The organism is Cryobacterium psychrotolerans, from assembly GCF_900101115.1.
GTDB lineage: Bacteria > Actinomycetota > Actinomycetes > Actinomycetales > Microbacteriaceae > Cryobacterium > Cryobacterium psychrotolerans.
In genome coordinates this window covers 306866-361319 of record NZ_FNFU01000002.1, presented here as the reverse complement: position 1 = coordinate 361319, position 54454 = coordinate 306866, and the positions used below count along the sequence as shown (strand labels likewise).

Annotated in this window: 47 protein-coding genes, 1 tRNA gene and 1 pseudogene (1 of these 49 only partly in view); 36 read left to right on the top strand and 13 right to left on the bottom strand. The window is 68.1% G+C overall.

Going from position 1 to position 54454, the window contains the following annotated elements; translation table 11 throughout:
* Positions 1-97: 97 nt before the first annotated feature.
* The 5 genes from BLQ39_RS03295 to BLQ39_RS03275 all read right to left on the bottom strand — a co-directional run bounded on the left by BLQ39_RS03295 (position 98) and on the right by BLQ39_RS03275 (position 3524).
* Complete coding sequence (locus BLQ39_RS03295; protein WP_134575265.1) at positions 98-862, bottom strand: hypothetical protein; 765 nt, start codon at positions 860-862, stop codon at positions 98-100.
* A 147-nt stretch (positions 863-1009) separates the two neighbouring features.
* Positions 1010-1372, bottom strand: coding sequence for a GntR family transcriptional regulator (locus BLQ39_RS03290; RefSeq protein ID WP_092321677.1), 363 nt, complete (start codon positions 1370-1372; stop codon positions 1010-1012).
* Positions 1369-2346 carry a hypothetical protein gene (locus BLQ39_RS03285; RefSeq protein WP_134575266.1) on the bottom strand — a complete coding sequence of 326 codons (978 nt, stop codon included), beginning with the start codon at positions 2344-2346 and terminating at the stop codon, positions 1369-1371. The genes BLQ39_RS03290 and BLQ39_RS03285 overlap by 4 nt, the downstream gene beginning before the upstream one ends.
* 411 nt (positions 2347-2757) lie before the next feature.
* Positions 2758-2829 (bottom strand) — tRNA-Arg (locus BLQ39_RS03280).
* A gap of 62 nt (positions 2830-2891) precedes the next feature.
* A complete protein-coding gene (locus BLQ39_RS03275) occupies positions 2892-3524 on the bottom strand; it encodes a hypothetical protein (protein WP_092321675.1) in 633 nt (210 codons plus the stop codon).
* A 43-nt stretch (positions 3525-3567) separates the two neighbouring features.
* Between BLQ39_RS03275 and argS the strand changes: the two genes are divergently transcribed.
* The 8 genes from argS to prfA all read left to right on the top strand — a co-directional run bounded on the left by argS (position 3568) and on the right by prfA (position 14738).
* The gene (argS, locus tag BLQ39_RS03270) at positions 3568-5244 is read left to right on the top strand and encodes an arginine--tRNA ligase (protein ID WP_092321674.1); all 1677 of its coding nucleotides are present in this window, start codon (positions 3568-3570) and stop codon (positions 5242-5244) included.
* A gap of 2 nt (positions 5245-5246) precedes the next feature.
* Positions 5247-6005 carry an LmeA family phospholipid-binding protein gene (locus tag BLQ39_RS03265; RefSeq protein ID WP_092321672.1) on the top strand — a complete coding sequence of 253 codons (759 nt, stop codon included), beginning with the start codon at positions 5247-5249 and terminating at the stop codon, positions 6003-6005.
* A gap of 134 nt (positions 6006-6139) precedes the next feature.
* Positions 6140-7573, top strand: a complete 1434-nt coding sequence (gene lysA / locus BLQ39_RS03260) for a diaminopimelate decarboxylase (RefSeq protein ID WP_092321671.1) — start codon at positions 6140-6142, stop codon at positions 7571-7573.
* Entirely contained in the window at positions 7570-8904 is a 1335-nt protein-coding gene (locus tag BLQ39_RS03255) for a homoserine dehydrogenase (protein WP_092321669.1), read from the top strand. Before lysA ends, BLQ39_RS03255 begins: the two co-directional genes overlap by 4 nt.
* Positions 8904-10010: a threonine synthase gene (gene thrC, locus BLQ39_RS03250; protein WP_370255622.1), complete on the top strand. Its 1107-nt coding sequence runs from the start codon at positions 8904-8906 to the stop codon at positions 10008-10010. Before BLQ39_RS03255 ends, thrC begins: the two co-directional genes overlap by 1 nt.
* The gene (gene thrB / locus BLQ39_RS03245; RefSeq protein ID WP_092321668.1) at positions 10007-10960 is read left to right on the top strand and encodes a homoserine kinase; all 954 of its coding nucleotides are present in this window, start codon (positions 10007-10009) and stop codon (positions 10958-10960) included. The genes thrC and thrB overlap by 4 nt, the downstream gene beginning before the upstream one ends.
* Positions 10961-11256: 296 nt before the next feature.
* Positions 11257-13659, top strand: a complete 2403-nt coding sequence (gene rho / locus BLQ39_RS03240) for a transcription termination factor Rho (RefSeq protein WP_092321666.1) — start codon at positions 11257-11259, stop codon at positions 13657-13659.
* Entirely contained in the window at positions 13659-14738 is a 1080-nt protein-coding gene (gene prfA / locus BLQ39_RS03235) for a peptide chain release factor 1 (RefSeq protein ID WP_092321665.1), read from the top strand. The genes rho and prfA overlap by 1 nt, the downstream gene beginning before the upstream one ends.
* A gap of 86 nt (positions 14739-14824) precedes the next feature.
* Here the strand turns inward: prfA and epsC are convergent, their stop codons facing one another.
* Positions 14825-15403: a serine O-acetyltransferase EpsC gene (epsC, locus tag BLQ39_RS03230; protein WP_092321663.1), complete on the bottom strand. Its 579-nt coding sequence runs from the start codon at positions 15401-15403 to the stop codon at positions 14825-14827.
* A 3-nt stretch (positions 15404-15406) separates the two neighbouring features.
* Positions 15407-16396, bottom strand: coding sequence for a cysteine synthase A (gene cysK / locus BLQ39_RS03225; RefSeq protein WP_174775356.1), 990 nt, complete (start codon positions 16394-16396; stop codon positions 15407-15409).
* A gap of 92 nt (positions 16397-16488) precedes the next feature.
* Here cysK and prmC point away from each other — a divergent pair, with 92 nt between their 5' ends.
* The 13 genes from prmC to BLQ39_RS03160 all read left to right on the top strand — a co-directional run bounded on the left by prmC (position 16489) and on the right by BLQ39_RS03160 (position 27783).
* Entirely contained in the window at positions 16489-17331 is an 843-nt protein-coding gene (gene prmC, locus BLQ39_RS03220) for a peptide chain release factor N(5)-glutamine methyltransferase (protein ID WP_092321662.1), read from the top strand.
* A gap of 109 nt (positions 17332-17440) precedes the next feature.
* Positions 17441-18274 (top strand): L-threonylcarbamoyladenylate synthase, encoded by an 834-nt coding sequence (locus BLQ39_RS03215; protein WP_092321660.1) that lies wholly within the window; start codon positions 17441-17443, stop codon positions 18272-18274.
* A gap of 3 nt (positions 18275-18277) precedes the next feature.
* Positions 18278-19504: an MraY family glycosyltransferase gene (locus BLQ39_RS03210; RefSeq protein WP_092321659.1), complete on the top strand. Its 1227-nt coding sequence runs from the start codon at positions 18278-18280 to the stop codon at positions 19502-19504.
* On the top strand, positions 19501-19974 hold the full coding sequence (locus BLQ39_RS03205) for a Cg1360 family ATP-synthase-associated protein (protein WP_092321657.1): 474 nt from the start codon (positions 19501-19503) through the stop codon (positions 19972-19974). The genes BLQ39_RS03210 and BLQ39_RS03205 overlap by 4 nt, the downstream gene beginning before the upstream one ends.
* Before the next feature lie 160 nt (positions 19975-20134).
* Entirely contained in the window at positions 20135-20947 is an 813-nt protein-coding gene (gene atpB / locus BLQ39_RS03200) for a F0F1 ATP synthase subunit A (RefSeq protein WP_092321656.1), read from the top strand.
* A gap of 47 nt (positions 20948-20994) precedes the next feature.
* Positions 20995-21228, top strand: coding sequence for a F0F1 ATP synthase subunit C (gene atpE, locus BLQ39_RS03195; protein ID WP_092321654.1), 234 nt, complete (start codon positions 20995-20997; stop codon positions 21226-21228).
* A 28-nt stretch (positions 21229-21256) separates the two neighbouring features.
* Positions 21257-21808, top strand: coding sequence for a F0F1 ATP synthase subunit B (locus BLQ39_RS03190; protein ID WP_092321653.1), 552 nt, complete (start codon positions 21257-21259; stop codon positions 21806-21808).
* Complete coding sequence (locus BLQ39_RS03185) at positions 21808-22605, top strand: F0F1 ATP synthase subunit delta (RefSeq protein WP_092321651.1); 798 nt, start codon at positions 21808-21810, stop codon at positions 22603-22605. Before BLQ39_RS03190 ends, BLQ39_RS03185 begins: the two co-directional genes overlap by 1 nt.
* 89 nt (positions 22606-22694) lie before the next feature.
* A complete protein-coding gene (gene atpA / locus BLQ39_RS03180) occupies positions 22695-24332 on the top strand; it encodes a F0F1 ATP synthase subunit alpha (RefSeq protein WP_092321734.1) in 1638 nt (545 codons plus the stop codon).
* 51 nt (positions 24333-24383) lie between these two features.
* Entirely contained in the window at positions 24384-25286 is a 903-nt protein-coding gene (locus BLQ39_RS03175; protein WP_092321650.1) for a F0F1 ATP synthase subunit gamma, read from the top strand.
* Positions 25287-25303: 17 nt separating this feature from the next.
* The gene (gene atpD / locus BLQ39_RS03170; RefSeq protein WP_092321648.1) at positions 25304-26767 is read left to right on the top strand and encodes a F0F1 ATP synthase subunit beta; all 1464 of its coding nucleotides are present in this window, start codon (positions 25304-25306) and stop codon (positions 26765-26767) included.
* 2 nt (positions 26768-26769) lie between these two features.
* The gene (locus BLQ39_RS03165; protein WP_092321647.1) at positions 26770-27033 is read left to right on the top strand and encodes a F0F1 ATP synthase subunit epsilon; all 264 of its coding nucleotides are present in this window, start codon (positions 26770-26772) and stop codon (positions 27031-27033) included.
* A 6-nt stretch (positions 27034-27039) separates the two neighbouring features.
* Positions 27040-27783 (top strand): YaaA family protein, encoded by a 744-nt coding sequence (locus BLQ39_RS03160; RefSeq protein ID WP_092321646.1) that lies wholly within the window; start codon positions 27040-27042, stop codon positions 27781-27783.
* A gap of 37 nt (positions 27784-27820) precedes the next feature.
* Here the strand turns inward: BLQ39_RS03160 and BLQ39_RS03155 are convergent, their stop codons facing one another.
* The 3 genes from BLQ39_RS03155 to BLQ39_RS03145 all read right to left on the bottom strand — a co-directional run bounded on the left by BLQ39_RS03155 (position 27821) and on the right by BLQ39_RS03145 (position 30199).
* Entirely contained in the window at positions 27821-28444 is a 624-nt protein-coding gene (locus tag BLQ39_RS03155; RefSeq protein ID WP_241986946.1) for a DNA-3-methyladenine glycosylase I, read from the bottom strand.
* On the bottom strand, positions 28441-28965 hold the full coding sequence (locus tag BLQ39_RS03150) for a methylated-DNA--[protein]-cysteine S-methyltransferase (protein ID WP_241986945.1): 525 nt from the start codon (positions 28963-28965) through the stop codon (positions 28441-28443). The genes BLQ39_RS03155 and BLQ39_RS03150 overlap by 4 nt, the downstream gene beginning before the upstream one ends.
* A 115-nt stretch (positions 28966-29080) precedes the next feature.
* Positions 29081-30199 carry a N(5)-(carboxyethyl)ornithine synthase gene (locus BLQ39_RS03145; RefSeq protein WP_167738547.1) on the bottom strand — a complete coding sequence of 373 codons (1119 nt, stop codon included), beginning with the start codon at positions 30197-30199 and terminating at the stop codon, positions 29081-29083.
* Between the two features lie 108 nt (positions 30200-30307).
* Here BLQ39_RS03145 and BLQ39_RS03140 point away from each other — a divergent pair, with 108 nt between their 5' ends.
* The 6 genes from BLQ39_RS03140 to BLQ39_RS03115 all read left to right on the top strand — a co-directional run bounded on the left by BLQ39_RS03140 (position 30308) and on the right by BLQ39_RS03115 (position 37395).
* Positions 30308-31270 carry an aldo/keto reductase gene (locus tag BLQ39_RS03140; RefSeq protein ID WP_092321643.1) on the top strand — a complete coding sequence of 321 codons (963 nt, stop codon included), beginning with the start codon at positions 30308-30310 and terminating at the stop codon, positions 31268-31270.
* Positions 31271-31329: 59 nt separating this feature from the next.
* Positions 31330-31938, top strand: coding sequence for a TetR/AcrR family transcriptional regulator (locus BLQ39_RS03135; RefSeq protein WP_092321641.1), 609 nt, complete (start codon positions 31330-31332; stop codon positions 31936-31938).
* Positions 31939-31946: 8 nt separating this feature from the next.
* On the top strand, positions 31947-33680 hold the full coding sequence (locus BLQ39_RS03130; RefSeq protein ID WP_092321640.1) for an ABC transporter ATP-binding protein: 1734 nt from the start codon (positions 31947-31949) through the stop codon (positions 33678-33680).
* The gene (locus tag BLQ39_RS03125) at positions 33677-35641 is read left to right on the top strand and encodes an ABC transporter ATP-binding protein (protein WP_092321638.1); all 1965 of its coding nucleotides are present in this window, start codon (positions 33677-33679) and stop codon (positions 35639-35641) included. Before BLQ39_RS03130 ends, BLQ39_RS03125 begins: the two co-directional genes overlap by 4 nt.
* A 94-nt stretch (positions 35642-35735) precedes the next feature.
* On the top strand, positions 35736-36944 hold the full coding sequence (locus BLQ39_RS03120) for a DUF4192 domain-containing protein (RefSeq protein WP_092321637.1): 1209 nt from the start codon (positions 35736-35738) through the stop codon (positions 36942-36944).
* 49 nt (positions 36945-36993) lie between these two features.
* The gene (locus BLQ39_RS03115) at positions 36994-37395 is read left to right on the top strand and encodes a VOC family protein (RefSeq protein WP_092321635.1); all 402 of its coding nucleotides are present in this window, start codon (positions 36994-36996) and stop codon (positions 37393-37395) included.
* A 102-nt stretch (positions 37396-37497) separates the two neighbouring features.
* Here BLQ39_RS03115 and BLQ39_RS03110 read toward each other — a convergent pair whose 3' ends face one another.
* Positions 37498-38400 (bottom strand): HEAT repeat domain-containing protein, encoded by a 903-nt coding sequence (locus tag BLQ39_RS03110; RefSeq protein WP_092321634.1) that lies wholly within the window; start codon positions 38398-38400, stop codon positions 37498-37500.
* A 148-nt stretch (positions 38401-38548) separates the two neighbouring features.
* On the opposite strand from BLQ39_RS03110, the pseudogene BLQ39_RS03105 reads away from it, so the two are divergent.
* Positions 38549-38707, top strand: a pseudogene (locus BLQ39_RS03105) (sigma factor-like helix-turn-helix DNA-binding protein); the annotation flags it as partial.
* Between the two features lie 58 nt (positions 38708-38765).
* Here BLQ39_RS03105 and BLQ39_RS03100 read toward each other — a convergent pair.
* Together BLQ39_RS03100 and BLQ39_RS03095 are read right to left on the bottom strand one after the other, a co-directional pair.
* The gene (locus tag BLQ39_RS03100; protein WP_092321728.1) at positions 38766-40223 is read right to left on the bottom strand and encodes an aspartate aminotransferase family protein; all 1458 of its coding nucleotides are present in this window, start codon (positions 40221-40223) and stop codon (positions 38766-38768) included.
* A 9-nt stretch (positions 40224-40232) separates the two neighbouring features.
* Entirely contained in the window at positions 40233-40715 is a 483-nt protein-coding gene (locus tag BLQ39_RS03095; protein ID WP_092321726.1) for an Lrp/AsnC family transcriptional regulator, read from the bottom strand.
* A gap of 175 nt (positions 40716-40890) precedes the next feature.
* Here BLQ39_RS03095 and BLQ39_RS03090 point away from each other — a divergent pair, with 175 nt between their 5' ends.
* The 8 genes from BLQ39_RS03090 to BLQ39_RS03055 form a co-directional block, all read left to right on the top strand.
* Positions 40891-42327 carry a gamma-aminobutyraldehyde dehydrogenase gene (locus tag BLQ39_RS03090; protein ID WP_092321631.1) on the top strand — a complete coding sequence of 479 codons (1437 nt, stop codon included), beginning with the start codon at positions 40891-40893 and terminating at the stop codon, positions 42325-42327.
* A 22-nt stretch (positions 42328-42349) separates the two neighbouring features.
* Positions 42350-43411, top strand: coding sequence for an FHA domain-containing protein (locus BLQ39_RS03085; RefSeq protein WP_092321629.1), 1062 nt, complete (start codon positions 42350-42352; stop codon positions 43409-43411).
* A gap of 43 nt (positions 43412-43454) precedes the next feature.
* Positions 43455-44282 (top strand): PP2C family protein-serine/threonine phosphatase, encoded by an 828-nt coding sequence (locus tag BLQ39_RS03080; protein ID WP_092321628.1) that lies wholly within the window; start codon positions 43455-43457, stop codon positions 44280-44282.
* A gap of 110 nt (positions 44283-44392) precedes the next feature.
* Positions 44393-45814 carry a serine/threonine-protein kinase gene (locus BLQ39_RS03075; RefSeq protein ID WP_092321626.1) on the top strand — a complete coding sequence of 474 codons (1422 nt, stop codon included), beginning with the start codon at positions 44393-44395 and terminating at the stop codon, positions 45812-45814.
* On the top strand, positions 45811-51708 hold the full coding sequence (locus BLQ39_RS03070; RefSeq protein ID WP_092321625.1) for an Ig-like domain-containing protein: 5898 nt from the start codon (positions 45811-45813) through the stop codon (positions 51706-51708). Before BLQ39_RS03075 ends, BLQ39_RS03070 begins: the two co-directional genes overlap by 4 nt.
* A 53-nt stretch (positions 51709-51761) precedes the next feature.
* On the top strand, positions 51762-52733 hold the full coding sequence (locus BLQ39_RS03065; RefSeq protein ID WP_092321724.1) for an AAA family ATPase: 972 nt from the start codon (positions 51762-51764) through the stop codon (positions 52731-52733).
* Positions 52730-54031 carry a DUF58 domain-containing protein gene (locus BLQ39_RS03060; protein WP_092321623.1) on the top strand — a complete coding sequence of 434 codons (1302 nt, stop codon included), beginning with the start codon at positions 52730-52732 and terminating at the stop codon, positions 54029-54031. The genes BLQ39_RS03065 and BLQ39_RS03060 overlap by 4 nt, the downstream gene beginning before the upstream one ends.
* Positions 54028-54454 carry the beginning of a transglutaminase-like domain-containing protein gene (locus tag BLQ39_RS03055; protein WP_092321622.1) on the top strand. 1916 nt of this gene lie beyond the right edge of the window, so only the first 427 of its 2343 coding nucleotides appear in the window; its start codon is at positions 54028-54030; the stop codon falls past the right edge of the window. Before BLQ39_RS03060 ends, BLQ39_RS03055 begins: the two co-directional genes overlap by 4 nt.

Here is a 54454-nt window from a genome sequence, read left to right as displayed (position 1 = left end):
CGGGTACGACCCGGACAGTTAACGTGCGATCGCCCATCACGCATGGGCCACCGCCGCCGAGCTGAACTAGATCGAGAGCCGCCCCATAGCCGGACGTCTACTGCCGCAGATTCCGCCTGGACTTGACCAGCAGCACAACGCCGAGCGCAAGCCACCAAAGCATTCCCAGTGGGATCAGGGCCATGGAGCCAAGCCAGAGAAACGCGGGCAAGTCGATACTTGCTGCCGTCAGGAGTGGACCAGTGATGAGCATCACGAGCCGGAGGCCGGTGACGACTCCCAGGACGCATAACCAGATCGGCAGGGCGTGGGAGCGTGCCCCGGCGACACTGATACCCACGGCCCAGACACAGAGCGTAAGGAGGCTCGCTTGGGCGAAACCATGGGTTCCCAGCATCTGAAGGGTGAGGTAGGCGGACTCGCCCCATCCGCTGTTCATTCCGTCGATGTAGAGCAACGGCCCCAGCGACTCGCGCAAGACGCCGTGCATGAATAGAAATGCAGCCGACATGAGACCGAGCGCGCTCAGGCTTCGGCGAGTGATACTGCTAGTGCGTGGTGCAAGCGCATCTGAGACGGCGAAGCTCGCCACGACGAACGCGACCGCCATGATGAAAAGTACGACCCCGGCAAGTGGGTAAAACTGCGGATACTGGCGCAGATAATCGAGGCTCACTGCGGGGTTGTCGGTGTCGTCGAAGCCGAGAACCGGCGGCAGGAGCTCGAGCGTAAACCACGTGATGCCTCCGAGCCCGGCAATGACAACCGCCATTCCGCCTGCCCGCAACGCTGCCCGATTGGTGTTCGTAACCGCGGTCTTCGCCGGCGCGGAACCGCTGTTGTGTTCGCGGGTTGCACGCATGGTGCACTCCTCTTGGGTAGCCCCGCGCTGGCAGTTATGGCGAGCCGGTCACGGTTGAGCGATGCACGGAATGGTACCCGCAAGGGCGGCCGGGCGGAATGGATTCACCAGGTGCCTCACCGGCGCCGCCGCCACCGACGGCCCCACCTAGCGGGTCGCGGCTTCCTCGGTCGTTTTCCACTCCGCTCGTACGGCACGGATGGCGTCCTCCAGGGTCAGGCCGTTAAGCGAAGCGATGTAGGCGCGGGCCGCTTCGCGGGCCTGGGTAGGAAAAGCGTCGATCTGTTTGACTCTCGTGCCCGTTCGGTTCGATTCCAGCAGCCCGTCTGCCTCGAGTTCGGAGTAGGCCCGCGCGACGGTTCCCGCCGCAAGCCTCAGGTCGCCGGCGAGTTGGCGCACCGAGGGTAGCTTGTGTCCTGGCGCAAGGTTGCCCACGCGGATTTCGTCGGCGAGCTGTCTGCGAATCTGCCCGAAAGGCGGGGTCGGGTCGGACTCGTCGATCGTGATCATGCCAGCACTTCGGCGACGGGAGCGATCTCGAATGGCTTGCGCGTAGCATCTCCGATCGCGCCTACGACGAAGGCGATGGCGGCAGCCACGAGCGCAACGCCCAACCACAGCGCGATGGTGCCGAGGGTCCCGATGGCTTGCATTGTTGCATCCGCCGGAATCGGGTTGCCGCGGCCGTCGACACTGGTGCCGCGGTTGATGGATTCCGCCGTGTTCCCGGCGAGAATACAGAGTGACCCCGCTGTCACCAGCAGGGCGGATGTCGCGGTTTTCGTGACCACGCGGATTCCGAGGAGCCGCACGGTCGAATCGGCCTCGCGAAGTGACGCGTCCGTGGGACGAGGTGCTGAAGCGATGCGCTTGAGTGCAACGATGAGGACGCCAGCCAGAAGCACCATCCCGACGAGGAGGGGAATGCCGTAGACAAGGCCGGGGAACGTGCCACCTCCGCCACCCATTTTTGCGACGTCGGGTGAGTAGCTGAGCATGCGCCCATCCGGGTCGGCCACAGCCCCGAGCAGCACAATGAGAAATGCCAGGAGCGCCGCGGCAGCGACAGGCGCCACGAACACCGAGCGAGGGCCGAACGTGAGCGGGGTCCGCCGAGTCAGGTCCGCCGTTCTCGACGCCGATTCCTCCGGGAACGCCGGCAGGAAGGCGAAGAACGCGACTGCCGTGACGGCCGTCAGGATCGGAGTGAGCAGGAGCAGGTGAAGGGCGTCCAGGGGCTCCTGGCGTTCCGTCGTAATCGAGCCGATAAGGCCCGCGACGGTGAGCAACGTGGCGCAAGCCACGGTCGCTGCGATAGCGCCCACGTTACGCAGCCGCAGCCGCAGCCGACGGTTCGTAGCTTCCGCCGAAGCGGCGGCGGCTGAAGAGATATGGAGGGCCCGGAAAGGGCCGCGTCTGGCCACCGCCAGCGCGATCATGGCGACGACGACGACAAGCGGGAACAATAGAGCGAAGTGGAGCACGGCCGCAACCTTTCGTGTGTCAAGTAAGTGACACAGACGTTAGCACGTGTATCGGCCTGTTGGTACAGGTGTTGTGCGAGAAGCATAGACAACGGTGCGGCGAAGCCCGTCCGGTTGCGGTGATCGGGAGCTCATGCTGAACGACTCTTCCTGAGGGACGACGACGCGTTTGCGGGACCTCCAACGGGAACGGACCCGCGGAGACTGGATAAGCACCGCCCGCCCATGCAGAATTGTCGCGTTTGACCTGTCCGTAGAGAAATCTCGCTCAGGTGCGTCAACCGCAACAGGGTGAGGCCCGCATTCGCGTTACGGCTGCGCAAGACAGCGGCATGGCTCTCAACGAGCTTGGCGTCCGGTTTGTCCGAACTAGGTGGCAAAAGTCCGAACTGGCCTGTCACGTGACACCGGTGCCCCCAGGCAGATTCGAACTGCCGCCCCTGCCTCCGGAGGGCAGTGCTCTATCCCCTGAGCTATGGGGGCCAGGTTCGCTACTACGTTACCAGCATCTGCGGGCGTCCTGACCGCACGCAGGCGCCCGGAGTCTAGGGCAGGTGCGAGACCGCGGCGGCGATCAGCGGCTCGGCGTCGCCGGGCTCGCCGAACTCGACCGAGCTTGCGACGACCCAGTACTTGCCGGTGAAGAACTGGGCTTCGCCCTTGCCGCCGGTCGCCGTGAAGTATCCCTCGACGTCAACGCCGGTGCCGTACGTCGGCACCGGGGTGCTCGCCGACACGGCCTGGTTCTTGAGGTCGGTCAACGTGGAGTCGTTGGGCTGGGCGATGGATATTTCGATCACGTCGCCGCTGGTCTGGTTGAGCCAGCTGCAGGCGACTCCCTTCTGGGAGACCGCGACCGACGCGGCACTGCCGTCGGCCGGCTTGTAGTCCGGGGCCGCTCCGAAGTTCGGGTTGAAAGCGTAGACGTCATCCGGGGTGAGAACCTCGTCGCAGCCGAGCCCGACCGCGGTGGCCGGGTCCTCCGCGGGGGTGGGCGTCGGCTCGGTGCTGGCGGCCGGCGCGGCGGTCGCTTCGGCCGTCGCCGAAGCGCTCGGGGCCGGTTCGGCGCTGGGCGCGCAGCCCGCGAGAACGATGAGCGCGAGGGCGCCGGCGGCCAGGGCGGCGCCGGAGCGAACACGGCGGGCGCGGATGGAAGCGAGAGCAGGGGAGAGGGTCACGGGTTGACCCTACCAACAGGGGCGGCCGGTAGGATTGAACGCCGTGACCCCTGCTGAACTTTCTCAATCCCTGTTCGACCTCGTCCTGCGCCTGATCGAGCGTCGTCGGGAGGCCGGCAGCGCGAGCGCTGACCTGGGACTGACCGTCGCCGACGTCACCCTCGAACGGCCCAGGAACCGCGACCACGGCGACTGGGCGTCCAGCATCTCGATGAAGATCGCCAAGGCCCTCGGCGCCAACCCGCGCGAAATCGCCGGCGAACTGGCCGCCGGGCTGGAGCAGATCCCCGGCGTGGCCTCCGTCGAGGTGGCCGGCCCCGGCTTCATCAACATCCGCCTGGAAGCGGCGGCAGCCGGAGCGCTCGCGAAGACGATCGTCGACGCCGGCGAAAACTACGGCACGGGATCCACCTATGCCGGCATCAAGATCAACCTCGAGTTCGTCTCGGCCAACCCGACCGGTCCGATCCACATGGGCGGCGTCCGGTGGGCCGCCGTCGGTGACAGCCTCGCCCGGGTGCTCAAGGCGGAGGGCGCGGATGTCACGCGCGAGTACTACTTCAACGACCACGGTTCGCAGATCGACCGTTTCGCCCGCAGCGTGCTCGCCAGCTACCTGGGGGAGCCCACGCCGGAGGACGGCTACGGCGGTGCGTACATCTCCGACATCGCCAACAAGGTGGTCGAACTCTACGAAGGCGACCTCGCCGCGCTGCCGCGCGACGAGCAGCAGGAGGTCTTCCGATCGATCGGCGTTGATCTCATGTTCACCGAGATCAAGGACAAGCTGCACAGCTTCGGCGTCGACTTCGACGTCTTCTTCCACGAGGATTCCCTGCACGAGTCCGGTGCGGTCGAGCGCGCGATCGAACGCCTGCGCGAGCAGGGCCATATCTTCGAGTCCGAGGGTGCCATCTGGCTGCGCACGACCACGTTCGGCGACGACCGCGACCGTGTGATCATCCGCTCGAGCGGCGAGCCGGCGTACATCTCCGGCGACCTCGGCTACTACCTCGACAAGCGCGAGCGCGGCTTCGACCAGAACCTGGTCATGCTCGGCGCCGACCACCACGGCTATGTCGGCCGTCTGATGGCCATGACCGAGGCATTCGGCGACATCCCGGGGCAACACCACGAGATCCTGATCGGTCAGATGGTCAACCTCGTCCGCGAGGGCGAGCCGGTGCGGATGAGCAAGCGCGCCGGAACCATCGTCACCCTCGACGACCTCGTCGACGCCGTCGGCGTGGATGCCGGGCGGTACGCGCTCGTGCGCTCCAGCAGCGACTCGCAGGTCGACATCGACCTCGACCAGTGGGGCAAGCGCACCAACGACAACCCGGTCTTCTACGTTCAATACGCGCACGCCCGCACCCGTTCGGTCGCCCGCAACGCGGCAACCTCCGGGGTGGAGCGCACGGCGTTCGCGCCGGAACTGCTCACCCACGACTCCGAGTCCGCGCTGCTCGGCGTGCTGCAGGAGTACCCGCGCATCGTCGCGCTGGCCGCGGAGCTGCGCGAGCCGCACCGAATCGCCCGCTACATCGAAGAGCTCGCCGGCTATTACCACCGTTGGTACGACAACTGCCGCGTCATCCCGCTGGGCGACGAGCCCGTGACCGACCTGCACCGCACCCGGCTCTGGCTCAACGACGCCACTGGCCAGGTCATCCGCAACGGCCTCGGCCTGCTTGGCGTATCGGCGCCGGAGCGGATGTAGCGATGGCCGGCAAACGCCGGGGGATCGGCGCGCTCGTCATCTCCGTCGTCCTGGTGGTCGGGCTCGTGGTCGCGTTCTTCATCGTCGACTCGGGCCTGCGTGCCCTGGCCGAAGACCGCGTCAAGGCCGAGATCACAGCCAACCTCCCCGAGGGAGCGACGGGCGACGTCGATGTGTCGATCGGCGGCGCCTCGGTGATTGCCCAGTACCTCGCAGGGGGCTTCGACCGGGTCGAGCTGGATGCCCCGACGTTCGCCCTGGACGGCGTTCCGGCGGCCGTGCACGTGGTGGCGAGCGGCGTACCGGTGGACCGGACGAAGCCCGTCCGCGACGTGACGGGCACCGTCGACCTGGGGCAGGAGTCGCTCAACACCCTCCTCGCCGCCGGCGGAGAGACCGGCGACGCCGAACTCACCCTCGGCACGGGTGAGGTGAGCTATTCCGGCACGTTCCCCGTGTTCGGTTTCGAGATCGGCTACGAGGCCACGGCAACCCCGAGCACCTCGGCGGACAGCCTGCTCTTCACCCCGACGGGCGCCGACCTCACGAGCGACGCCGGCAGCGTTGACGTGAGCGGCGTCATCCCGCTCATCCTCGGCCAGGAGCCTCTCTCCATCTGCATCGCCCAGTACCTGCCCGACGGCGTAACACTGGCGGGCGTGGACGTCACACCCGAGCGCGCACGCATTAAGCTGGAGTCGAGCACGCTGATGCTCACCCGGCAGTCGCTCACCACCCTGGGCTCCTGCTCGGCCGGCTGATTCGGCACGCACACCACGCGTTCGCTAGAATCTGCGGTAACTCGCCCCCACCGTTGACGGCGACTTCTCCTCCCTGGCTCCAGGGACCAATCCGGGTTCGCTCGCCGCCGAGTGAGACACACACTCGATTTGCAATGAGGTTTTCACTCGTGGCCACCAATCCGCTCGCCCCCGACTGGCTCAGCCTGCCCGGCGACGCCAACGACCTCGCCGAGGGACTCTGGCCGTCGACGACGACGCGCAACGCCGATGGTGAGCTGGTGATCGGCGGTGTGACCGCCTCCGCACTGGCCGCCGAGTTCGGCACGCCGCTGTACGTCATTGACGAAACGGATGCCCGCACCCGCGCGGCCGCACTCCGCACGGCCTTCGAGGCCGAGTTCGCGCGCATCGGCACCTCGGCGCGGGTGTACTACGCCGGCAAGGCCTTCCTGTCGACCGAGGTCGCCCGCTGGATGGTGGCCGAGGGGCTCAACATCGACATCTGCACCGGCGGCGAGCTCGCCGTCGCCCTGGCAGCAGGCGTCGACCCGGCCAGGCTTGGCTTCCACGGCAACAACAAGTCGCTCGCCGAAATCGACGAGGCCACCCGAGTGGGCGTGGGAACGATCATCATCGACAGTCCGATCGAAATCGACCGTGTCGCCGCAGCCGCCGCGCGCCATGGCACGGTGCAGGCCGTGCGCCTGCGGGTCAACAGCGGGGTGCACGCCCACACCCACGAATTCCTCGCGACGGCGCACGAAGACCAGAAGTTCGGCGTCGTGCTCGAGGATGCGCCTCGCCTGGTCGCCGCCATCCGCGCAGAACAGAGCCTCCGCTTCCTCGGCCTGCACTGCCACATCGGCTCGCAGATCTTCGGCGTGGACGGGTTCGCCGAGTCGGCCGCCCGGCTCCTCGCCGTGCATGCCGGCCTCCTCGCCGACGGACCCGTTCCCGAGCTCAACCTGGGCGGCGGATTCGGCATCGCCTACACGACCGCCGACGCGCCCACCCCCATCCGCGAACTCGCCGCCGGGCTGGCCGACATCGTGTCCGTCGAGTGCCGGCGCCGCGGCATCCCGATTCCCGCGATCGCCTTCGAACCCGGGCGAGCCATCATCGGCCCGGCCGGGGTCACCCTGTACGAGGTGGGCACGATCAAACCGGTCGAGGTGGCCGGGGGAACCCGGCTCTACGTGAGCATTGACGGCGGGATGAGCGACAACGCCCGCCCGGCGCTGTACGGAGCCGACTACTCGGTGCGGATCGCCGATCGCGTGTCGGGCGCCGCTCCGGCGCTCGTGCGCATCGCCGGCAAGCACTGCGAAAGCGGCGACATCGTCGTGGACGCCGACTACTTGCCAGCCGACGTGGCACCGGGCGACCTGCTCGCGGTGCCGGCGACCGGGGCATACTGCTGGTCGCTGTCGAACAACTACAACTTCCAGGGCCGGGCCCCGGTCGTCGCCGTGCGGGACGGCGCCGCGCGCGTGCTCGTGCGCGGCGAGAGCATCGCGGACCTGCTGGCGCGCGACACGGGGGTCTCGACAGGCTCGACCACCGAACAGAAGGACGTTCTCCGATGATCGAATACCGCAACCTGCGTGTTGCCCTGCTCGGCGGCGGCTCCGTCGGCGCCCAGGTGGCGCGACTGCTGCTCGAGCAGAAGGAGGAACTCGCGAACCGGGTGGGCGCCGGGCTCGACCTCGTCGGCATCCTGGTGCGCGACGTCAACGCCGAGCGCACGGTCGACCTGCCGCAGGAGCTGTTCACGACGGATGCCGAATCCCTCATCCTCGGCGCGGACGTGGTGATCGAGCTGATCGGCGGCCTCGAGCCGGCCCGCAGCTACATCCTGATGGCGATCAACTCCGGCGCGGATGTCGTCACCGCCAACAAGGCGCTGCTCGCCGCCCACGGCCCGGAACTGTTCGAGGCCGCCGACCACGTCGGCGCCCAACTCAACTACGAGGCTGCCGTCGCCGGCGCCATCCCCATCGTGCGCCCGCTGCGCGACAGCCTGGCCGGCGACCAGGTCAACCGCATCCTCGGCATCGTCAACGGCACCACGAACTTCATCCTCGACCGGATGGATGTCGCCGGCGACACCCTCGAGGAAGCCCTCGCCGTCGCCACCGAGCTCGGCTACGCCGAAGCAGACCCGACCGCGGACATCGGCGGCTACGACGCGGCGCAGAAGGCCGCGATCCTCGCCAGCCTGGCCTTCCACACCACCGTCCCCCTCGCATCCGTGTACCGCGAGGGCATCACGTCGGTCACGCCGGAACAGATCGAATCGGCCCGGAAGGCGGGCTACGTCGTCAAGCTGCTCGCGATCTGCGAGCGGCTCGTCGACGAAGAGGGCCGCGCCGGGGTGTCGGCCAGGGTCTACCCGGCCATGGTGCCCCGCAGCCACCCGCTCGCCGCGGTGCACGGCGCCAACAACGCCGTCTTCGTCGAGGCGGAAGCCGCCGGCAGCCTGATGTTCTACGGCGCCGGCGCCGGGGGAGTGGAGACGGCATCCGCGGTGCTCGGCGACCTCGTGTCGCTCGCCAGGCGGCACGTCGCCGGCGGGCCCGGGTTCGCGGCGTCCAGCCACGCCGACCTTCCCGTCTTCGACATCGGCAGCGTGACCACGCGCTACGCGGTCACCCTCGAGGTCGCCGACGAGCCCGGCGTGCTCGCCACCATCGCGAGCGTGTTCGCCGACCACCATGTTTCGCTCGCGCTCGTGGAGCAGTCGATGACTCCCGCGCAGCCGGGAACCGCCAGCCACGCGCCCGTTTCGTCCACGGCTACCCTTGTGATTGGAACTCACGAGGCCACCGAGGCCGCGCTCGCCGCGACCGTCAATGACCTGGCGGCCAACCCCGTTGTCACCCAGGTCGCATCCGTTTTGAGAGTTGAAGGAGTCTGATGTCCAGCGAAGACAAGTCCCGCCGGCCCGTGTCGAGGCAGTGGCGCGGCGTGCTCCACGAGTACGCGGACCGCCTGAACATCACGGATGCCACGCCGATCGTCACCCTCGGCGAAGGCGGAACCCCGCTCATCCCGGCCGCGGCCCTCTCCGCTCGCACGGGTGCGAAGGTCTGGGTCAAGTACGAAGGCATGAACCCGACCGGGTCGTTCAAGGACCGCGGCATGACCATGGCCATCTCGAAGGCCGTCGAGGCCGGCGCCAAGGCCGTCATCTGCGCATCGACCGGCAACACCTCGGCCTCGGCCGCCGCCTACGCGACCCACGCCGGGCTGACCGCGGTCGTGCTGGTGCCCGAAGGCAAGATCGCCATGGGCAAGCTCAGCCAGGCGATCGCCCACAACGCCCAGCTGCTCCAGGTGCAGGGCAACTTCGACGACTGCCTCGACATCGCGCGCGAGCTCGCGACCAACTACCCGGTGCACCTCGTGAACTCCGTCAACCCCGACCGCATCGAGGGCCAGAAGACCGCCGCGTTCGAGGTGGTCGAGGTGCTCGGGGACGCCCCCGACTTCCACTTCGTCCCGGTCGGCAACGCCGGCAACTACACCGCCTACTACCGCGGCTACAGCGAAGAGCTCGTGCGCGGTGCGACCACGAAGCTGCCGCGGATGTTCGGCTTCCAGGCCGCGGGCAGCGCCCCGCTCGTGCTCGGCCACCGGGTCGAGCACCCCGAGACCATCGCCAGCGCCATCCGCATCGGCAACCCGGCGTCGTGGGAGCTGGCGATCAACGCCCGCGAGGAGAGCAACGGATACTTCGGCGCCATCACCGATGAGAAGATCCTCGAGGCCCAGCGCATCCTCTCGGCCGAGGTCGGCATTTTCGTCGAGCCGGCCTCCGCGATCAGCGTCGCCGGACTGCTCGAACGTGCCGAGTCCGGGCACATCCCGGCCGGCTCCACCGTGGTGCTCACGGTCACCGGCCACGGCCTGAAAGACCCCCAGTGGGCCCTGCGCACCCCCGACGGCTCCGACGTGAAGCCGACGATCGTGCCCGTCGACACGGCCGAAATCGCCTCCGTGCTGGGCCTGGCGAAGGCATGACCACGACCAGCGCACTGGCCGGCCGGCCGGTCCTGTCCGGCCGTGCGGTCACCGTGCAGGTGCCGGCGACCACGGCCAACCTGGGCCCGGGGTTCGACACCCTCGGCCTGGCCCTGGCCCTCTACGACCACCTCGACGTCACCGTCGTGGACACCCCCGGCGTGCTCGTCGAGGTACACGGCGTCGGCGAGGGTGAAGTCCCCACCGACGAAACCAACCTCGTCGTCCGGGCCATCGCGCACACCTTCGCCGCGTACGGCCAGGACCTGCCCGGCCTGAAGCTGGTCGCCCACAACGTGATCCCGCACGGACGGGGCCTCGGATCGTCGGGTGCGGCCATCGTGTCGGGCATCGTGGCTGCGAAGGGGCTGCTCGAGGGCATCGTCGACATCGACGCCGAGGCGCTCCTGTCCCTGGCGACCGAGCTCGAAGGCCACCCGGACAATGTCGCGCCCGCCCTGTTCGGCGGCCTCACGATCGCCTGGGTGACGCCGGAGGGTCCGCGGCACAAGAAGCTCATCGTGCACCGCGGGGTGAAGCCCCTGGTCCTCGTGCCGGAGCACGCCATGTCGACCGCGCTCGCCCGGAGCCTCCAGCCCGAGTCGGTTCCCCACGAGGACGCCGTCTTCAACGTGTCCCGGTCGGCGCTGCTCATCGCCGCGCTGATCCAGAGCCCCGAACTGCTCCTCGCGGGCACGGAAGACAAGCTCCACCAGCGTTACCGCGCCGCCGCGATGCCCGAAACCGACCGGTTGATCACGCTGCTGCGCGAGCACGGGTTCGCCGCCGTCGTCTCCGGTGCCGGGCCATCCGTGCTCGTGCTCGCCAGCGATCCAGGCCAGCGACTCGTGGCGGCCGACCTCGTCGCCGCGCGCTCGGAGACCCCGTGGCAGGCGCTCATGCTGGCCGTGGACTCCCAGGGCGCGACGGTCACCCGCACGCAGACGTAGGCCGCCGGCCTCCGCGGCCGCCACACTCGGATTGGGGGCCGCGTGTCGTGCGCGGATTCGTCGGCGTGCCGGGGTGGAGTGTTAGAGTCGAACTGCACCCGATAGAAACCGCGTAACGTGCGGATCTGTTCTCCGGTGTATTCCCTGTAACTCACTGCTATCGCGTCTTCCGTGCGTGGCTGTGTGGTTTACACCAATCCTTTCCATCTTCGGATTGGTTCACCCGCAGCGCGTCAGTCGCTGCAACATGTCTCCTGGTTCAGCTCATCGAGCACCAGGCGAAAGGAACCCCCTTCGTGACCGATGTCAACCTCCGCACCTCCGGTGCGGGCACAGCCCACCTCAACACCCTTCGCGTCGCCGAGCTCCAGGCTCTGGCCGGCGAGCTGGGCCTCCCGGGTGCCTCGAAGCTTCGTAAAGGAGAACTCGTGGAAGCAATTTCCGAGATCCAGTCCAGGAACGCCGGCTCCGCCGCTCCCGTGAGCGCCGAAGCAGTTGCCGAAGCAGTGACCGACGTCGCTGTCCCGGCCGTCACCGAGGCGCCGCGCAAGCGCGCCTCTCGTCGCGTCACCACGGCGACCGCCGCGCCGGCCGGCGCACACGTCAGCGCTGACGGTGCCCTCGACTTCGGCATCATCCTTCCGGATGCGCCCGCCGCCAACTCCCGCAAGACCGCCGCACCGGCGACCTACGCCGGCTCCACCGACACCGATGCGGCGCAGCCGCCCGTTGCGGTCGAGAAGCCGGTTCGCCAGGCCCGCAAGCGCGCCAGCTCGGCCACCGTTATCGCGGCCGCCGCCGCGACGCTCGAGGCCGAGGCTGCTCCGGCAGCGCCCACCGAGGCCGCGCCTGAAGCCGAGGCAACCACCGAGGTTGCAACCGAGGCCACCGCCGGCTCCGGCCGGAACGCCCGTCGGGGCCGCGGCGGCGCACGCAACAGCATCGATGCTCGCGAGAGCATCGACGCCCGGAACCAGGAAGAGCAGCAGGCCCGGTCCGCTGAGCCGACCGAGCAGGCCGAACGCGTCCAGCCGACCGAAGAGTCCGAGCAGGGCGAGCCGACCGAATCAGCCGAGTCGACCGAGTCAGCCGAGTCGACCGAGTCAGCCGACGAGTCCGAGCAGGGCGAGCAGCCTCGCCAGGGCCGCAGCCGCAGCCGCAGCCGCGGCGGCGACCGCGGCCAGGCCGTTGAGCGCCCCGAAGACGGCGGACGCCAGCAGAACCAGCGCCAGGCATCCGCCCGCCAGGATCGTCAGCAGGGCCAGGACCGTCAGCAGGGCCAGCAGGGCCAGCAGGTGCAGGACCGCCAGCAGGGCCAGGATCGTCAGCAGGGTCAGGACCGTCAGGGTCAGGACCGTCAGGGTCAGGACCGTCAGGGTCAGGACCGTCAGGGTCAGGACCGTCAGGGTCAGGACCGTCAGGGTCAGGACCGCAACGGTCCCGACGAGGACCTGGGCGGCCGTGGCAACCGCAACCGCTTCCGTGACCGCAAGCGTCGCGGCCCGAGCACCGGAGACGACTTCGAGCCCGAGCTGAGCGACGACGACGTGCTGATCCCGGTCGCCGGCATCCTCGACGTTCTCGACAACTACGCCTTCGTGCGCACCTCCGGCTACCTGCCGGGTGCCAGCGACGTGTACGTTTCACTCGGCCAGGTCAAGAAGTACAACCTGCGCAAGGGTGACGCCGTCGTCGGCTCGATCCGTCAGCCGCACGAGGGCGACCAGAGCGGTCGCCAGAAGTACAACGCGATCGTCAAGGTCGACTCGATCAACGGCCTCACCGTTGAAGAAGCCGCCAACCGCGTCGAGTTCCAGAAGCTCACTCCGCTCTACCCGCAGGAGCGCCTGCGCCTCGAGACCGAGCCGGGCAAGCTGACGCAGCGCATTATCGACCTGGTCGCGCCGATCGGTAAGGGCCAGCGCGGCCTGATCGTCTCGCCGCCCAAGGCCGGCAAGACCATCGTCCTGCAGCAGATCGCCAACGCCATCGCCACGAACAACCCCGAGGTTCACCTCATGGTCGTCCTGGTCGACGAGCGTCCGGAAGAGGTCACCGACATGCAGCGCACGGTCAAGGGTGAGGTCATCGCCTCCACCTTCGACCGTCCGGCCGAGGACCACACGACCGTCGCCGAGCTCGCCATCGAGCGCGCCAAGCGTCTGGTCGAGCTGGGCCACGACGTGGTCGTGCTCCTCGACTCGATCACCCGCCTCGGACGCGCTTACAACCTGACGGCCCCGGCCTCGGGCCGGATCCTCTCCGGTGGCGTCGACGCATCCGCGCTGTACCCGCCGAAGCGTTTCTTCGGCGCCGCACGCAACATCGAGAACGGTGGCTCGCTCACCATCCTCGCCTCGGCGCTCGTGGAGACCGGCTCCAAGATGGACGACGTCATCTTCGAGGAGTTCAAGGGCACCGGCAACATGGAGCTTCGCCTGTCGCGCCAGCTGGCCGACAAGCGCATCTTCCCCGCGGTCGATGTGAACGCATCCGGCACCCGCCGCGAGGAGATGCTGATGAGCGCCGACGAGGTCAAGATCACCTGGAAGCTGCGCCGCGCCCTCGCCGGGCTGGAGCAGCAGCAGGCGCTCGAGGTCATCCTCGGCCGCCTCAAGGAGACCTCCTCCAACGTTGAGTTCCTGATGCAGGTGCAGAAGTCGATGCCGACCCCGAACGGGTCAGACAAGGACCACTGATGTTCGAATCTGTCCTGACCCTGCTGGCTGAGCACGACGAGCTGCAGGCCCAGTTGGCGGATCCGGAATTGCATGCGAATCCGGCCCGCTCGAAGAAGGTCAACCGTCGGTATGCCGAACTGAGCCGCATCATCGCGGCCTGGTACGAGTGGAAAGAGATCGGCGAGAACCTGGATGCCGCCCGCGAACTCGCGGACGAAGACGAGTCTTTCGCCGAGGAGATCCCCGACCTCGTTGAGGCGCAGGAGGCCGCAGCCGAGAAGCTGCGGCGCCTGCTGATCCCGCGGGACCCGCTGGACGCACGCGACGTGATCATGGAGATCAAGATGGGGGAGGGCGGCGCCGAATCGGCGCTGTTCGCCGCCGACCTCCTGCGCATGTACTTGCACTACGCGGAATCCAAGCGGTGGAAAACCGAGATCATCGAGCAGACCACGAGCGACCTCGGCGGCATCAAGGACATCCAGCTCGCGATCAAGGGCAACTCCAGCGACCCCGCAGAGGGCGTCTGGGCGCACCTGAAGTACGAGGGCGGCGTGCACCGCGTGCAGCGGGTGCCGGCGACCGAGTCGCAGGGGCGCATCCACACCTCGGCGGCCGGCGTGCTGGTCTTCCCCGAGGTGGATGAGCCCGAGGAAGTCGAGATTCACCCGAACGACCTCAAGATCGATGTCTACCGGTCGAGCGGCCCCGGCGGCCAGTCGGTCAACACGACCGACTCCGCCGTGCGGATCACCCACTTGCCCACCGGCATCGTGGTGGCGATGCAGAACGAGAAGAGCCAGCTCCAGAACAAGGAAGCCGGCATGCGTGTTCTGCGTGCCCGCGTGCTGGCCCGTCAGCAGGAAGAGATCGACGCCGCGGCATCCCTCGTTCGCAAGGGCCAGATCCGCACGATGGACCGGTCGGAGCGCATCCGCACGTACAACTTCCCGGAGAACCGCATCGCCGACCACCGCACGGGCTACAAGGCGTACAACCTGGACACCGTGATGAACGGCGCCCTGGATGCCGTGATCGAGTCGTGCATCACCGCCGACGAGGCGACCCGCCTCGCCGAAATCGGCGACCACGACTGACCCGTCCCCCCTCACCCACCCCGCGAAAACGCAGTTGTGCGCGTTATGAGTCCCTCATAACGCGCACAACTGCGTTTTCGCGAGTCTTATTCTTCGGAGTAGTGGAGTCCCCGTGTGGTCTCGATCGTGTCGACCGAGGCCGGCTGTATCGTCGCCGGGATCCCGAGGAGCAGGGATTTCGGCGGAGCATCCTTCGTGACGACGGCGTTGGCGCCAACCGTGCTCCACGCGCCGATCGTCACCGGTCCGAGGATCTTCGCCCCGGCGCCGACCGTCACGCCGTCTTCGAGGGTCGGATGCCGCTTGGCGCCGCGCTGCACGCCGTGTCGGCTCTTGCCGCCCAGGGTGACCGCGTGGTAGAGCATCACGTCGTCGCCGAGTTCTGCCGTCTCGCCGATGACGACGCCCATGCCGTGGTCGATGAACAACCGCCGCCCGATCGTCGCACCGGGGTGGATCTCTATGCCGGTCAGGAACCTCGCGAACTGGGAGAGCATCCTGGCCGGCAACCGCAGGCCGCCAACCCACCAGCTGTGCGCAATCCGGTACGCCCAGACCGCGTGCAGCCCGCTGTAGGTGAGGAACACCTCGCTGGCGCTGCGCGCGGCCGGGTCATGGGCTCGGGCCATGGCGACATCCTCACGGATGCGCGAAATGGGTCTCATGCGCTAGTCCAGCAAGTCCTCGTAGAGCACCGTGGAGATGTACCGCTCCCCGAAGCCCGGCACGATGACGACGATGGTCTTGCCGGCATTCTCGGGCAGTTTTGCCTGCTCCAGTGCCGCCCAGACGGCTGCCCCGCCGGAGATGCCGGCCAGGATGCCCTCATCCGTCGCGAGCCGGCGCGCGGTCGCGAGGGAATCGGCCAGCGTCACGTCGGTGACCGAGTCGTAGACGGTGCGGTCGAGGATGGCCGGCACGAAGTTGGCGCCGATGCCCTGGATCTTGTGCGGCCCGGGCGTGCCGCCGGTGAGGATGGGGGAGTCGATCGGCTCGACGCCGATGACGACGACCTCGGGCTTCCGCTCCTTGAGCAGACGGCCGGTGCCGGTGATGGTGCCGCCGGTCCCGATGCCGGCAACGAGGATGTCGACAGCCCCGTCGGTGTCGTTCCAGATCTCCACGCCCGTCGTTGCCTTGTGGATGGCCGGGTTGGCGGGGTTGTCGAACTGACGGGCCATGATCGCGCCGGGGGTGCTCGCGACGATTTCCTTTGCCTTCTCGACCGCGCCGCGCATGCCGTCGGGCCCCGGGGTCAGCACGAGCTCGGCGCCGTAGGCGCGGAGCAGCACGCGGCGCTCCTTGCTCGCCGACTCGGGCATCGCGAGGATGACCCGATAGCCGCGGGCAGCTCCGACCATCGCCAGGGCGATGCCGGTGTTGCCGCTCGTGCTCTCGACGATGGTGCCGCCGGGAAGCAGTTCGCCGGACGCCTCCGCGGCGTCGACGATGGCGATGCCGATGCGGTCCTTCACGCTGCCTGAGGGGTTGTAGAACTCGAGCTTCGCGAGCACGGTCGCGGCCGCACCCTCCGTGATCCGGTTCAGCCGCACGAGCGGTGTGCCGCCGACGGCTCCGGTAATGTCTGAGTAGATGTTCGCCGCCACGGAGGGCACCTTTCGCTCGGGGTAAACAATCTCGTTCAGCCTACGGCTCATTGCGTGCGTGAACGCTGTGCATTCGCGTGTGTGACACTGGCGGGGTGACTGTGACGCCAGCTGATTCCCCCCTTCCGCCCACCGTCGAGGCCATGCGCGCGCACGCGGCCCGGGAGCTGACCCTCGCCGGGATCGCCGATGCCGAGGTCGACGCCGATCTCCTGATCGGCCATGTGCTCGGGCTGAGCCGCGGCCGGGTGCAGGCGCTTGCCATCATCGGCACCCCCCTTGCCGACACGGATGCCGTCGCCATCCGGGAGCTGCTCCGGCGCCGGGCGCTCCGTGAGCCGCTCCAGCACATCACCGGACGTGCGCCATTTCGCTCCCTGGAGTTGCAGGTCGGCCCCGGCGTCTTCGTGCCCCGGCCCGAGACCGAGCAGGTGGCCCAGTTCGCCATTGACGCCCTCCGGTCGCTGCCAGACCCGGAGCCGATCGGTGTGGACCTCGGAACGGGCAGCGGCGCCATCGCCCTGGCCCTGGCGGTCGAGGTGCCGAACGCGCGGATCTGGGCGGTGGAGAACTCGCCGGAGGCATTCCCCTGGACGACCCGGAACTTCAGCCAGGTCGGCGCAGCGAACGCCACGCTCGTGTTCGGTGACCTCGCCGACGCCCTTCCCGAGCTCGACGGCACCGTGGCCGTGGTCATCTCGAACCCGCCCTACATCCCGGCCGACGCCATCCCGCGCGACCCGGAGGTGCGTCTCTTCGACCCGGCCCACGCCCTGTACGGCGGGGCCGACGGGCTGGATGTCGTGCGGCACGTCTCCCGCACGGCGTTGCGCCTGCTGCGGCCAGGCGGGGTGCTCGTGATCGAGCACGGGGAGCTGCAGGGCGCCGAGATCCGCGCGCTCCTGGCGCAGGACGGCTGGCGCGCCCCCGCCACCCACCGCGACTACACGACCCGAGACCGGGCGACCACCGCCCTCGCGCCCTGACCACCGTCCGCGAAACTGCAGTTGTGCGCGTCATTCCGCCCGGATAACGCGCACAACTGCGGGTTCGCGGGGAGTGGCCGTCAAGCGGCTGCACTAGAATCGAGCGCATATGACACGCATCTATGACTGCTCGGTCGACACGGAACTCCTGACCGGCATGAGACTGGCACGCTCGGCGATCGGCCGCGGCGCGCTCGTTGTCATCCCCACCGACACCGTCTACGGCATCGCCGCCGACGCCTTCAACCCCGACGCAGTGCAACGCCTGCTGGATGCCAAGGGTCGCGGCCGCGAGTCGCCGCCGCCCGTGCTCATCCCCGGCATCCCGACGCTCGATGCTCTGGCGCAGGACGTCCCGCAGCCGGTTCGCGACCTCGTCGCCGAGTTCTGGCCCGGCGGCCTGACCGTCGTGCTCAACGCCCAGCCCTCGCTCGTCTGGGACCTCGGCGAGACCCGGGGAACCGTTGCCCTGCGCATGCCCAGCGACAAGATTGCGCTGGAGCTGCTCGCCGAGACGGGCCCGCTCGCCGTGTCCTCCGCCAACCGCAGCGGGCTGCCGGCGGCGATCGACGCCGAGGGAGCCGAGGAAATGCTCGGCAACAGCGTTTCCGTCTACCTAGACGGGGGAGTGGCCGGAGAGGGCTACGAGCCCATCGGCGACCGCGCCGGCGACACGTCGTCGACGATCGTGGATGCCACGGCCTTCGACACCAACGGCGGCAAACTGACCATCGTGCGCGGCGGCGTCATCTCCCGGGAGGCCATTGCGGCCGTCATCGGCGACGCGCTCGCCCCCGAGGCGGCACCGATGACCGAGGTCCCCGCCGCTGCCGAGGTCCCTGCCGCCGAGCCTGCCGCTGCCGAGGTCCCTGCAGCCCGGCCCGATCCCGCCCGGCCCGACGGCGCGCCCGCTCCGGCGGGCGAGGCGTCCAGCGCAGGCTGACCCATGACTCTTTTCGTCCTGCTCGCCCTCGTCTCCGCGGCGGTCACCTTCGGGCTGTCGATCGTGGTCCTGAAGCTCAGCCACCGCTACCGCCTGTACCCGAAGATCCGGTCGCGGGACGTGCACATCACCCCCACCCCGCGGCTCGGCGGAGTGGCGATGTTCGCCGGCATCCTCGTCGCCTTCGGCGTCTCCTACCTGGTCGCCTCCCAGTTCGCGCCCCTCCGGCTGATCTTCGCCGAACCCAATAAGATCCTGGCGATCCTCGGCGCCGCTCTGCTGATCGTGCTGCTGGGCGTGGCCGACGACCTGTGGGACCTGGACTGGATGACCAAGCTCGCCGGACAGTTCATCGCGGCCGGCCTCGTGGCCTGGCAGGGTGTGCAGATCTACTCGCTCCCGATCGGCGGTCTCACCGTCGGATCCGGGTGGATGTCCATGCTGATCACTGTGATGGCGATCGTGATCGTGATGAACATGATCAATTTCATCGACGGACTCGACGGCCTCGTTGCCGGCGTCGCCCTGATCGCCAACGGCGTGTTCTTCCTCTACAGCTACCTGCTCGTGCGCGACACCTCGCCCACCAACTACTTCAACCTAGCCTCGCTGATCGCAGCGGTCCTGGTCGGGGCCTGCGTCGGGTTCCTGCCGCTCAACTGGCATCCGGCCAAGCTGTTCATGGGAGACGCCGGCGCCCTGCTCGTCGGCCTGCTGATGGCCACTGCCGCTATCGCGATCACCGGCCAGATCGACCCGACCGCGGTTAACAATTCCCAGCTCTTCCCCGCGTTCATACCGATCATCCTGCCCATCGCGATCCTCATCATCCCTCTGCTGGACTTCGGGCTGGCCGTCTTCCGCCGTGTGCGCGCCGGCAAATCGCCGTTCAGCGCAGACCGGAAGCACCTGCACCACCGCCTCCTCGACATGGGGCACTCGCAGCTGCACGCCGTGCTCATCTTCTATGGCTGGACGGCCGCGGCCTCCGTGGGCAGCCTGCTCTACTTCGTGCTGCCGGTCTACTTCGGGCTGCCCAGCTGGTACGCGACGATGTTCCTGGTGATCACGCTGCTGGCCTGCACCATTGTCACGCTCGCGCCGCTCAGCCGGCGCAAGGCCGTCGAGGCCGCCAGCCAGCTCGCACCCAGTGAGACCGGAAGCAGCGATGCAACCGCCCTGCTCGACCCTCTCGACGAGGCGTCAGAGAAACTCGAGGAGACCGTATGACCAGCACGACGCCCCATCCCAGCCAGCCGACCTCAGTCCCGGTTCTTCGCAGGATCCTCGTCTACGGGGCGTTCCTGGCAGTGGGCATCATGGTGATCGGCGCCATCGTCGGGGGACTCGTCGCGGGCGCCTCCGGGGTGGTCAGCGCCCTGATCGGCACCGTCATGGCCGTGGTGTTCATGGGGATCACGGCAGGCAGCATCCTGCTCGCCAACCGCTTCGCCGGCTCTGAGGCGGCCATCGGAGCATTCTTCGGAATCGTGATGGGCGGGTGGCTCGTCAAGTTCGTGGTCTTTTTGGCCCTGATGTTCCTGCTGCGCGGCCAGCCGTGGATCCAGCCCGTGGTCCTGTTGCTCAGCATCATCGCCGGCGTGATCGGCTCGCTGGTCGTCGACGTGGTCGTCGTGATGAAGAGCCGGATGCCGTACGCGAGCGACGTGACGCTGCCGAAGGCACCCAGCGACGACTGAACCGCACCAGGACGCGCCTCTCGATTGGGTTACACGCCCGTTTCTTGCTACAGTTGACGCGATCCCACCCCGGTTTGCCACTGCTCATACAGCGTCGTAAATCTCTCACTTATCCGTCGCTGCGCGAGCCGAGCTCACCGCCCCGAAACAGGAGAAAGCGCTGCTAGAAACCGCTGTAAACCTGCTGGTCCCGTCTGCCACTGACGACGGAACTTTTCACGGTCCGTCCATCAACGAATTCTTCCCGGATGCCATCTTCTTCGCGGACACCCCGTTTGAGATAAACCGGGTCATTCTGATCCGTTTCCTCGCGGTCGCCGTGTTGATGCTCGTGTTCTGGATCGGCACCCGCCGCATGAAGGTCGTTCCGACCCGCTTGCAGAGCCTCGTCGAGATGGGCCTGGACCTCGTCCGCGTGAACATCGCCGAGGACCTGCTCGGCAAGAAGGACGGGCAGCGCTTCCTGCCCCTGATCACGACCATCTTCTTCATGGTCCTGTTCATGAACTTCACCGGTGTCATCCCGTTCCTCAATATCGCGGGCACGGCCGTGATCGGCACTCCGCTGGTCCTGGGCCTCGTGGCCTACGGCGCATTCATTTACGCCGGTGTCAAGAAGAGCCCAAGCAAGTTCTTCCGCAACTCACTCTTCCCGCCCGGCGTGCCGCCGGCGCTGTACATCATCGTGACGCCGATCGAGTTCATCTCGACCTTCGTGATTCGACCGATCACGCTGACGCTCCGACTGCTGATGAACATGGTGGTCGGCCACCTGCTCCTGGTGCTCTTCTTCGCGGCGACGCAGTTCTTCTTCTTCACCGCAGACGGCGGCTTCAAAGCGTTCGGCATCGGCACGTTGGCCTTCGGGCTCGCGTTCACGCTGTTCGAACTCCTGGTAGCCGTTCTGCAGGCCTACGTTTTCGCACTGCTCACTGCTGTCTACATCCAGCTCGCGCTGGCTGAGGAACACTAAACACGAATTCGGCACCTGCCTTATTCGCCTTACGGAAGGAAACACACGTGGACGCAACAACCGTTCTCGCGGCAATCAACGGCAACATCGCGACCGTCGGTTACGGCCTCGCAGCCATCGGCCCGGCAATCGGCGTCGGTATCGTCGTCGGCAAGACCATCGAGGGTGTCGCACGTCAGCCCGAACTGGCCGGCCGCCTGCAGGTCCTGATGTACATCGGTATCGCTTTCACCGAGGCGCTCGCCTTCATCGGTATCGCCGTCGGCTTCATCTTCGTCTAGTCCTCTTTACACCTAGTTAGGAGGCATGATGTTTCACGCAGTGATTGCAGCTGCCGCGGAGGCTGAGCAGAAGAATCCGCTCATCCCGGAGATCTACGACATCATCTGGTCCTCGGTCGTGTTCGTGGTGATCTTGTTCTTCTTCTGGAAGCTCGTGCTTCCGAGGATGCAGAAGCTCCTTGACGACCGCGCCGAGGCCATTGAAGGCAACATCGCCAAGGCCGACGAGGCACAGCGCAAGGCCGAAGCTGCTCTCGAGCAGTACACGGCCCAGCTCGCCGACGCACGTTCCGAAGCCGGCCAGATCCGTGACCAGGCTCGCGCCGACGGTCAGCGGATTGTGGCAGAGCACAAGGAGCTGGCGTCGACCGAGGCCGCACGCATCGCGGCCGGTGCCAAGACCCAGATTGAGGCAGAGCGCCAGGCAGCAGTCGTGTCGCTCCGCTCAGAAGTGGGATCGCTGGCCATCGACCTGGCGTCCGGGGTCATCGGCGAGAGCCTGACCGACGACGCGAAGGCCGCCGCCATCGTCGACCGTTTCCTGGCCGACCTTGAGGCCTCGGAGAAAGCAGCTAAGTAATGGGAAGCGCCACCAGAGAAGCTTTGGCCTCGTCGAGGGACGCACTGGCTGCCCTCGGCAGCTCGGTCGATCTGGCGACGGGCGAAAGCCTGTTTACGGCCGGTCGAGTTGTCGGCGACTCGTCCCAGCTGCGTTCCGCGCTGGCTGATTCGTCGTCAGACGAGAAGGCACGACTTGCTCTCGTCGAGCGAGTGTTCTCCTCCGCCCTCACCCCGAGCGCCCTTGCCTTGTTGAAGGCAGCGGCTTCGGTGCGCTGGTCCAGCCAGGATGACCTGCTGGCCGGCATCGAGGAGCTGGGGCTGCGGGCAACCGCCGCTTCCGCGCCGAGGAACGTGTTGATCGAGGCCGAACTGTTCGCGTTCGCCGCCGCGGTGTCCTCCGATGCCGGACTCGAACTTGCCCTCACGAGCAAGCTCGGCCGCGCCGACGCCAAGCTCGACCTGGTGAACGCGCTGCTGGCCGACAAGGTTTCACCCCAGACGCTCGCGATCGTTCGGCACCTGGTGCGCCAGCCTCGCGGCCGGCGGATCGGCCAGTTGCTGCGCCACGCGGCATCCGTTGTGGCGGACCAGTCGGGAACGTCGATTGCGACGGTCACCTCCGCCACCGAGCTCGCCCCGGCGCAGCTTGAACGACTGAACAAGAGCCTCGCGGCGCGCTACGGCCGCGAACTCACGATCAACCAGATCGTCGACCCCGGCCTTGTCGGCGGTGTTCGCGTTCAGATCGGCGATGACGTGATCGACGGCAGCATCGCCACCAGACTCAAGGACCTGAGACTCCAGCTTGCTGGCTGACCCACGGTCAGCCAGAACATAGACACTTCGAAGCGGCAGCGTTTCGAAAATGACAAGACCTGTACACCCAGTACAGAAAAGGGAAGATGATGGCAGAACTAACGATCAGCCCGGATGAGATCCGCGACGCTCTCCAGGACTTCGTCAAGTCCTATGAGCCGAACAAGACCGCAACGACCGAGGTGGGTTACGTCACCACGGCCGGCGACGGAATTGCCCACGTTTCGGGCCTGCCCGGCGTGATGGCCAACGAGCTCATCAAGTTCGCCGACGGAACCCTGGGCCTCGCCCAGAACCTCGACGAAGATGAGATCGGCGTCGTCGTGCTCGGCGAGTTCGGCGGAATCGTTGAGGGCATGGAGGTGCACCGCACCGGCGAGGTTCTCTCCGTTCCCGTCGGCGACGGCTACCTCGGCCGTGTCGTCGACCCGCTCGGCGCCCCGATCGACGGCCTCGGCGCCATTGCGACCGAAGGCCGCCGCGCCCTCGAGCTGCAGGCGCCCGGCGTCATGAGCCGCAAGTCCGTGCACGAGCCGATGCAGACCGGTATCAAGGCCATCGACGCCATGATCCCGATCGGCCGCGGCCAGCGCCAGCTGATCATCGGTGACCGCCAGACCGGCAAGACGGCCATCGCGATCGACACGATCATCAACCAGAAGGCCAACTGGGAGTCCGGCGACACGAACAAGCAGGTTCGCTGCATCTACGTCGCCATCGGCCAGAAGGGCTCCACCATCGCTTCGGTGAAGGGTGCCCTGGAAGACGCCGGCGCGATGGAGTACACCACCATCGTCGCTGCCCCGGCCTCTGACCCGGCCGGCTTCAAGTACCTCGCGCCCTACACCGGCTCGGCCATCGGCCAGCACTGGATGTACGGCGGCAAGCACGTCCTCATCGTCTTCGACGACCTGTCCAAGCAGGCCGAGGCGTACCGCGCCGTTTCGCTGCTGCTGCGTCGCCCGCCGGGACGCGAGGCCTACCCGGGTGACGTGTTCTACCTGCACTCCCGTCTGCTCGAGCGTTGTGCCAAGCTCTCCGACGAGCTCGGTGCCGGCTCGATGACCGGCCTGCCGATCATCGAAACCAAGGCCAATGACGTCGCGGCGTACATCCCGACCAACGTGATCTCGATCACCGACGGCCAGATCTTCCTGCAGTCCGACCTGTTCAACGCCAACCAGCGCCCCGCAGTCGACGTGGGCATCTCGGTGTCCCGTGTCGGTGGCGACGCGCAGGTCAAGTCGATCAAGAAGGTCTCCGGAACGCTGAAGCTCGAGCTGGCCCAGTACCGCTCGCTCGAAGCCTTCGCAATGTTCGCGTCCGACCTGGACGCGGCCAGCCGTCGCCAGCTCGCTCGCGGTGCCCGACTCACCGAGCTCCTCCGTCAGCCGCAGTACTCGCCCTACCCGGTCGAGGACCAGGTTGTTTCGATCTGGGCCGGCATCAACGGCAAGCTCGACGAGGTCCCGGTCGAAGACGTGCTGCGTTTCGAGCGCGAGCTGCTCGACTTCCTGGCCCGGAACACGACCGTGCTGTCGACGCTGCGCGAGACGAACGTGCTCTCCGATGACACCGTCGCCGAGCTGACCAGCTCGATCGACAAGTTCAAGCTCGAGTTCCAGACGGGCGAGGGCAAGCCGCTCGCTTCCGTGGGCAAAGAGCAGTTCGAAGCCATCGCCGAAGAAGACGTCAACCAGGAAAAGATCGTGAAGCGCAGGCGCTAACCCGCCTTCGCCACGATCATCCGTTGACAGACAAGTAACCACAGGAGACACATGGGAGCGCAACTTCGGGTCTACCGGCAGAAGATCAAATCTGCCCAGACGACCAAGAAGATCACTCGGGCCATGGAGCTGATCTCCGCCTCGCGCATTCAGAAGGCGCAGGCGAGGGTCGCTGCGTCCACCCCGTATTCTCGGGCGATCACGCGCGCCGTATCGGCCGTGGCCACGTACTCGAACGTTGAGCACGTGCTCACGACCGAGCCGGCCAGGGTCGATCGCGCCGCCGTGCTCATCTTCGCGTCCGACCGCGGCCTCGCCGGGGCGTTCAGCTCCCAGGTGCTGCGCGAGGCCGAAGAGCTCAGCGAGCTGCTGCGCAGCCAGGGCAAGGATGTCGTCTACTTCCTCGTCGGCCGCAAGGCGGTGGCCTACTTCGGCTTCCGCCGCCGCGCCTCCGAGCGGATCTGGACCGGCGGAACCGACCAGCCCCAGTTCGAAACGGCCAAGGACATCGGCGACGCCCTGCTCGAATCCTTCCTGCGGGACTCGGAGGACGGCGGCGTCGACGAGATCCATATCGTCTACAACCGCTTCGTGAGCATGGTCACCCAGGTTCCCGAGGTCGTGCGATTGCTTCCCCTGGAGGTCGTCGAAGGCGTCGAAGAGCCGGGCGAGCAGACAATCCTGCCGTTGTACGAGTTCGAACCGGATGTCGAGTCCGTGCTCGACGGGCTCCTGCCCGTGTACATCGAGAGCCGCCTCTTCAACGCCATGTTGCAGTCGGCAGCTTCAGAGCACGCGAGCCGCCAGAAGGCAATGAAGTCGGCCAGCGACAACGCCGACAAGCTGATCACGGACTACACGCGGTTGTCGAACAACGCGCGCCAGTCCGAGATCACCCAGCAGATTTCCGAGATCGTGGGTGGAGCCGATGCGCTCTCATCCGCCAAGAAGTAACCAGAGAAGAGAGAGCTATGACTGACACCATGAGCGCGCCAGTTCGCGCGGAGGACACAGCAGGCGCTGTGGGCCGAATCGCGCGCGTCACTGGCCCCGTCGTCGACATCGAGTTCCCGCATGATTCGATCCCGGGCATCTACAACGCGCTGAAGACCACGATCACGATCGGCGAAGAGTCGACCGAGATCACGCTCGAGGTCGCACTGCACCTCGGCGACGACCTCGTTCGCGCCATCGCCCTGAAGCCGACCGACGGACTCGTCCGCGGCCAGGAAGTGCGCGACACCGGCGGACCCATCACGGTACCCGTCGGAAACGTCACCAAGGGCAAGGTATTCAACGTCATCGGCGAGGTGCTGAACGCTGCACCCGGCGAGAAGATCGAGATCACCGAGCGCTGGCCCATCCACCGCAAGCCCCCGGCATTCGACCAGCTGGAGTCCAAGACCCAGCTGTTCGAGACCGGAATCAAGGTCATCGACCTTCTCACGCCGTACGTTCTCGGCGGAAAGATCGGCCTCTTCGGTGGTGCCGGTGTCGGCAAGACCGTCCTGATCCAGGAAATGATCCAGCGCGTTGCGCAGGACCACGGTGGAGTGTCCGTGTTCGCCGGTGTCGGCGAGCGTACCCGTGAGGGCAACGACCTCATCGCCGAGATGGAAGAGGCGGGCGTTTTCGACAAGACCGCCCTCGTGTTCGGCCAGATGGACGAGCCGCCGGGAACGCGTCTGCGCGTCGCGCTCTCCGCCCTGACCATGGCCGAGTACTTCCGCGACGTGGAGAAGCAGGACGTTCTGCTCTTCATCGACAACATCTTCCGCTTCACCCAGGCCGGTTCCGAGGTGTCGACCCTGCTGGGCCGCATGCCGTCCGCCGTGGGTTACCAGCCGAACCTCGCCGACGAGATGGGCATCCTCCAGGAGCGCATCACCTCGACGCGTGGACACTCGATCACCTCGCTGCAGGCGATCTACGTCCCCGCCGACGACTACACCGACCCGGCGCCGGCAACGACGTTCGCGCACCTCGACGCGACGACCGAGCTGTCGCGTGAGATCGCGTCGAAGGGCCTGTACCCGGCCGTTGACCCGCTCACCTCGACCAGCCGTATCCTCGACCCCCGCTACCTGGGCGCCGACCACTACAACACGGCCGTTCGCGTCAAGGCGATCCTGCAGAAGAACAAGGAACTCCAGGAGATCATCGCGATCCTCGGTGTTGACGAGCTCTCTGAAGAAGACAAGGTCACCGTTTCGCGTGCCCGTCGCATCCAGCAGTTCCTGTCCCAGAACACCTACATGGCGAAGAAGTTCACCGGTGTCGAGGGCTCCACGGTTCCGCTGAAGGACACCATCGAGGCGTTCACCGCGATCTCCAACGGTGACTTCGACCACGTGGCCGAGCAGGCCTTCTTCAACGTCGGCGGCATCGGCGACGTCGAAGAGAAGTGGGCTCAGATCCAGAAGGAGAACGGCTAAGCATGGCAGCGCCGCTCAAGGTCAGCGTTGTCTCGGCGGACCAGCAGGTCTGGGCCGGCGAGGCGACCATGGTCGTTGCACGCACCACGGAAGGCGAGATCGGTATTCTCGCCGGCCACGAGCCCATGCTCGCGATCCTGGCCAGCGGTGAGGTTCGCGTGACGCTGGCCGACGGCTCGAAGGTTGTGGCGGAGGCGGCCGACGGCTTCCTCTCGGTCGAGAACGACACCGTCACGATCGTCGCCCGCCAGGCGGGGCTCGTCTAACCCGCCTTGCTCGTACTGCTTCCGCCGTCGGAGACGAAACGCTCCGGTGGCAACGGCGGCCCGCTTGAATTCGCCGCACTCACGTACCCGTCGCTGAACTCTGCGCGACGGGTACTTGTGCGTGCGCTGCGTGCGCTGGCGAAGGATCCGGATGCGATGATGGCGGCCCTCAAGCTCGGCCGCACGCAGGCGTCCGAGGTAGACCGCAATCGCGCCCTGGCCAGTTCGCCGACGATGGCCGCGCTCGACCGCTATACCGGCGTGCTCTACGACGCGCTGGATGCGCCGACCCTGGCGCCGGCTGCTCGGGAGTTCGCCGGGCGGCACGTGCTCGTGCACTCGGCACTGTTCGGGCCGGTCGGCGCCCTGGACGGCGTTCCGGCGTACCGTTTGTCGCACGATTCCCGGCTGCCCGGGCATCCGTTGAAGAAGCACTGGGGTGGCGCGGTCACGAAGGCGCTGGCCGGTGCGGAGGGTCTCGTGCTCGATCTGCGGTCGGAGGGCTACGTGGCGCTTGGCGCGGCTCCGGCCCGGGCGGAGTCGCTGTTCCTTCGGGTCGTGACCGAGGCGCCCGGCGGGCAGACCCGTGCGCTCAACCACTTCAACAAGAAGTCGAAGGGCGAGTTCACCCGCGCCATCCTCGAGCTCGGGCAGGATTTCGGCTGCGCGGACGATCTGCTCGATTGGGCGCCCTCGGCCGGGTTCCGCCTGCGCCCCGGCGCCCCCAACGAGCTCGAACTCGTCGTCTGACCCGCCTTCCATCCCCGCGAAACTGCAGTTGTGCGCGTCATTCGGGCGTTTTAAAGCGCACAACTGCGGTTTCGCGGGGAGCGCGGTGGCAGAGTTGGACGTGGTCGTCGACCAGGCCGGCGGACTGCATGAGGGCGTACATCGTGGTTGGGCCGACGAAGCGGTAGCCTCGGCGGCGCAGCTCGGCGCTGAGCGCGGTCGACTCGGGCGTGATCGCCGGGACATCGTTCAGCGAGCCCAGGCGCTGCGGCCGGCGCGGCGGGGCGAAGCTCCAGATCAGATCGGTGAGGCTCTCGCCCAGGTCGCGCGTGACGCGGGCGTTGCCGATGGCGGCCTCGATCTTGCCCCGGTGGCGGATGATGGCGGCGTCGGCGACGAGCCGCTCCACGTCCGCCTCGTCCATCGCGGCGACCCGGTCGATGTCGAAGTCGTGGAAGGCGGCCCGGAACGCCGGGCGGCGTCGCAGGATCGTGATCCAGGACAGCCCGGCCTGGAACCCCTCGAGGCAGAGCTTCTCGAACAGGGGCTGGTCGCCGAGGAGGGGGCGGCCCCATTCCTCGTCGTGGTACCGCCGGTACTCGGCATCCGACCCGACCCAGGCGCAGCGATCGAGGCCGTCCGGCCCGGCGATCACGGATGCCCGCTCGGGGAGCTCGCTCACGCCACGTGCCCGATTCCCTCGTGGTCGAGCAGCCAGACCTTGGTCGGGATGCCGTTGCCGCCGCTGTACCCGGTGATGCGTCCGTTGGAGGCCAGTACCCGGTGGCAGGCGATGATGATCGGAACCGGGTTCGCCCCGACGGCGCCGCCGATCGCGCGGCCGGAGCCCGGCCGGCCGATCTCGAGGCCGAGTTCGCCGTAGGACAGGAACTCGCCGAAGCCGATCTGGGCGAGCCGGTTCCAGACCGCCTGCTGGAACTCGGTGCCCCCGGCGAGGCGCACCGGGAGGTCGAACGCGGTGCGCCTACCGGCGAAGTACTCGCCCAGCTGGCGCGCGGCCTCATCGAGCACGGGGGAGTGAACCTCGGGTGCCCCGTCGAGCGGCAGGTGCCCGCCGCGTTCGATCGAGAGCGACAGGATCTGCTCTTCGTCGCTGGTGAGTTCCAGGCGACCCAGGGGGCTCGAAACCCGGATCAGGGACGTTGCGGTGCTGGTCATGATTCGCGTCGCTGTGCTGGTCATAAGTCGACTGTAGTCGGCGCGGACGGGCCGATCTGGCGGGTTTCGGACAGCGGTGCGAGAGCCGCCGATCGCGGCTGCGGTGGAGGAACAGCGCCCACCGCGAGCCGCTCACGTCTTAGTCCGCGCGAGGGTGCGGGTAGTCGGGCGTCCGGCCCTGGAACGCGAGGATGCTGGGATTTTGGATGACGCCGTCGCTGATCTCGATGGCCCGACGGAGCGTCTCGTTCGCTTGCCACGCGTCCTCGCCGGCGAGCACATCCTCGAGATAGGGCAGCAGGGCCTCGCTGATCTCCCAGGTCGCGGAGTTCCAGAGGTACGACGGGCTGTGGTCGACCGCGTAGTACGTTACGTGGTTGCCGACGGTGAACGTGGGCTCGCGGAAGGACGTGGGCCTGGCCCAGCTGAAGCCCATTCCCTCGTCGCAGGACACGTCCACGATGAGCGACCCAGGGGCGAGCGTGGGCAGGTCGGCCTCGGACAGGAACGTGAGCGGCGCGTTCGGATCCTGGAGCACGCAGTTGACGATGATGTCGTGGCCGGCGAGGAACTCCGGAACGGGCACGCGACCTTCCTCAACGAGCGCGAAATGCTCCGGCCCGTCGTCGCTCTGGCCGAGCTGCACGATCTGTGCGGAGTGGATCGGGGAGCTGACGGCGGAGATCTCGCGGTTGGTGAGGATGCTCACGTCGTAGATTCCGTGGGCGTTCAACGCGGTCACGGCGCCGCGGGCGGTCGCCCCGAAGCCGATCACCGCGGCCCGCAGCTTGCGGCCGTAGTCGCCGGTCGAACCGATCAGCTGCAGCGAATGCAGCACCGAGCAGTAGCCGGCGAGTTCGTTGTTCTTGTGCAGCACGTGCAGGTTGAACTGGCCGGAGGCGGTCCAATGGTTCATCGCCTCGAAGGCGATCAGGGTCAACCGTTTGTCGATGGCGAGCTGGGTGAGCGCGGCATCCTGCACGCAGTGCGGCCAGCCCCAGAGGGTCTGTCCCTCGCGCAGTTGCTCGACGTCGGCGAGCAACGGCTTGGCGAGCAGGATGACATCGCATTCGGCGATGAGTTCGTCCCGCGAACGCAGGCCGGCGACCAGCGGTGCGAGCTGTTCGTCGGAGACTCCGAAGTCTTCGCCATACCCGCTTTCGAGGAACATCCGCGCGCGGACCTCCGGGTCGATCCGGTCGAAGTGCAGCGGATGAATCGGCAGCCGGCGTTCATCCGGCTTGCGCGACCGCGACATGATTCCGAGCGTGAGTCGACCCACGGGTACCCCTTTGTTCGGCTTCCTGTTTAGCACAGGCCCGAGGCTCAACAGTGCTCGGCCGCTGACCTCCCCTAGGCTGGCACGATGGCGCAGATCGAATACCGCAGACTCGGCAACTCAGGGCTCACCGTCTCCACGATCGGGCTCGGGTGCAACAACTTCGGCCGCACCGGCACCGCGTCGCAGGGACAGGACGGCACGACGGCCGTCATCGACGCGGCGATCGAGGCCGGCGTCACCCTGTTCGACACGGCAGACATTTACGGCGCGGAGCGGGGCCTCAGCGAGACCCTGATGGGCCACTCGCTGAAGGGCCGGCGCGACGACATCGTGCTGGCCTCCAAGTTCGGCATGGACATGGGCGGGCTGAACGGGCCCGATTGGGGCGCGCGCGGCTCGCGCCGCTACATCCGGCTCGCCGTGGAGGCCTCGCTGCGTCGGCTCCAGACGGACTGGATCGACCTGTACCAGCTTCATGTCCCCGACCCGCTCACGCCGATCGAAGAGACGCTCCAGACGCTCGACGACCTCATCAGCGAGGGCAAGATCCGCTACATCGGTCACTCGAACCTCGCCGGCTGGCAGATCGCGGAGGCGGAGTTCACCGCGGAACTGCACCGGCACCCCAAGTTCATTTCGTCGCAGAACGAATACAGCCTGCTCGTGCGCGACGCGGAAGTCGAGGTGCTGCCGGCGGTCAACGCGTACGGGCTCGGCTTCCTGCCGTTCTTCCCGCTGTACAACGGCCTGTTCACGGGCAAGTTCACCCGCGAGGGCGGGCCGGCCGACAGCCGGATCATGATGATCCGGCGCCACCTTGTCGACAACGCCCCGTGGGACGTGATCGAGCGTTACCAGGTGTTCTGCGACGAGCGCGGTGTGAGCATGCTCGACGCGACGTTCGCCTGGCTGCTCGCCCAGCCGGGCCTGACCAGCGTCATCGCCGGCGCCACGAGGCCGGAACAGATCATTCAGAACGCGGATGCCGCCACCGCCTGGAAGCCCTCCGCCGAAGACGTGGCCTGGATCTCCGCTCTCTTCGAGTGAGCAGGAACCTGCCCAGCCGATCCTTGTGAGTGAGTGCTCACTCAGATAGGCTGGCGCGCATGGGCGTGGCGGAGAAACAAGGTCGGGCCAGGTCGCTGTCGGTTGAAGACCGCCAGGCCATGCTGATCGACGCGGTCACGCCGCTGCTGCTCGAGCACGGCCGCGCCGTCACGACGAAGCAGATCGCGGAGTGCGCCGGGATCGCCGAGGGAACGATCTTCCGGGCGTTCGGCAGCAAGGACGAACTCATTCGCGCGGCGATGGCCAAGCAGCTCGATCCGGAGCCGTTCCGGGCGCGGCTTCGCGCGGTCGACCCCGAGCTCCCGCTCGAGGATAAGGTCCGTGCGATCGTGGCGCTGATGCGCGGTCGGTTCACGAAGGTGTTCGCCCTGATGAGTGCGCTCGGGACCATCGGCCCTCCGCCGGGGCACGACTCCCGCCACGAATTCACTGAGATCCTGGGCCGGGCCCTCGCGCCCGACCTCGAACGGCTGAGAGTCGAGCCGGCCAGGGCCGCCCAGGTCATCCGGATGATCGCGCTCGCGGCATCCGTGCCCCATGTCCGCAACGGCCCGGCATTCGACGACGACGAGATCACCTCCCTGATCCTCCACGGCATCATCGGCGCCCCCGCCCCGCCCACAACGGCCCCCGCCCCGCCCACCTAGGAGAACCCGTGCTCTGGAAGCTTCTCGTGCGCTACCTGCGCCCGCACCGGCGCCTGCTTGTGCTCGTCGTCGTGTTCCAGCTCGCGCAGTCGATCGCGTCGCTGTACCTGCCGACACTGAACGCCGACATCATCGACGAAGGGGTCGCCAAGGGCGACACCGCGTACATCCTCAGCACCGGCGCGCTCATGCTGCTCATAACGCTGGTGCAGATCGCCTGCGCCATCACCGCGGTGTACTTCGGCGCCAAGGCGGCGATGGCGCTCGGCCGCGACCTGCGCGGAGCCGTCTTCAGCCGCGTCGGCGAGTTCTCCGAACAGGAGGTCACCCGGTTCGGCGCAGCCTCCCTGATCACCCGTTCGACGAACGACGTGCAGCAGGTGCAGATGCTCGTGCTGATGACCAGCACGCTGATGATCACGGCGCCCATCCTCAGCATCGGCGGCATCATCATGGCCGTCCGGCAGGATGTGCAGCTGTCCTGGCTCATCGCCGTGGCCGTCCCCGTGCTGCTCGTCGCCGTCGGCCTGATCGTCTCGCGCATGGTGCCCCTCTTCCGGCTGATGCAAACCCGGATCGACGCCGTCAACCGCGTGCTTCGCGAACAGCTCACCGGCATCCGCGTGGTGCGGGCGTTCGTGCGCGAAGACGTCGAGAGCCGGCGCTTCGCCTCGGCCAACGCCGATGTCACCGACACGGCCCTGCGCGCCGGACGCCTGATGGCGCTCATGTTCCCCGTCGTCATGCTCGTGCTCAATGCCTCCAGCGTTGCCGTGATCTGGTTCGGTTCGTTCCGGATCGAGGATGGTTCGATGCAGGTGGGCACGCTGATCGCCTTCCTCAGCTACCTCATGCAGATCCTGATGGCCGTCATGATGGCCACGTTCATGGCCGTGATGATCCCGCGAGCCACCGTCTCGGCCGACCGTATCGGCGAGGTGCTCGAGACCGAGTCCAGCGTGCGCCCGCCGGAGCATCCCGTCAACGAGACCATCGGCCACGGCGAACTGGAACTGCGCGGCGTCGGGTTCGCCTACCCGGGAGCAGAGGAGCCCGTGCTCAGCGACATCAGCTTCGTCGCCCACTCCGGGCAGACCACGGCCATCATCGGCAGCACCGGCTCAGGCAAGACCACCCTGGTGAACCTGATGCCGCGGCTGTTCGACGCCACCAGCGGATCCGTGCTCGTCGACGGCGTCGACGTCAAGGAGCTGAACCCTGACCTGCTCTGGGGTCACATCGGGCTGGTGCCGCAGAAGCCGTACCTGTTCTCCGGCACCGTGCGCAGCAACCTGCTCTACGGCAAGCCGGATGCCACGGAGGATGAACTCTGGCTGGCCCTCACCACGGCCCAGGCCCGGGACTTCGTCGCCGAAATGGACGGCGGCCTCGACGCCCCCATCTCGCAGGGCGGCACGAACGTTTCCGGCGGGCAGCGACAGCGGCTGGCGATCGCCCGGGCGCTCGTCAAACGGCCCGAGCTCTACATCTTCGATGACTCCTTCTCGTCGCTGGACACGGCGACGGATGCCCGCCTCAGGCTGGCCCTCAAGAGCAACACCGACGGAGCGACCATGGTCATCATCGCGCAGCGGGTGTCGAGCATCGTCGAGGCCGACCAGATCCTTGTGCTCGACGACGGGCGGATCGTCGCGCAGGGCACGCACGAGGAGCTGCTTGAAACCTCGGAGACGTACCAGGAGATCGTCTCGTCCCAGTTGGCCGCGGAGGAAGTGGCATGAGCACGACCGAGAGCGCCAGGGCCACCCCGGCCCGTCCGCCGATGGGCCGCGGCGGTCCCTTCGGGGGCATGAACGTCCCCGCCGAGAAGGCGATGGACTTCTGGCCGTCCGCGCGGCGCCTGCTCGGCACGCTGCGTCCGGACCGGCTGTGGCTGGCCCTCGTCCTCTTCCTGGCCGTCGCGAGCGTCACCTTTTCGGTGATCGGACCGCGACTGCTCGGCGAAGGCACCAACCTGATCTTCGCCGGCTTCATCTCGAAGGGCCTGCCGGCCGGGGCGACCCAGTCGGCCCTGGTCTCGCAGCTGCGTGCGGCGGGCGAGGACGCGAAGGCCGACATGCTCAGCGCCATGACGCTGACGCCCGGGGTCGGGATCGACTTCGTGGCGCTGTCCACGCTGCTGCTCTGGGCGATGGCCCTGTACGTGCTCTCCTCGGTGTTCGCCTGGGTGCAGGCCTACGTGCTGAACGGGGTCGTGCAGCGCACGGTGTACCGCCTGCGCGAGGAGATCGAGGCGAAAGTCAACCGGCTCCCGCTGCGCTACTTCGACCGCATTCAGCGCGGCGAGCTGCTCAGCCGGGTCACCAACGACGTCGACAACATCTCCCAGAGCCTGCAGCAGTCGATCAGCCAGGCGGTCACCTCGCTGCTCACGGTCATCGGCGTGATCGTGATGATGTTCATCCTGTCGCCGGTGCTCGCCCTGCTCGCCCTGGTCACCGTTCCGCTGACGCTCGTGACCACGGTGCTCATCGCCAGGCGGTCACAGAAGCTGTTCGCCCAGCAGTGGAAGAACACCGGCGAGCTCAACGGCCAGATCGAGGAGACCTTCACCGGCCACGCGCTGGTCAAGGTGTTCGGCCGCCAGCGCGAGGTGGAGCAGCGCTTCGGTGCCAAGAACGAGGAGCTGTACGAGGCCAGCTTCGGCGCCCAGTTCGTCAGCGGCCTGATCATGCCGGCGATGACGTTCATCGGCAACCTCGTCTACGTCGGGATCGCGGTCGTCGGGGGACTCCAGGTCGCCTCAGGAGCGATGCAGCTCGGCGACGTGCAGGCCTTCATCCAGTACTCCCGGCAGTTCACCCAGCCGCTCGCCCAGCTCGGGTCGATGGCCAACCTGCTGCAGTCCGGAGTGGCATCCGCCGAGCGCGTGTTCGAGCTCCTCGACGCCGAGGAGCAGAGTCCGGACCCGGAGCCGGCGAAGGTCCCCGACGCCACCCGCGGCCGGCTGGTCTTCGAGCAGGTGTCCTTCCGCTACCTGCCGGACAAGCCGCTCATCGACGACCTCGGCCTCGTCGCCGAACCCGGGCAGACGATCGCCATCGTCGGACCGACCGGGGCGGGCAAGACCACCCTGGTCAACCTGATGATGCGGTTCTACGAACTCGACGCCGGCCGCATCACGCTCGACGGCGTCGACATCGCCGCGATGACCCGCCACGAGCTGCGCTCGCGCATGGGCATGGTGCTGCAGGACACCTGGCTGTTCGGGGGAACCGTGCGCGAGAACATCGCCTACGGCCGGCCGGACGCCACGGACGAGGAGATCCGCGAAGCGGCCAGGGCGACCTATGTCGACCGGTTCGTGCACTCGCTTCCGGAAGGCTACGACACCGTGCTCGACGACGAGGGCGGCAATGTGAGCGCGGGGGAGAAGCAGCTGCTCACGATCGCCAGGGCCTTCCTCGCCCGGCCGAGCGTGCTCATCCTCGACGAGGCGACGAGCTCGGTGGACACCCGCACGGAGGTGCTCGTGCAGAAGGCGATGAGCGCACTCCGCGCCGACCGCACGAGCTTCGTCATCGCGCACCGGCTGTCGACCATCCGGGATGCCGACCTCATCCTCGTGATGGAGGCCGGTCGCATCGTCGAGCAGGGCAGCCACACCGCACTCCTCGCCGCGGACGGCGCCTACCGCGCCCTCTACAACGCCCAGTTCGCGGCCCCGGTCGCCGAGGTCTAGCGCCGGCGCTCCCCACAGGTCCGAGGCCGGGGGAGTTATCCCCAGGTCGGGACGCTGCGGTGCGGCGGCGACGCCTGCGGGGCAGGGTTGCCGCATGCCAACCAACATCGTCAAGACCGGGCGGGCGCAGGACTTCCTGGCGCTCGTGCCCCAACTGGCCGGCTTCCTGCCGGAGAACAGCATCGTCCTCGTCGCCTTCCGCGGCACCCGCACCTGCGGCGCCCTGCGCTTCAACCTGCCGGACCCGACCCTGGCGCCGAAGCTGTACAAGCGCATCGCGACGTCGCTGGTCGGCGCGCTGTGCAAAATCCCGGGCGTCGACGCGGTCGTGCCCGTCAGCTACACCGACGCCCGATTCGGCGGACTCTCCGGGATCCCGCACGAGCGTTTCGTGGACACCCTGGTCAAACGGGCGGAGCTGGCCGGCTTCCTGGTGCGCGACGCCCTCTGCGTGGCGGCAGACGGGTGGGGGTCGTACCTCGACCCCGACTGCCCGGCCGGAGGGCGCCCGCTCAGCGACATCGCCGGCTCGCCGGCCACCCAAGCCATCCCGGAGGAGGCCCGCCGCGACCTCGCCACGCTGAGCAGCCTCGCCGACCTCCCGGTGGTCGACGCGGCCATGAAGGTACGCCTCTCCCGGGATTTCGCCCGGTTCCAGCGCCTGGGCGGCGAGGCCGGCACCCAGCCGGAACTGGTCGCCATGATCGGCGACGTCCTGGACCCGGTCGACACCGCTGAGGCCGCCCTCGACTGGGACGTGCTCGCCCTCGAGGCGGAGGATGCGGCCATCCTGCTGTACCTCGTGCAGGGCCCCGCGAACCGCGACCAGATGATGCTGCAATTCGCCTTCGGCCGGCAGGTCGGCGTGCGGACGTTCGAGCTGAATGCACGCTACGCGGCCATCCAGCGGATCACCGGACGCAGCATGGACGACATCATCCGGGCGGAGCAGGAATCCGGCGTCCGCGGCGACCCAAGGGGCACCGGCGACCTCATGCTCGGTCTCAGTACCGAGCGGCCGGACCCCGATCGGGTCGAGCGCGCGATCCGCATGCTCAAGACCATCGTCGCGCTGGCGCCGCGGCGCGCACGCCCGGCCCCGCTGTGCATGCTGGCCTGGCTGTCCTGGGCACTGGGGCGCGGATCCGTCGCAGGCATCTTCGTCGACCAGGCGCTGGCCCTCGACCCCGAGTACAGCATGGCCCGGCTGCTGTACACCCTGTTCAGTACGGGCCGCCTGCCCGAGTGGGCCTACGCGGTCACTCCGGGCGAAGCGGCGGAAGAGGCGGAGGCGGCGGGCTAGCCCCGCGGCCCCCGCGATCGGTGTTAGGTCGCATCTGTAGGCTGTGCACATGACGGCGCCGCAGATCTATGTCACTTTCCCCGGCACAGCGCGCGAAGCGCTCGGCTTCTACGCGGACGTATTCAGTGGAGAGCTCTCCCTGCACACCTACGAGGACTTCGGTCGCAGCGACGGCCCGCCACATGCCATAGCTCACGGAGTGCTCGACGGCGTCGTTGCTTTGGCGGGAGCCGATGCAGCAGCAGGCGAGAAGAGTGTCCGGCTTGAAGGCGTCATGCTCTCGTTGCTGGGGACCGCCGAACCGGACGTCCTCCATGAGTGGTTCGACAAACTCGCAGTTGGCGGCCAGGTCGTCGACGACCTTGCCCCAAAGCCCTGGGGCGCTTCGGATGGCCAGGTCATCGACCGTCATGGACTCCACTGGCTCGTCGGCTACGAACGTGGGCGATGAGTGACACGTAGCTGCTCGCCCAGCCGGCAAGCGAGCGCCGGCATGTGCTCCGAGCGGTCGACGGGCTGGCGGAGAATGCGATGCATCGCGCAACCTTCCAGGCTAGAGGTCTCCCCACCCCCGCGGGGCCGTGCCGCCACCGATCCGGGGGAGCGGATACCGCAGCGTGTAGCCATGTTCGACGCCCCAGTCCGTGGCTGCTGCCTCGAGGCTGGGGCGCCCACAGTTGAGATAAAACTCGGCCAGTGGCAGGTCGCCAAACGTCTGCAGCGCCCGGATGAGGTCCGGCTCGGTGCTGGACTGGCCTAGTCCGATGATCCCGTACGCGATGCCCACCGTCGATTGCGACTGAAGCCGCGGCAGGAGACTCTCGACGTGGCTGCGGAAGATTTTGGCGAGGGCCTCGGCGGCACGACGCCGGACGAACTCGGGTTCGATCGTTTCTCTCGTGGAGCTCCGGTAGTTGGCCAACCTTTCGACGAGGTATGTCTCGGCGCGCGAGTCCCCGACTTCGCCGAGCACAACAACTGCGAGTTCGGCTTGGGGTTCGGCGCCGACGCCGGCCAGGGCCAGGAGCGGATCTACTGCCGCGTTCCCGATCGCGATGGGTGCATCGTCGGCGGACTGGAAGTCGAGACAGACGTCCGTCACGTCGTAGGTGTCGTCATCTCTCAGTTTCCGGTCAAATCCTTCGCACTCGTCTGCCATTGCATCGAGGAGCGGCTCGACGGCCCGGGGATCGCCGATCTGTCCAAGCGCCGAGGCCATGCAGTCTTCTGCGGGACCGGACAGGGCGTCGATGAGGACGTCCACTGCGGCCTCCGCCTTGCGCAGGCCCAGGGCGGAGGCGGCATCGCAAGCGGGGCCCTTGCCGCGGACCTCGTCATACTCCCCGCCCTGCACGGTGGAGATGAGCTCTTCCGTGTTCATGTCGACATAGCGCGGGCTGAGGCACCCACTCAACGCGACCGCGACGAACGTCACCGCAAGCGCCGTGATGAACATGCGTCCAACCGTTCGCCTGTCGGCAGATACGATCACATCACCTCCGGGTCGCTGTCACGATATCCGCGGGAGGGCGGTTTGAGAAGGGACGAACGACCGCCAGTGAGCCGGATGCTCGCCGGCCCACCTCGCCCCCGCCCTTGCCGCACTTTCCCCGCGCGATCAGGAGCTGGTCACCCTCGTTGTCTGGGAGGGCCTGACCATCGCTCAGGCGGCGACGGTGCTCGGCATTCGAGCGGATGCCGCCCGCGCACGGTACTCCCGAGCGCGCCGCACCCTCCGCTCACACTTGGGCACCTGGGCCTGAACGCATGTATCGAGGGCAATCCGGGGCGGGCGCTCGGCGCCGGATCGATGGACCCGTTCTAGAGGTGCTGAGGCGCCTCGGAGAGCACGCCGTGCAGGATTTCGCCGATTTCGCGGAACTCGGCCGGGCCGATGGTCAGCGGCGGAGCGAGCTGAATGACGGGGTCGCCCCGGTCGTCGGCGCGGCAGTACAGCCCGGCCTCGAACAGCGCCTTGGACAGGTAGCCGCGCAAGAGACGCTCGGACTCGTCGTCGTTGAACGTCTCCTTGGTGCCCTTGTCCTTGACCAGCTCGATGCCGAAGAAGTAACCCTCGCCGCGAACGTCGCCGACGATCGGCAGGTCCAGCAGCTGCTCCAGCTCCGCGCGGAAGATCGGCGAGTTCTCGCGCACGTTCTCGTTGAGCTTCTCCTCCTCGAAGATGTCGAGGTTGGCCAGCGCCACGGCGGAGGACACCGGGTGCCCGCCGAAGGTGTAGCCGTGGTAGAACGCCGTGTCGCCGTGCTTGAACGGTTCGTAGATCCGCTCGCTCACGATCGTCGCGCCGATCGGCGAGTAGCCGCTCGTCATGCCCTTGGCGCAGGTGATCATGTCCGGCTCGATACCGAAGGTCGTCGAGGCGAACATGTTGCCGATGCGACCGAACGCGGTGATGACCTCGTCGGCCACGAGCAGCACGTCGTACTGGTCGCAGATTTCGCGAACCCGCTTGAAGTATCCGGGAGGGGCGGTGAAGCAGCCGCCCGAGTTCTGCACGGGTTCCAGGAACACGGCGGCGACCGTCTCCGGGCCCTCGAACTGGATCATCTCTTCGATCCGGTTGGCCGCCCACAGGCCGAAGGCCTCGAGGTCATGGCCGAGGCCGGAACCCATCTCGTCCGCCCGGTAGAAGTTGGTGTTCGGCACACGGAATCCGCCCGGGGTGACCGGCTCGAACATTTCCTTCATGGCCGGGATGCCGGTGATGGCCAGCGCGCCCTGCGGGGTGCCGTGGTAGGCGACGGCCCGCGAGATGACCTTGTGCTTGGTGGGGCGGCCCTGCAGCTTCCAGTAGTACTTGGCCAGCTTGAAGGCCGTCTCGACGGCTTCACCGCCGCCGGTGGAGAAGAAGACCCGGTTCAGGTCGCCCGGCGCGTAGGCGGCCAGGCGGTCGGCGAGCTCGATCGCCGACGGGTGCGCGTAGGACCAGATCGGGAAGAACGCCAGTTCCTCGGCCTGCTTGGCGGCGACCTCGGCGAGGCGCTTGCGGCCGTGGCCGGCATTGACGACGAACAGCCCGCTCAGGCCGTCGATGTATTTCTTGCCGGTGGAGTCCCAGATGTGGTGGCCCTGGCCCTTGGTGATGATCGGCACACCGGCGCCGGACTCCATCACTGACTGGCGCGAGAAGTGCATCCAGAGGTGGTCTTTCGCCTTCTGCTGCATCGACGCGTTGTCGGCGTCGCTGTACTCGCCCGGCGCCAGTGCCGAAGCGGGGATGTGAGAGTGGTGGTGGGCCGGAACGGCCTGTTCTGACATGGTCATTTTTTATCGCGTTCCCCAGTTGTACAACTGTTTGTGGAGTTTGAGGTAGACAAAGGTTTCGGTTGAGGTGACGCCCTTGAGATTTCGGATCTGCGAATTGAGCAGATTTATCAGCTCCTCGTCGTCTTCGCAGACGACCTCGACCAGGATGTCGAACGATCCAGCCGTGAGGACGACGTAGTCCACGGATGGGATGGCGGCCAGGGTGTCGGCGAGTTCCCTCGCGTCGCCGGTGGCCCTGATGCCGATCATGGCCTGGCGGTAGAAGCCGAGCTGCATCGGGTCGGTCACGGCGACGACCTGCATGACGCCGGCATCCGTTAGTTTCTGAACCCGCTGGCGCACCGCGGCTTCGCTCAGGCCCACGGCCTTGCCGATCTCGGCATAGGAGCGGCGTCCGTCGACCTGCAGCTGCTCGATGATCTTCTTGGAGACATCGTCCAGTTGCGCCGGCTTCCCGCCCACTCCGCGTCCATTTGGGTTCATGACATCGATTGTGTCAGTGAAACGGCCCCTCGGCAAGCGAATCCGCAGCTTGGCGACCAATATGCTGCGGAATCCAAGTATTTCGCCTGCCGCGCGCTCCGCTCCGCCGGATAAGCTGGAGCCGATGGAGCGGCCCGGCCGCCCCGCCGGCCATCACCCAGGGAGTCCAGGAGCCATGAGCGTTCGCGAACTACGCAATTTCGTCAACGGTGAGTACGTTGACTCGAGGTCCGAGGCGCGCCTGGATCTGATCGATCCCGCGACGGAGGCCGTCTACGCGACCAGCCCCGTGTCCAATGCGGCCGACGTCGACGACGCCTACACGGCGGCGTCCAGCGCGTTCGAGCAGTGGGGGGAGTCGACTCCGGCGGAGCGCCAGCTCGCCCTCTTCCGCATCGCCGACGCGATGGAGGCCAGGGCCGACGAGTTCGCCGACGCGGAGTCGCGTGACACCGGCAAACCGCGCGCCTCCCTCGTCCAGGACGAGATCCTGCTCTCCGTCGACCAGATCCGCTTCTTCGCCGGCGCCGCACGGAACCTCGAGGGCCGCTCGGCCGGCGAGTACATGAAGGACCACACGTCCTTCATCCGGCGGGAGCCGATCGGCGTCGTCGGGCAGGTCACGCCCTGGAACTATCCGCTCAATATGGCCGTGTGGAAATTCGCCCCGGCGCTCGCCGCCGGCAACACGAGCGTGCTCAAGCCCTCCGACACCACGCCCAGCGCGACGCTGCTGCTCGCCGAGGTCGCCGCGGAGTTCCTCCCGAAGGGGGTGCTCAACGTCATCACCGGCGACCGCGGCACGGGCGCGGCGATGATCGACCACAAGACGCCGCAACTGGTCTCGATCACGGGATCCGTCCGCGCCGGCATGGAGGTGGCGAAGGCCGCCGCGAACGACCTCAAGCGAGTCCACCTCGAGCTCGGCGGAAAGGCCCCCGTGATCGTGTTCGACGACGCCGATATTCCGCTGGCCGTCGCCGGCATCGTCGCCGCCGGGTTCTTCAACGCCGGACAGGACTGCACGGCGGCGACGCGCCTGCTCGTGCAGGAGGGAATCCACGACGAGTTCGTCTCCGCACTCAGCGCCTACGCCAGGGAGAACGCGACCACCGGGGCGCCGGGCGATGAGAGCATCCTCTTCGGCCCGGTGAACAATGCCAACCAGCTCGCCCAGGTTTCCGGATTCATCGACCGGCTGCCCGACCACGCCCGGATCGAACTGGGCGGCCACCGTCAGGGAGCCACGGGCTACTTCCACGAGGCGACCATCGTCAGCGGCCTTCGCCAAACGGATGAAGCCGTGCAGAACGAGATCTTCGGCCCCGTCATCACGGTGCAGAAGTTCGCCGACGAGGCGCAGGCCATGCGGTGGGCGAACGACGTGCACTACGGACTGGCGTCGTCCGTCTGGACCAGGGACCACGGCCGCGCGATGCGATTCGCCAAGGGACTCGACTTCGGTGTCGTCTGGATCAACACCCACATCCCGATCGTGGCCGAAATGCCGCACGGCGGATTCAAGCACTCCGGCTACGGTAAGGACCTGTCGATGTATGGCTTCGAGGACTACACGCGCATCAAGCACGTGATGTCCTACATCGGCGCCTAGTCACCGGACGGGACGGAGAACGATGGCACGGGTCGGGTACGGGCTGACGCCCGGGGGCAGCGGGGAGTGGACGTTCGTCGCGGGGCGGGCCTTCCTCGCCGCAGTCCCCGCCGGCACACATCCCGGAATTGTGGCGAAACTGACCGGACTGGTCTCGGAGCCACGAATCACCATCGAGGCCCTCGTCTCCCTCCTGCCGCTGGCCGGTGAAGACGCCGTCGCGAACCTCGTCGTGGTCGTGCCGGGTGACCCGACCGATAGCGACGGAATCCCGGTGTCCGCAGTCGTGCGGGGCCGGATCGCGGTCGACGTATTCTCGGTGGGCGGCTCTCGACGGTTCACCGACCGGGACATCCGCCCCTGGCTCCTCGCCGACTTCCGATCCGTGATCGGCCTGGTGATCGGTTCCCCGCTGGCCGACGTGGTGCCTGCGAGCCGGCTGGATTCCGGCCGGACGGTCGAACTGGGGGCAATCGCGGCCGACACGCTGTTCTGGTCGCTGGCGGCACTCGCACGCGAGGACGATGACACGATCATCCGCGGGCCGGCACCGCTCCCGGTTCACGCCCCGGCACCGCTCCCGGTTCCCGTTCCGGCACCGCTTTCGTTGGCGGACGCGGACACCGTTGTCCGGCCGCCACAGGCCGCACAGGACACCGTCATCGCCCGGCGCCGGGAACGGCGTGAACGGCGGCCGGCTGCCGAGGCCGCCCCGCTCGCCCGCGGGACCCACTACGGTTTCCGGCTCCCGGACGGCGAGGAGCGCCGACTGGATGCCGTCTACTTCCTCGGCCGCCGACCGCGGTCGCCGCGCATCACCGGCGGCCCCCTGCCCCGGCTGGTCACGGTCACCTCGCCCACGTCCGCCGTCTCCGCGACGCACCTCGAAATCCGGCAGGAGGGCGACACCGTCGTGGTGACCGACCTCAACTCCACCAACGGGACATTGGTGAATCCGCCGCGCGGAAAGATCGGAAGAAGCCAGCGGCTGGCCCCGGGACAGTCCCTGGCGGTCGCCCCGGGTACGACGGTCGACATCGGGGACGGTAATATCGTCGAAGTCCTCCCCGCGAGCGAGCGTTAGCCGTTCTCCACCACCATCAGACCGAATTCGGAAGGCACCACGCGTGACCCAGATAGGTCAAGGCTCGCCCCGGCACACGGTTTCCCTGCCCACCAGCCACACAAGCGTGACCCTGGCGTGGGCGGCAGTCACCGACACCGGGCACCGCCGCGAGGTCAACGAGGACAGCCTCCTCTCCCAAGCGCCCATTTTCGCGGTCGCCGACGGCATGGGAGGTCACTCCGCGGGTGACGTTGCCAGCGCGGCCGTCGTGACCAGGCTCGCCGAGCTCGCCGGCGCGACCGACCCCGACGCCGAATCCATCGCGCGTCTGCTCAGTCTTGCCGTCGAGGACATGGCCTCGGGCGCCGGTGTGACCGACAACGGCACCGGCACGACGGTGACCGGAGCGGCCCTGGCGGTCGTCGCCGGAGAGCCGCAGTGGATCATCTTCAACATCGGCGATTCGCGCGTCTACCAGCTCGGCAGCGGCGTCCTCGAGCAGGTGACAACCGACCACTCGGTCGTGCAGGAGCTCGTCGACGCGGGGAAGATCACCCGTGAAGAGGCCGACGTGCACCCCCACGGCAACGTCATCACCCGCGCGGTCGGCTTCCATGAGCCGCCCATCCCCGACTACCGGATCGTTCCGGCGAGGCCGGGAATGCGCCTGCTGGTCTGCTCCGACGGGCTCACCAAAGAGCTCACGGCCTACGGCATCCGTCACTACCTCATGTCCAATCCCAACCCGGATGACGCGGCCGGTGCGCTGCTCGGCGCCGCCCTCGAGAACGGCGGTCGTGACAACGTCACCGTGATCGTTCTCGATGTCATCGAGGTGCTCGATCTGCCGGCCGACCAGGCGGAGGACCGTCCCCCGACTTGGGGGTAACCCAGTCCGGTTAAGGCCGCCGCCGCGCCCCAATGGGCCGGTTGGGGCTGCCTACAATTGGGGAACGCCCGCCGCACGCCGGGGTCACGAGTAGGCGGGGAGGCGAGAAAATGGCACGACGACTGCCATCCGCGCCGCCGAATCTGCCGGGCTTTTCCTACCTGCGGGTGCTCGGATCCGGCGGGTTCGCCGACGTTTTCCTTTACGAGCAGAACATGCCCAGGCGCCAGGTGGCGGTGAAGGTGCTGCTCGCGGCAGTCGTCAACGACCAGGTTCGGCAGCTGTTCCAGGCCGAGGCGAACGTGATGGCCCAGCTCAGCTCCCACCCGTCGATCCTCACGGTCTTCCAGGCCGGCCTCTCTGCCGACGGGCGACCGTATCTGGTGATGGAGTACTGCTCGGGAGCCCTCAGCCGGCGCTTTCGCGACGAGCCCCTCTCGGTCCCCGACGCGCTGCGGATCGGGATCAAGATCGCCAGCGCCGTCGAGACCGCCCACCGCTTCGGGATCCTGCACCGCGACATCAAGCCGTCGAACATCCTGGTCACCGCCTATGGCCACCCCGTCCTGTCCGACTTCGGCATTGCGGCCACCCTGGGCGAGGCGGAGTCATCGGACGCTGTGGGCCTCTCGATCCCGTGGTCGGCCCCCGAGGTGCTGCTCGACGAGAGTTCGGGGTCAGTGTCCGCCGAGGTCTGGTCTCTCGGGGCGACCGTCTATTCGCTGCTGGCCGGGCGCTCCCCATTCGAGCAGCCCGGTGCCGACAACAGCTCCGCGGCACTGATGTCCCGCATCGCACAGGGAAAAGTCCCCGCCATCAATCGCGCGGATGTTCCGGCCCGGCTCGAAATCGTCCTCGACCGGGCGATGTCCCGGCGACCGGGTTCCCGGCAGCGCACCGTGCTCGAATTCATTCGGGAGTTGCAGTCGGTCGAGGCCGACCTGGGGCTGGCGCAGACGCCGCTCGAGGTGGCCATGGACGACTGGGCCGCCGCGACCCTGGCCGACCCGGACGACAAGACGCGCGTCAGCGGCGTCAACTCCATCGACCCGCATGCGGCCCGTCGCCGGCGCAAGCCGCCGACCGGCCCCGGCTCGAGGGGCGAACCGCAGCTCCTGCACAGCCGCAGCACACCCGGTGCCTCCCAGACGCGCATCCACCGCAGGGGAGGGCGCGGGCGCATGATGTGGGCGCTGATGGCCGCATCCCTGCTCACTGTGGGGCTCTCCGCCACGGCGGCGGCGCTCCTGGTTCAACGGAACGCCGCCGACATACCGGTCGTCAGCGAGATCGCCGGCCGGTTGCGCTCCGGCACGGTCGTCTTCACCTGGTCCGACGCCGGCCTGCGCCCCGGCGACAACTACGTCGTGACGCTGCGCACGGGCGAGGAGAGCAGGCAGAAGGGCACGGAGTTCAGCGTTGACGCGACCGGGCGGGCGAACGTCTGCCTCACCGTCACGGTCAACCGCGAAGGCAAACCGGGCGAGCCCAGCGGTGAAAAGTGCGTGGAAACCGCCGAAGGAGCCCCGTGATCGCGGGGTGGCTGGCCACCCACCGCTCCCTGGTCGCCACGGCAACGAGCGGGACGGTTGTGGCGGCGCTGATCGCCGGGATTGCCGTGGTTTCGGGCGGCTACACGGCCCAGCGGATGGACCTGGGCGACGCGGCCGTCTGGGTGACCAATGAGTCCCGCCAGGTCGTCGGGCGGGCCAACACCGCCGTGCGGGAATTGAACACCGTGGTGCAGTCGGGCAGTTCCAGCCTGGACGTGCGCCAGCAGGGCGCGACCGTGCTGGTGATCGACCGTGGCAACAGCTCGCTGGACATCATCGATCCGGCGACGGCCACCGTCGCCGAGAGCGTTCCCCTGCCGCCGGTGGAACCGTCGGTTTACCTCGCCGAGGACCGCGCGGTCATCACCTCCGAGGGCAACATGTGGAACCTGGAGGCCGCCGCGCTCGCCGACTTCGACAGCCTCGCGGAGCCGACGCTCGCGCTCGGCGCCGGTTCGGTCACCAGCATGGACGCAGACGGCGTGTTTTTCGCGTTCACGCCGGCGACGGGCGACCTGTCGCGGGTCGACACCACCCAGGGCGACGCGGTTGTCTCCACGGTGTCCCTGCAGGCCGGCGCCCGGGAAGACGGCTACCAGCTGACCAGCGTCGGTGGGCGCTGGGCTCTCCTCAACGAGGCGACGAGGCAGCTGTACCTGCCAGGGCAGATGGTCGACCTGTCCGCGGAGATCGCCGTCGCCGATGGTCCCCTGCTGCAACAGGCGGCGGTAACCGGAGACCGCGTCCTCGTCGCCCACCGGGGAGGGCTCCTCGGTGTCCCGGTGTCGGGAGGGCAGCCTTCCGTCCTGGTCACCGGGCGCACCGGCGACGCCGCGGCACCGGCCTCGGCCGGAAAGTGCTCCCATGCAGCCTGGGGCGACGGCACGGTCTGGCAGTCCTGCACCGGCCAGGCCCGAAAAGGTGCCATGGAAACACTCGCGGGGGTTGCCGGCGACGCCCGGCTGGGATTCCGAGTGAACGGTTCGGCCGTGCTCCTCAACGACGCCCGCAACGGTGCGGCCTGGGCCGTCCAGCAGGACAACGAGCTCATCGACAACTGGGATGAGCTGATCGAAACGGTGCGGGACCAGCAGCGGGTCGAAGACACGGATGACGACAGCGCGCCCGAATTCGAGAAGACGCAGGTTCCGCCGGTGGCCCTCGACGACGCCTTCGGCGCCCGACCCGGTCGGGCCGTCACCCTGCCGGTCCTGCTCAACGACTACGACCCCAACGGCGACGTGCTCGTGATTGCCTCACTCAGCCGGATCCCGGACGACGCCGGCCGACTCGAACTGATCGGCAACAACCAGCAGGTGCAGCTGACCCTGCCGCCCACCGCGGCCGGTCGGCTGAGCTTTGGTTACACCGTCAACGACGGACGCGGGGGTGTCGCGTCGGCGACCGTCACGGTGGCGGTCAGGGCGGAGGGGGAGAACTCGCCGCCCGCGCAGGCCAGGCCGACCCGGGCGACGGTGCAGCTGGGCGGGCGCGTGACCAGCCAGGTGCTCGGCGACTGGATCGACCCGGACGGCGATCCGTTCTACCTCACCTCGGCGACAGCACCCCCTCCGGACCAGGCGAGCTTCACCCCGGAGGGGTCGGTGATCTACACGGACGCCGGCGGCGGAGGCGAGCTCAAGCAGGTCGGCCTGGTCGTCTCGGACGGGCGGCTGGCCGGCGCCGGAACGATGGCCGTGACGGTTCGTCCGGCCGGAGCCGTTCCCATCATCGCCGAGCCGTTCGTCGTGCTGGCCGCCGCGGGCCGGGAGATGACCGTGTCCCCGCTGCTCCATGTGCGCGGGGGATCCGGCCCGCTTCGCCTGAGCAGCGTCCCGGCCAAACCGGACGTCACCGTGACCCCGTCCTTCGACGGCGGCACGTTCCGTTTCACCAGCAACGTCGTCGGCACCCATGAGGTCGAATACGCGGTGACGGACGGTCGAACCACGGCGACAGGCAGGGTGCGCGTTGAGGTCGTTCCCGCGCCGGAGTCGAACACCAAACCCGTCACGGTGCCGCACACGGCGTTCATCCGCGGCCGTCAGTCGACCGTCGTCGACGTGCTCGCCACCGATTTCGACCCCGCCGGCGGGGTGCTGCTCGTCACCGGAACGATGGACGTGGCCCCGGCCAGCGGTCTCCGGGTCGAGATCCTCGACCAGCATCTGCTGCGGCTCACGCTCACGAAACCACTCGACGCCGGTCAGGTGACATTCGGCTACCGGGTGAGCAACGGCCTGGCCGAGGCCGAGGGGACGGTGACCGTCGTCGAGATCGCGGAGCCGGCGCGCAAGCAGGCCCCCATCGCCACGGCGGACACCATCTCGGTGCGGGTCGGCGACGCCATCGATATCCCGGTTCTCGCCAACGACGAGCACCCGGACGGCGAAGTCCTCACCCTGGATCCCGCGCTCGCCGCGGGCCTGCCTCGCGGAGCCGGCGTGCTGTTCGCCTCGGGCACCGTGCTGCGCTATCTGGCACCGACCATGGCCGGCAACTTCACCGCCGTGTACCGCGTCAATGCGCCGGACGGCCAGTTCGCCAACGCCGAGGTGAGCATCTCCGTGCGCGAAGCCGACGAGGAATCCAACAACCCGCCGGTGCCGAAAACCGTGATCGCCCGTGTCCTCGCGGGGAACACGGTGCGGATCCCGATTCCGCTCTCGGGAATCGACCCCGACGGCGACTCGGTCCAGCTGCTCGGCCAGGACACCAACCCCGAGAAGGGCTCGGTCGCAACCGGCGGCTCCGATTCGATTGAATACACGTCCGGGGAATACTCGACCGGCACGGACACCTTCACCTACTCGGTCGTCGACGCCCTCGGCGCCCGGGCGAGTGGGACGATCCGGGTGGGAATCAGCCCGCGCCTGGACGGTGCACGGAACCCCGTCGCGGCCCCCGATGAAGTCACGGTGCGGCCCGGCAGCACCGTTTCGGTCCGGGTCCTGGGCAACGACTCCGACCCCGACGGCGGCGCGCTCACCATCACCGCGGTCAAGCCGAGCGGCAGCCAGGGGCAGGCGGTGGTCGACGGTGACGTCGTCTCGGTGACGGTGCCGGAGACGGAGGGCCGGTTGGGCTTCATCTACGAGATCCGCAACGAGCGGGGCGGCACAAGCTCGAACTTCCTCACCGTCGTGGTGCGGGCGGACGCGCCGCTGTCGCGGCCGGAGGCCAGCGACACCCGGCTCACGCTCTCGGACGTGCTCGACCGCACAACGATCGACGTCGATGTCCTCGCGAACGTCTTCTTCGCCGACGCTGCGGCCCGCAAGCTGGACGTATCGGTCGTGCCCGGGTTCGGCCGGGACGCCCGGGTGACGAGCGCCAAACGCATCCGGGTGAGCATCGGCAATGACAGCCGGATCATCCCGTTCGCCGTCAGCCACCCCGACGACCCCGAGCTCGTCTCCCACGCGTTCATCTGGGTTCCCGGCTACGACGACGCGCTCCCGCAATTGCGCAGGGGGGCACCGGCGCTCAGTATCCCGAGCGAGTCGACGCTCATGATCGACATCAACGACTACGTCGTCGCGGTCGGCGGGAAGCGCGTGAAGCTCACCGACCGCACCACGGTGCAGGCGACGCACTCAGACGGGGCGAGCCTGGTGTCGGGCGACCGCCGCCTTGCCTTCACCAGCGCCGACAAGTACTACGGCCCCGCGTCTATCTCCTTCGAGGTGACCGACGGGTCCGACGCGAAAGACCCCGCAGCTCGCACGTCCACCATCGTCCTGCCGATCACGGTCACGCCGCGCACGAACCAGCCGCCCGCCTTCGACGGCGCCGACATCGACATCGAGCCGGACGAGACCAAGGTCATCGACCTCGGCAAACTCACCGCCTACCCCTACCCGGACGACCGGGCAGAGCTCGCCTACACGGTGCTCGAACCCAAACCCACGGGTTTCAGCTATTCCATCGATGGTCAGCTGCTCACCGTGCGTGCCGCGCTGAAGACGCGCAAGGGCGCCCGGAGCGCGCTCACCATCGGGGTCCGGGACGACCTCAGCGCCGGCAAGGCCGGCCGGATCGATGTGCGCGTTGTCGGTTCGACCAGGCCGATCGCCGTTCCGGCGCCGGATGCGGCGATCGCCCCGCGCGGCCGGACCACCGTCGTCGACGTGCTCGCGAACGACGGCGCGACCAACCCGTTCCCGGCGACCCCGCTGACCGTGGTCGGGGTGCGCGGCCTGGATCGCGCCTCGCTCCCGGCCGGCGTCTCGATCACCCGGAGCGCCGACAGCAGCCGCCTCGCGGTGACCGTGTCCGACACGGCCGCGCCCGTCGACACGAACCTCGAATACCAGGTGGCCGATGCGACGGGCGACCCGGACCGCTTCGCCTGGGGCACGGTGCGGATTTCCGTGCAGGACAAGGCAGACCCGGTCACGAACCTGCGCGTGACCGGATTCGGCGACCAGAAACTGTCCGTCTCCTTCAACGCCGGGGCGTCCAACAACTCGCCGATTTCCGGCTACGAGGTGACCCTGACCGACGTTGGTTCCGGCGCATCGGTGGGCACCGTCCTGTGCGCCTCGACCGCGTGTGAGATCCCCACGCCGGGCAACGGCCAGTCACGCGCCGTGCGCGTCTCCGTCGCGGCCCGTAACGGCATGGGCCTGTCCGTGCCTACCTCCCTGGCCGACCCGGTCTGGTCCGACGTGGTGCCGCCGGCCCCGTCCGGGCTTGCGGCCGCACCACTGGACGGCGGGCTTCGCCTCAGCTGGGACGCTGTCGGCGCCGTAGGCGGGGGCACGCCCGTCCGCGGCTACGTCGTCACCGTCGGAGGCACACCCCAGGGCGAAGTGAGCGCCACGGGACCGCAATGCGACGCGTCTTCCTGCAGCATCGACGTGGCCGGCCTCAGCAACGGCGCGGATGTCGCCTACACAGTCAGCGCGCGGAACGAGGCGTACCCCGCGCTCTCCACCTGGGCCAGTTCGGCCGGCACGGGGCGTCCCTTCGGCCCGGCTCGAGCCGGCGGGATCTCGGCGAGCGGCTCCGACTCCGACGGAACCGTGATCGTCTCCTGGGACGCGTTCGAGGGCAGGGGCGACCCCATCGACGGATACATCGTGCAGCGGCTCAGCAGCGATATCGTGCCCACGGGCGCGCAGGCGTGCTCGGTGAGCGCCCCGGCGCCCGGTCGCCTCGACCCTCCGCAGACCGGCGGGGCGGTCGAGGAGCAGGTCGCCGTGTCCGCCGGAACCCGTTCCGTTTCCTTCGACAACCTGCTCGCAGCCAACGCCACCTACGACTTCATCGTCTGGGGCTACAACCGGGCAGGCTGTGCGCACACCCCGGTGGCGACCGTGCGGGTGCGCGAGGCCCCGGGAGCGATCACCGATGTGCGCGGGGCGATGGAGCAGCGCGAAGACGCCTGGGACTACCGCGTTACCCGCGTGAGCCCCTCCGCGGGCGTCGACCACTACAACATCCGCGCCGCCGACGGGACCGGACCGACCGTGCGATTCGAGGGAGTCGGCTGGCCGCGGGAGCTCCTGGGTCGCCCGTTCGGCGAAACCGTCGCCTTCCAGCTCCAGGCCTGCGCTCCGTGGGGCGGCTGCGGTGAGTGGTCGTCGATGTGGGCCGCGCCGGAGGAATCGGTCAGTTTCGCCGTGACCGGCCTGGCCTACGACGAAGCCGGGGGAGTCTTCAGCTGGACCAACGGCCCGGACAACGGGCCCGCTCTGCCGGCCGGCTACCGGTGTTCCGTTCCCGGGGATGCCACGGTGCCGGTGACGGATGCCGACTCACCGAACACCTGCACCCTGCCGAGCCCGGCGCCGCCAGCCGGTACAGTACGCCTGACGGTGACAGTCCCGATCGACGGCACCGACCGAAGCTACACCTACGACCGATGAGCACCAACGCGATCAGCACCGCCGCGACGAGCACCAACGAAAGAGACCCCGCAATGACGATGACCCCCGAGCAGGCCACCCAGTTCGCCGAGGTCTTCGACCGGATGGTGCGCGGGGTCGAGCAAGTGCTGCTCGGCAAATCCCACGTCATCCGCCTGTCGTTCACGGCGCTGCTCAGCGAAGGGCACCTGCTCCTCGAGGACGTGCCGGGCACGGGCAAGACCTCCCTCGCGCGCGCGATCGCGCAGAGCGTACGCGGCACGAGCAACCGGGTTCAATTCACGCCCGACCTGCTGCCGAGCGACATCACCGGCGTGAGCATCTACGACCAGCGGAGCGGTTCCTTCGACTTCCACCGCGGACCGGTGTTCGCCAACATCGTCCTGGCCGACGAGATCAACCGGGCCAGCCCCAAGACGCAGGCCGCACTTCTCGAAGTGATGGAGGAGGGACAGGTCACCGCGGACGGGGTCACGCACCCCGTGGCTGCCCCGTTCATGGTCATCGCCACCCAGAACCCGATCGAGCAGGCGGGCACTTACCGGCTGCCGGAGGCCCAGCTCGACCGGTTCATTATGAAGTCGTCGATCGGCTACCCCGACCACGCGTCCACGATCCGGATCCTCGAAGGGTCCGACAAGCGCGCCCACGACGTCGTGGTTCCGCCCGTGCTGTCGGCAGCCACCGTCGTCGAGCTCGCCGCGCTGGCGCGCACGGTGCATGTGGACGCGACGATCAACGACTACGTCGCCCGGCTCGTCGACGCCACCCGCAACGCGACCGAGGTGCGCCTCGGTGCCAGCGTGCGCGCCGCGCTCGCCCTCATCCGCACGGCCAAAACGCTGGCCGCGGCCAACGGCAGGCACTACGTGATCCCGGACGATGTGAAGGAGCTGGCCGAACCGGTGCTGGCGCACCGCCTCCTGCTCGACCCGGAGGCCGAATTCGACGGTGTCACCCCGTCGAGTGTGATCGCGCAGATCCTGATCGAGACCCCGCCGCCCGGAGACAGGCAGCTCGTGTGAGCCAGGCCGTCGCTGTTCCCCGGGACGGCCGCCTGGCCGACTCCATCGCGCGGACGGTCGGCGCCGCACGCGTCGCGGGGGTGCGCCTTCGAGCGGTTGCGGAGCTCTTCGGCTCGGTGGTCACCCCGCTGGGCTGGAGCATCCTCGCCGTTGTCGTGCTCTGCTTCGTCGCCGGCTACTCCCTCGGCTGGACCGAACTGGTCGCCGTCGGCTGGGCCGGGCTCGTGCTCATCGGCGCGGCCTCCGGCTACCTGATCGGGCGCACCGCTTACGTGATCTCCCTGGCCATGCCGGTCGACCGCGTGGTCGTGGGCGACCGCGTTCCCGGCCAGGTGGTCGTGCACAATCCGACCAGGCGGCGCCTCCCCGGTGTGCACGTCGAGGTGCCCGTCGGCGCCGGGCTGGCCGAATTCGCGATGCCCGGCCTGGCCAGGGATTCCAGCTTCGACGACGTGTTCATCGTTCCCACCAGGCGCCGCGGAGTGATCCCGGTCGGCCCCGTCCGAACGGTGCGCGCCGACCCCATCGGCCTGGTGCGCAAGGAGCGCGTCTGGGCCGAACGGATCGAACTGTTCGTGCACCCGCGGACCATCTCCATCCCCAGCATGAGCACGGGGTTCATCCGGGACCTCGAAGGCAATCCGACCAAAGACCTCACCAGCAGCGACGTGTCGTTTCACGCGTTGCGTGAGTATGTCCGCGGCGACGAGCGCCGCAACATCCACTGGAAAAGCACCGCCAAGACCGGGACCTACATGGTGCGCCAGTTCGAGGAGACGCGTCGCAGCCACCTGATGGTCGCCCTCAGCCTGGCCGAATCCGACTACGCGACCGACGACGACTTCGAGATGGCCGTCAGCGTGGCCGGATCGCTCGGTGTGCGCGCCATCCGCGACGGGCGGACCGTGTCCGTCGTCGCGGGAGACAAGACCGCGGCGTCCGGCCGGAGCCGGGGGCCGGCGCTCCGCACGCTGAGCACGCTCACCCGAACTCGCCTGCTCGATGACCTGAGCCGAGTGGAGACGTCGCCGAGGGCGCTTGCCCTGGCCGGACTGGCTCGGGCCGCTGCCGAGAGCATGGCCGGCATCTCGGTTGCCTTCCTGGTCTGCGGGTCGCGGGCGACACTGGCCGAGCTCCGCGCGGCCTCGACGCGATTCCCCGCGGGGGTCGAGGTCGTCGCCGTCGTCTGCGACCCCGAGTCGGTGCCGAGCCTCCGGCGCGTCGCCGAGCTCAGCGTGCTCACCATCGGTTTTCTCGACGACCTGCAGAAGAGCCTCGCCAGGACGGCCGGAGCATGAACGCCGAGCGACCGCGCGCCGCCGGCACGCGTCCGGGCTGGGGATTCATCGCGGGAAACACCCTGGCCCTGATGGCGGCGACGGCGATGGCATCCCTCACCCTGTGGCCGGTCTACCAGAGCATCGAATTCATCGTGCTCGTGGCCGCGACCTTCGCCCTGGGCGCCGCCATCGCCATAGCCGGCGCGCGCCTGTGCTGGCCCGCCTGGCTCGTCGCGTTGGTGACCGTGGCGGTGTACCTGCTCGCCGGTGTGCCCCTGGCCATCCCCGGGCGGGCGATTGAACGCATCCTGCCGTCTGTGGACGGCCTGCTCGAGCTGCTCGCCGCCACCGCCCTCAGCTGGAAGCAGCTGGTCACGATCGTCCTGCCGGTCGGCGCGTACCAGGCCCTGCTCGTGCCCGCGTTCATCCTGGTGCTCCTGT

Excerpts from the sequence above, each read along its gene's own strand:
- prmC (WP_092321662.1), top strand. The coding sequence starts at position 16,489 with ATGCGCGCGCACGCGGCCCGGGAGCTGACCCTCGCCGGGATCGCCGAT.
- BLQ39_RS03115 (WP_092321635.1), top strand. The coding sequence starts at position 36,994 with ATGACGGCGCCGCAGATCTATGTCACTTTCCCCGGCACAGCGCGCGAA.
- prfA (WP_092321665.1), top strand. The coding sequence starts at position 13,659 with ATGTTCGAATCTGTCCTGACCCTGCTGGCTGAGCACGACGAGCTGCAG.
- BLQ39_RS03295 (WP_134575265.1), bottom strand. The coding sequence starts at position 862 with ATGCGTGCAACCCGCGAACACAACAGCGGTTCCGCGCCGGCGAAGACC.
- BLQ39_RS03085 (WP_092321629.1), top strand. The coding sequence starts at position 42,350 with ATGGCACGGGTCGGGTACGGGCTGACGCCCGGGGGCAGCGGGGAGTGG.
- BLQ39_RS03110 (WP_092321634.1), bottom strand. The coding sequence starts at position 38,400 with ATGTTCATCACGGCGCTTGCGGTGACGTTCGTCGCGGTCGCGTTGAGT.
- BLQ39_RS03090 (WP_092321631.1), top strand. The coding sequence starts at position 40,891 with ATGAGCGTTCGCGAACTACGCAATTTCGTCAACGGTGAGTACGTTGAC.
- BLQ39_RS03095 (WP_092321726.1), bottom strand. The coding sequence starts at position 40,715 with ATGAACCCAAATGGACGCGGAGTGGGCGGGAAGCCGGCGCAACTGGAC.
- BLQ39_RS03100 (WP_092321728.1), bottom strand. The coding sequence starts at position 40,223 with ATGTCAGAACAGGCCGTTCCGGCCCACCACCACTCTCACATCCCCGCT.
- atpA (WP_092321734.1), top strand. The coding sequence starts at position 22,695 with ATGGCAGAACTAACGATCAGCCCGGATGAGATCCGCGACGCTCTCCAG.
- BLQ39_RS03290 (WP_092321677.1), bottom strand. The coding sequence starts at position 1,372 with ATGATCACGATCGACGAGTCCGACCCGACCCCGCCTTTCGGGCAGATT.
- BLQ39_RS03215 (WP_092321660.1), top strand. The coding sequence starts at position 17,441 with ATGACACGCATCTATGACTGCTCGGTCGACACGGAACTCCTGACCGGC.
- BLQ39_RS03140 (WP_092321643.1), top strand. The coding sequence starts at position 30,308 with ATGGCGCAGATCGAATACCGCAGACTCGGCAACTCAGGGCTCACCGTC.
- cysK (WP_174775356.1), bottom strand. The coding sequence starts at position 16,396 with ATGAGCCGTAGGCTGAACGAGATTGTTTACCCCGAGCGAAAGGTGCCC.
- BLQ39_RS03175 (WP_092321650.1), top strand. The coding sequence starts at position 24,384 with ATGGGAGCGCAACTTCGGGTCTACCGGCAGAAGATCAAATCTGCCCAG.
- thrB (WP_092321668.1), top strand. The coding sequence starts at position 10,007 with ATGACCACGACCAGCGCACTGGCCGGCCGGCCGGTCCTGTCCGGCCGT.
- BLQ39_RS03145 (WP_167738547.1), bottom strand. The coding sequence starts at position 30,199 with ATGTCGCGGTCGCGCAAGCCGGATGAACGCCGGCTGCCGATTCATCCG.
- epsC (WP_092321663.1), bottom strand. The coding sequence starts at position 15,403 with ATGAGACCCATTTCGCGCATCCGTGAGGATGTCGCCATGGCCCGAGCC.
- BLQ39_RS03210 (WP_092321659.1), top strand. The coding sequence starts at position 18,278 with ATGACTCTTTTCGTCCTGCTCGCCCTCGTCTCCGCGGCGGTCACCTTC.
- BLQ39_RS03205 (WP_092321657.1), top strand. The coding sequence starts at position 19,501 with ATGACCAGCACGACGCCCCATCCCAGCCAGCCGACCTCAGTCCCGGTT.
- BLQ39_RS03065 (WP_092321724.1), top strand. The coding sequence starts at position 51,762 with ATGACGATGACCCCCGAGCAGGCCACCCAGTTCGCCGAGGTCTTCGAC.
- BLQ39_RS03150 (WP_241986945.1), bottom strand. The coding sequence starts at position 28,965 with ATGACCAGCACAGCGACGCGAATCATGACCAGCACCGCAACGTCCCTG.
- BLQ39_RS03185 (WP_092321651.1), top strand. The coding sequence starts at position 21,808 with ATGGGAAGCGCCACCAGAGAAGCTTTGGCCTCGTCGAGGGACGCACTG.
- BLQ39_RS03165 (WP_092321647.1), top strand. The coding sequence starts at position 26,770 with ATGGCAGCGCCGCTCAAGGTCAGCGTTGTCTCGGCGGACCAGCAGGTC.
- BLQ39_RS03190 (WP_092321653.1), top strand. The coding sequence starts at position 21,257 with ATGTTTCACGCAGTGATTGCAGCTGCCGCGGAGGCTGAGCAGAAGAAT.
- lysA (WP_092321671.1), top strand. The coding sequence starts at position 6,140 with ATGAGGTTTTCACTCGTGGCCACCAATCCGCTCGCCCCCGACTGGCTC.
- BLQ39_RS03135 (WP_092321641.1), top strand. The coding sequence starts at position 31,330 with ATGGGCGTGGCGGAGAAACAAGGTCGGGCCAGGTCGCTGTCGGTTGAA.
- atpD (WP_092321648.1), top strand. The coding sequence starts at position 25,304 with ATGACTGACACCATGAGCGCGCCAGTTCGCGCGGAGGACACAGCAGGC.
- thrC (WP_370255622.1), top strand. The coding sequence starts at position 8,904 with ATGTCCAGCGAAGACAAGTCCCGCCGGCCCGTGTCGAGGCAGTGGCGC.
- BLQ39_RS03255 (WP_092321669.1), top strand. The coding sequence starts at position 7,570 with ATGATCGAATACCGCAACCTGCGTGTTGCCCTGCTCGGCGGCGGCTCC.
- BLQ39_RS03120 (WP_092321637.1), top strand. The coding sequence starts at position 35,736 with ATGCCAACCAACATCGTCAAGACCGGGCGGGCGCAGGACTTCCTGGCG.
- BLQ39_RS03125 (WP_092321638.1), top strand. The coding sequence starts at position 33,677 with ATGAGCACGACCGAGAGCGCCAGGGCCACCCCGGCCCGTCCGCCGATG.
- BLQ39_RS03265 (WP_092321672.1), top strand. The coding sequence starts at position 5,247 with ATGGCCGGCAAACGCCGGGGGATCGGCGCGCTCGTCATCTCCGTCGTC.
- BLQ39_RS03075 (WP_092321626.1), top strand. The coding sequence starts at position 44,393 with ATGGCACGACGACTGCCATCCGCGCCGCCGAATCTGCCGGGCTTTTCC.